The organism is Lentzea sp. NBC_00516 (assembly GCF_036346835.1).
Taxonomy (GTDB): Bacteria; Actinomycetota; Actinomycetes; order Mycobacteriales; family Pseudonocardiaceae; genus Lentzea; species Lentzea sokolovensis.
This window is the reverse complement of sequence record NZ_CP107840.1, coordinates 7,589,844-7,645,636: the sequence shown is the minus strand read 5'-3', so window position 1 is coordinate 7,645,636 and position 55,793 is coordinate 7,589,844. Positions and strand designations below refer to the sequence as shown.

Sequence of the window (55,793 nt, the reverse complement as noted above, 5' to 3'; positions counted from 1 at the left end):
CGCTCTACGGCATCAAGCGCACCACCGAAAGCGCGTCGCTGGGCCTGACCTTCGACGACGAGGACCGCGCCCTCAAGCACCTCGAGTTCGCCGCGTCCAGGGTCACCGAGATGGAGACCCTCGCCGACCGCTCCTCGGCCCCGGAAGCGCAGCTCACCGCGCTGTCCGACCTGGACGCCGACGCGGTCGAGGGCGCCCGCCAGCTCACCGTCTACGCGACCTCGTCCGACGAGACGGCCCTGCCCGCGCTCCGCGACTGGGCGCTCGCCCAGTACGTGAAGATCGGCACCCTGCGCCCCCGTCTGCCCGGCGACGCCGGCGCCCACGCCGACACCACGATGTGGCTGCTGGCGAGCATCGCCCAGCGAGCTCACGACCTGGCCGCACGCGCCGGGTGTGACGCCGTGGTCAGCGGTTCCTCCGACCCGCTCGGCCCACTGCCGGCCAAGGACGAGTGCGCCGCGGCGGTCACCGACCCGAACTCCTCGTCGGGCCGCAAGCCGTCCTCGGTCCAGCCGACCCCGTCCGGCCTGCCCACGCCCTCTGGCTCCGCGGTCCCGCCGGTCCAGCCCACCCAGTCGGTGGCGCCGGGCACGTCGAACCCGCAGACGTCCAAGCCGGGCTCCTCCCCCCAGCCCACGACCGGCAAGCCGGGAATCACGATTCCGCTGCCGCTCCCGCTGCCGAGCATCTCGCTTCCGCTGCTCCCCGGCATCAGCTTCGGCTGAGTCGGGCGGTTTCCGACGAACCTGATCGCTACGCTTGGGACATGGCAAGCAAGCGTGACGTGGAGAGCGACCGGCTGGCCGAACTAGCCGGCGAGGCATCGGCAGACGCGGCGATCAAGGCTGCCGCGATGGCGCCAGAGCTCGAAGCGTCGCTGACGGTCCCGCCGGACCTGACGGCCGCTGCCTTCTTCGACGTGGACAACACGATGATGATGGGCGCGTCGATCTTCCACTTCGCCCGTGGCCTGGCCGCGCGCAAGTACTTCTCGTCCTCGGACCTGGCCGGCTTCGTCTGGCAGCAGATGAAGTTCCGGGTCGGCGGCCGCGAGGACCCGGAGTCGGTGAAGGCCTCCCGCGAGCAGGCCCTCTCCTTCGTGGCGGGCCGCAGCGTCGCCGAACTGGTCTCGCTGGGCGAGGAGATCTACGACGAGCTGATGGCCGACCGCATCTGGAAGGGCACGCAGGCCCTCGCCCAGATGCACCTCGACGCGGGTCAGCGCGTCTGGCTCGTCACCGCCACGCCGGTGGAACTCGCCCAGATCATCGCGCGCCGCCTGGGCCTGACCGGTGCCCTGGGCACGGTCTCCGAGTCGACGAACGGCGTCTACACGGGCCGTCTGGTGGGCGACCTCCTGCACGGCAAGGCCAAGGCGCAGGCGGTCCGTTCGCTGGCCGCCAAGGAAGGCCTCGACCTGCGCCGCTGCACCGCCTACTCGGACTCGTCCAACGACGTCCCGATGCTGTCGGTCGTGGGCACCGCCGTGGCCGTGAACCCGGACTCGCAGCTGCGCGAGGTCTCCCGGCGCAAGGGCTGGGAGATCCGTGACTTCCGCACCGGCCGCAAGGCGGCGAAGATCGGCGTCCCGTCGGTGCTGGGCGTGGGCGCGCTGGCCGGAGCCGTGGCGGCGACGATGGCCTACCGCCGCCGGGTGAAGTAGCGGATCAGACGATCCCCAGTTCCCGCCACCCCTGCTCACCGGCGGGAGCGAGAACGACGGCACGCCCGGACCCGATCCGCCGCACCCAGCCGCGTTCGAGGAACACCCGGCACAGATGGGCTCCAGCCGCGCCGGCGAGGTGAGGCACGCGCTCGGTCCAGTCCAGGCACGCCCGGCTGACCTGACGCTGCGAGGGTTCGAACCCGAACTCCTTCAGCCACACCATCCCCGGTTCGGTGACGGCGAGCTCCGCCGTGACCACACCCAGCCCCACCAGCCCTGACCTCAACGCGATCCCGAGTTGCCCTGCCAGGTGGTCGTAGCAGGTCCGGCCACGCGCCATCGCCTCCGAGGCAGAGGCCGCCCGCAGCGAACGAGGTCGCGCGTCCGGCCCGGCGAACGCGGCCATGCTCTCCAGCAGCTCCGCGACGTGCGGCCCGGCCAGAGCCACGTACCGGTGCCGTCCCTGCCGGTGCTCGACCAGCAGCCCGCCCTCGATCAGCCGGGTCAGGTGCTCGCTGGCGGTGGAGGCGGCCACCCCGGCGTGAACGGCCAGCTCCCGGGCCGTCCAGGCCCGTCCGTCCAGCAAAGCCCCGCAGAACGCCGCCCGCGTCCGGTCCGCGAGCAACCCGGCAACCTGCGCAAGTCCCTCCATGAACCCCATTCTGCGACCGGAACACTTCGGCCCGCGCCGAACCGTCCCGGCTCTAGCGTCGACACCATGACCGAAGAGCTGCTGAGCCTCCCCGTGCCGAGCGTCCCCGGCGGCGAGCGGGGCGTGGCGTGGCTGCGCGCCACCGTCGTCCGTTTCAGCAACGGCCCGGACCACACCCGCAGGCGTGCGCTCACGACCAAGCTCCTCGACGACGTCACCGCGACCACGCTCGACGAGCTGGCCACCGCACTGGGCCTGCCCGGCTCGCTCGACGACATCGCCGGAATTGCTCCGAGCTACCAGCCGCACGAGCCGATCACCGCGGCAGCCGACGCGGCCGTGGAACGCCTGGCCGGCACCCACGACGAGGAGACGGCAGCGAGAATCGGCCTGCTCGTCCAGGCCTGGGCGGCCACGAACGCCCTGGCCGAGCACCTGCGCACCGGCAACCAGGCCCCGCCGGTCCCGATCACCCGCAGGGCCGCGGAGACCGGCACCGTCGAGGTGAGTCTCGACGGCCACCCGTTCGGCCACGGCCCGCACGCCTGCCCCGGCCGGCACCTGGCCACCCGGATCGCCAAGAACATGGCGTTCAGGGCCATGCACCACCAGGACGAGCCGCTGATCCTCCCCAACGCCTGGGACCACGCCTCGGCCGTGGCTCTGCACGCGGCGGGCTTCACGGCGATCGGCACGACGAGCCTCGGTGTCGCGGCAGCGCACGGCATCCCGGACGGCATGGGCCTGGCGGGCGACCAGGCGACGGCACTGGCGAGGCTGCTGGCCACGTTGCCCTGCCCGGTCACCGCGGACCTGGAGTCGGGCTTCGGCAGGACACCGGCGGAGGTGGCCGAACTCGTGGCGGACCTCGGCGTGGCCGGGGTCAACCTGGAGGACGGCCGCCCGCACGGCCTCGCCACCCCGCAGGAGCAGGCAGAGCTCATCGCGGCCGTGAAGGAACGCGCGCCGGGCGTCTTCCTCAACGCCCGCATCGACACCCACTGGCAGGGCGTGGCCCTGGAGGAGACCGAGGACCGGGCGCGCCGCTACGTCGACGCCGGCGCGGACGGGATCTTCGTGGCAGGCCTGACCGAGCCGAGGGACATCGAGACGCTGGCGGCACTCGCCCCGTTGAACGTGCTGGCCCAGCAACGCACGCCGAAGGAACTCGGAGACCTCGGCGTGAAGCGGATCAGCACGGGCTCGCTGCTGTTCAGGGCGGCCCTGCACCACACCGTCGCGACCGCCGAAGCAGTGCGCGACGGCAAGCCCGCCTCACGGTCGTTCAGCTACGACCAGGTCCAGGACCTGATCAGCCGAGGAACACGTTCCGCCGCTGGGTGAGCAGCCGGTAGAGCGTCTGCTGGATCGTCTCCCGCACCTGGTCGGTGAGGTTGAAGACGAGCATCGGGTCGTCGGACGCGTTCTCGCCGAACACGTCCGTCTGGATCGGCTCGCCGAACTCGATGTACCACTTCGAGGGCAACGGGATCGCCCCGAGCGGACCGAGCAGCGGGAAGAACGGCGTCACCGGGAAGTACGGGAAGCCGAACAGCCGCGCGAGAGCCTTGATGTCGCCGATCATCGGGTAGATCTCCTCGGCCCCGACGATCGAGCACGGGATGATCGGCACACCGGTCTTCAGCGCCGCCGACACGAAGCCGCCGCGGCCGAAGCGCTGCAGCTTGTAGCGGTCCTTGAACGGCTTGCCGACACCCTTGAAGCCCTCCGGCCACACGCCGACGAGCTCGCCGGAGGACAGCAGCCGTTCGGCGTCCGCGTTGCACGCGAGCGTCTGGCCGCCCTTGCGGGCGATCGCGCCGAGCAACGGCGTGCGGAACACCAGGTCGGCGCCGAGCCCGCGCAGGGACCGGTGCGCCGGGTGCTCGGACGCGATGCCGTACGACGTCATCAGAGCGTCCAGCGGCAACGTCCCGGAGTGGTTCGCGACGATCAGCGCGCCGCCGGCCAGCGGGATGTTGTTCATGCCGATGGTCTCGACGCGGAACCACTTCTCGTACAACGGCTTCAGCGGCGGCATCAGCACGTTCTCGGTGAGGTCGCGGTCGAACCCGAACTCGTCGATCTGGTAGTCGCCCGCGATCCGCCTGCGTGCGAACGACAGCAGGTCGGCCAGCCTGCGTTCCCAGTCCGATGTCTCGGACTGCTGCTGCTCGGGCTCGGGAACCACCTCGACGTGGCGCGCTCTGCGCGCGGCGTCGCGTTCCGGGTCGTGCAGCGGGATAACGCGTGCTCCTGCCACTGCGTTCATCTCCTCAAAGCAAAGATCAGCGGAATCTGGCGGCCGCGTCGAGGATTCCCCGCTCCGCGGCTTCGACCGTCTCCGGGTCGATGAGCGGCTTCAGACCTCGGCCGTTCACGTAGTCGTCGAACGCCTGCTGGGTGGTCCACCGCGGCGTGAACCCGAATTCCTTCTTCAGCAGGGTGGTGTCGACCACGCGCCCCCAGTTGAGGAACCTCATCTGGTCCGGCGAGAAGTCGACGAGCCGGGCGCTCCGGAAGAAGCCACCGACCGTGGGCACGGCCATGCTGGGCACCGGCAGGTTCAGCCTGCCCGCACGCCTGATCGCCTGCGACAGCAGCAGCACGCCGTCGCCGCCCACGTTGAACACACCGGGCAGGTCGTGCATCGTCGCGCGCTCCAGGACCGCCAGTGCGTCCTCGGAGTGCAACAGCTGCACGCGAGCGTCGTAGCCCAGAACGGTGGGCACGACCGGAAGAGCGAAGTAGCGCGTCAGCACCGTGTCGATGCGCGGGCCGATGAAGTTCGTGAAGCGCAGCGTGGTGACGTTCACATCCGGCCTGCGGCGGCCGAACCCGCGCACGTACCCCTCGACCTCGACCGCGTCCTTGGCGTAGCCGGACGACGGCAGGTCCTTGGGGCCCATGTCCTCGGTGAACACCGCCGGGTCGCGGCTGCTGGACCCGTAGACGGCGCTGGTGGACTTCACGACGAGCTTCTGCACCTTGGGCGACTTCTGGCACGCGGCCAGCAGCTGCATGGTGCCGATGACGTTCATCTCCTTCATCACCGTGCGGCCGGTGGGCCCGGCCGGGTTCGCGGTGACGGAGGCGTGCACGACCGTGTCCACGTTCGCGGTGGAGATGACCTTGCTGATCAGCGGGTTGCGGATGTCGGCCCGCACGAACTCGGCCCTGCCCATGCGGCGCAGCAGATCGCGCGGCGGCGGTTCGGTGTCCACACCGAGCACGCGCTCGATGTCCGGGTTCGCGGCGAAGCGCGCGGCGAGGTGGCCGCCGAGGAAGCGGCTGACTCCGGTGACGAGGACGACCTTGGGCGTCATGCGACTCCAAGCACGAAGGGTGGTGCGATTGGTCGATGCTACAGACCGAATAGAGAACCGCAGGGGGCCGGAACGCCGTCTTGACGCAGGTCACGCAGGCTTTACCGGCTAATCACCCGAACGGCGGCGACCGATCCCGTGTTTCCCGTGGTTCGTCTCACTGGGTGATATCCGTACCGGGGCAAGCACCCGAGCGAGTACCCCTGAGCCGCCCTTGGAAACGCAACCGCCGCCGACCTCCGTGAGGAGACCGGCGGCGGCAGAGCGCATGCGGGCTTACTTGCCGCGCTTCCTGCGCTGGACCCTGGTCTTGCGCAGCAGCTTGCGGTGCTTCTTCTTCGACATGCGCTTGCGGCGCTTCTTGATGACCGAGCCCATGCGGGTTCCTTAGCTCTAGACGTTGCTTTGACTGGCGCGCCCCAGCCTTGGCCGTGTCAAGCACGGCGCGCCGGTAAGCACGATCGGCCTACCAGTCTACCCGGCGGGATTCACCAGCTTTCAGCCAGCGTCGAAGTACGCGTTCTCCAGGTAGGCGTGGACCGCTTTTTCGGGCACCCGGAACGACTTCCCCACCCGCACCGCGGGCAGTTCACCGGAGTGCACCAGGCGGTACACGGTCATCTTGGAGACCCGCATCATCGAGGCCACCTCGGCCACGGTCAGGAACTGAACCTGAGCGAGACCTGTTCGTTCGTTCTCCTTCGCAGGCATACATCACCGCATCCTTCGACACGTGTCGTGCCGTCGGTCTTCCCCACCAACGGTTCGACACGCACGTGCTGCCTCTGAGAGTAGCGGGACTGGTGTGACTCCTGCGACGTCCAAAGTGGGGACGACCCCTCACTTGGCTCAGTCCTCGTGCTGACGACCCAGCTCGACCGAACGGTCACGAGCGCTCTCGATGGCCGCGAGCAGGGCCGCACGGACGCCGTGCTTCTCCAGCTCGCGGATGGCCATGATCGTCGTGCCCGCGGGCGACGTGACGGCCTCACGCAGGATCACGGGGTGCGAGGAGCCCTCGTTCAGCATGGTCGCGGCCCCCACGGCCGACTGGATGATCAGCGTCGAGGCCAGGTCGCGCGGGATGCCGAGCAGGATGCCCGCGTCGATCATCGCCTCGACCAGGAAGAAGAAGTACGCGGGCCCGGAGCCCGACAGCGCCGTCACCGCGTCCTGCTGCGACTCCGGCACGACCGCGACCTTGCCCACGGTCGACAGCATCTCCTCGACGACCTTGAGGTGCTCAGGCGTCGCGTTGGAACCGCCGGAAACGGCGCTCATGGCCTCACCGACGACCATCGGGGTGTTCGGCATGACCCGCACGACCGGCGTGCCCTCGGGCAGCCTGCGCTCGTACAGGGCCGTCGGCAGCCCCGCGCACAGCGAGACGATCAACGTACCGGGACGCAGCACCGGCCCGAGTTCCACCAGCAGCGGTTCGATGTCCTGCGGCTTGACCGCCACGATCAGCACGTCGGCCTGGGCCGCCGCGCCGGCGACCGTGACGGCCTCGAACCCGTACTGCTCGGTCAAAGCACGAGCCCGTGACTCGTGCTTCTCCGTGAACATCAGATCCGCGGCGGCGCGACCGCCCTGCAGGAGCCCGGACAGCAGCGCCTCACCGATCTTGCCCGCGCCGAGCACCGCGATCTTCGTCATCGGTCAAGTCTCACACAGCGGGCGTCAACGCAAGCTGCCGTGCCTGACACACCAACCGGCCGGCGGAATCGATCACCGTGGCGTCCTCGTCGAACCACTGGCCGTGCACCGCCTGGCAGGTGACGTGGATGCGCAGCCAGCCCGGCGCCGGCCGTGCCCGCAGCAGCGCCGTCAGTTGCACCGTCGGTGACCAGCCGAAACGACCGAGGTTGAACGTCACGGGCATCGACAGATCGCCCGCGAGCAACGCGAAGTACGGGTCGGGCTGCTCGTCGGTGGGCCGCGCCCACAGCTTCAGCGTGAGCGGTCCGTCCGTGCGCCGGTCGAGGAACGTCGCCGACTCGCGGTCCACCCGGAGGTCGCACAGCGCGCCCACCCGGTAGACCCCGCCGGTCGGGAACGTGGCCATCTCCACCGAACCGGGCGGTGGCGCCGCGGGCATGGTGGGCAGGTTCACGTAGTCGGCCCGGTGCTCGGGGATCCGCCCCGTGGTGACCGACGCCTCAACGCACACCTGACCGCGTTGCTCCAGCGTCACCGCGACGACCGTCGCCGTCCGCCCGGCCTTGCGCACGTCGGTGCGGACCAGCACGGGCCCGACCTCCGGCGCACGCAGGAACTGCGCGGACACCGCCAGCGGATCACCGTCGGCAATGTGAGCAGCAGCACGGGTCATCACCGCGAGAAGAAAACCGCCGTGGGGCTTCGGGCCCACGGTCCACTCGGCGGGCAGGGACGCGGTGAAGGTTCCGTCACCGAGCGACCGCACCGCACTGGACTTCGAGAAGGTCATGAGCGGCTGGCCAGCGACCGCAGGAAAAAGGTCACGTTGGCAGGCCGTTCCGCAAGTCGCCGCATGAGATATCCGTACCACTGCTCGCCGTAGGGAACATAAACACGAGTGCCGAGACGCTTCTGCTCCTCGGTCCGGATGCCGTAGAGCATCTGGTACTCGAAGTCAGTTTTGTCATACCAGCGCGCTCGTTCGCCAATGATCTCGATCAGGCGCGGGTCATGCGTCGCGAACATCGGATACCCCTCTCCGGCGAGGAGAACGTTCAGGCACCGCACGTAGTTCAGATCAACCTCGGATGGATCCTGAATCGCAACCTCGGGAGGCTCCGCGTAGGCCCCCTTGACCAGCCTGACCCTGCTCCCGGCCCCGGAGAGCGCCTTGCAGTCGTCCAACGTCCGATGCAGGTACGACTGCAACACCGCCCCGACCCAGGGCCAGGTGCGACGCAATTCACTCAGCACCCGCAACGTCGAGTCGGTGGTCGTGTGGTCTTCCATGTCGAGCGTGACGGTCGTCCCGCACTGCTCGGCGGCGGCACAGATCCGGGAGGCATTCGTCAGGGCGAGCGACTCGTCGAGCGTCTGCCCGACCGCGGTCAACTTGACGCTGACCTCGGCATTCACCGCCAGCCCCGCAGCGTGCAACGCGTCGAGCAACTCGAGGTACGCCTGCACGGTCCGCTCGGCCTGAGCCTCGTCCTTGGTGTCCTCACCGAGGTAGTCGAGCGTCACCGGCAGCCCCAGCCCCCGCACGACCTCGACAGCATCTCGGGTGGTCTCGCCGGCGACGAACCGCTTCACGACATCGCGGCTGATCGGCGCGTTGGCGACCAGATGACGGACCGCGTCGTTGCGAGACGCGGCCATGATCAACGCTCGCAGCGGGTTCACACCAGAAACCCTAACTCGCCACTCAACCAACAGCGCCGGGACTCGCCCCGCGCGGTGCCACCCGGAAGCCAGCAGCGCAAAGCAACCAGGTACGAGGCCTGGCGTGGCGATGCGAAGCGAGCCGTATGAACCTAGGGCGCCGGGTAAGCGGTGCACCCCGCTCACGGCGATTGGGGCTTGACCTTGAGGGGCTGGGTGCCACCCTGTCTGGGCTCGGCCGGGGGCGCTTTCACCCCGGTCTTTGAGGCCGACTACGCGCCCAGCTAGAGGCTCAAGGTCAAGCCCCAACCGCAACCCCGCACTTCGTCACGACCCACGCGCCCACCCTCGCAAGGCGACCACCCGCACGGAACGCGACCAACCCCGCTGGAACGCGACAAACCAACGCAAGCCGACCCGCACGGTCAGCCCTCAGCGAGAAACCCCAGGCCGAGCCTTCCCGGCCCCACCCTCAGCGGCCCAGTCCAAATGCAGCCGGGCGAACAACAACGCCTCAGCCAACATCTCCCGCCGCCCAGCAGGAGTCCCAGCCCGACGTGTGTTGACCTCCAGCACGACCTGCCCGTCGAACCCACCCCGAGCCAGCATCTCGCAAAGCTCCGCGCAGGGCTGAGTCCCGCGCCCAGGCACCATGTGCTCGTCCTTGGGAGCCCCGGACCCGTCAGCCAGGTGGATGTGCCGCAGCCCGTCCCCCATCCGCTTGGCCAACTCCAACGCATCCATGTGCGCGGCGGCCGAGTGCGACAGATCCAGGGTGTAGTTGGCGTGCCCGACATCGGTCGGGTCCACAGAAGGCTTGAACGCGTTCATCTCCACGGACCGCCCCCGCCCCAGGGGCCGCCGCACGGGAAACATGTTCTCGACCGCGATGGCGATCCCGCTCTCGTCCTCCAAAGACGAGACCAGCTCCGCGAACCCGTCCGCGTACTTGCGCTGCCACCGGAACGGCGGATGCAGCACGACGGTCGAAGCCCCGAGATCGGCAGCAGCCCGCACCGACCGCCGCAACCGCTCGGCCGGGTCCGGCGACCACACCCGCTGCGAGATCAGCAGGCAGGGCGCGTGCACGGCGAGGACCGGCATGCCCGTCCGGGACGACAGGCGGTCGACCGCGCGGATGTCCTGCGACACCGGGTCGGCCCACACCATCAGCTCGACGCCGTCGTAGCCCAGTTCGGACGCGATCTCGAACGCCGCTCCGGCGGGCTGCGGGTAGACCGACGCCGTGGAAAGCCCGACCGGGATGCGGGCGGTCAACTCTTCACCAGCAGCATCGCCGCTGGTGAGACGGTCACGATGAGGCCCACGAGCACGGCCAGGACGGTGGTCTGCAGATCGTCCGCTCTGCGGATCTTTCGAACCAGCAACACCAGACCCACGGTAACGGCAAGCGCCACCACGAGTGCGGCGGCCGGTACCGAGCGCCACAGGTAGTTGAACGCGAGCCACAGCGCGGCGCCGCCGAGCACGCCGACGGCGAGCTGGCCGATCATGATCAGCCATTCCTTGGCCGGCGAGCGCGGTTCGGTTTCCGGGTCCTCCTCGACGTCGGCCGCGTCGTCGAGGCCGGCGGGACCCTCGTCCTCGTCGTCCTCCTCGTCGGCGTCCGCGAGGTAGTCGTCCTCGGCGCGGTAGGCGGCGTACTCCTGCGAGTCGTCGTCCACGTACGGGGCGGGGTGCGCCGCGGTCGACTCCATCGGCGGCATGGACAGATCGGTCTTGGCCTGCGCGTCGTCGTCGCTGAACCAGGCGTCGGGCACGTTGCCCGGCAACGGCTCCGGCAGCTTCGGCGGGGCGGGCGGCACGATCAGCACGGACTCGGTCTCGAGTGCGGCGATCTTGTCCACCGGCGCCTTCGCCGGGATGCGCGGAAGCTGCTCGGTCATCGCCTCGCGCGGCGGGCCCGGTATCGGCAGCTGCACCGACGGCGGCACCGGCTTCGGCGGCCGGGCGATGTTCGTGCGCGACGGCGCGCCGGGCGACTGGTCGAGCCGTGCCTCCAGGCGGCCGGGCACCTCAGGGCGCGGCATGTCCGAACGGGACGTCTGGTCGCGGACCTGCGGCACCTGCCGGGTCTGCTCGGCGGCCGCGGGAGGCGGCGGCACCGGCGCGGCGGGCTTGGGAACGGGAGGCGCCGGCTTCGGCGGCTGCGGAACCGGTCTGCGGACCTGCGGCGGCTGGGCCTGCGGCAGCGGCATCTGCTGCGACTGCTGTGGCGGCTTCGGCGGCGCGACCTGCTGTTTCGGCTGGTACGCGGTGCGCTCGGCCGGCGGTTCGGGGGCGGCACGACGACCGGGCTGCGGTGCGGCGGTGTCGTCGCGAATCGCCATCAGGCGGCCGCTGTCGGACAGCACCCGCTCGATGATCGTCTGGGGCGCGGTCTCCGGCTGCTGGACGTCTTCCTCGTCGTCAGCGCGGCGGCGTCGCCGACGTGGCGCACTCTCTGCGCTGCCCCCGTACTGGGCGAGCAGCTCAGCGACTGTGCGCTGCGTCTGGTCCGATCCGCTCTCTCGACTCATCAACTCCACCGTGCCCCGGTCTGGCCAGTCCGTCCAGTATCGCTCTGGTCCGTCCCATCAGTGTGGTCCAGCCGCCGGAGGATGACACCCTCCCGGAGTGCCCAGGGGCAAATCTCCAGCTGCGTGAGTGACAGGGCTCGCATTGTTGCCTCCGCGACCAACGCTCCCGCGACGAGCTGGTGTGCGCGTGAAGTGCTCACGCCTTCCAGCTCCGCGAGGTCGTTGGCCGACATCCGGGAAATGAACGCGATCAGCTGCCGCAGGCCGGCGTCGGTGAGAACCCGACGCGCCCTGGGCCCGGCAGACGATGGCGCGGCCCCGGTGAGCCGCGCCAGCGTTCGGAAAGTTTTTGAGGTCGCAACCACTCGATCGGGTTCACCCGCGCGTTTCAGCTTCCGCGCCACGGGCGCGAGCTGCTCGGCGAGCCAGTCGGTGGTCTCGCGGACCTCCGAACGCCGGGGCGGATCCTTCTTGAACCGGGTCCTGGTGAGCCTTCCCGCGCCGAGCGGCACGGAGAAGGCCAGGTCCGGGTTCTCGTCACGGCCGATGGCGAGCTCGAGCGAGCCGCCGCCGATGTCGAGACTGAGCAACCTGCCCGCGGACCAGCCGTACCAGCGGCGGACCGCGAGGAAGGTGTAGCGGGCCTCGTCCTCACCGGACAGGACCTTGAGCTCGACCCCGGTCTCGGTGCGCACCCGGTCGAGCACCTCGGCCGAGTTGCCCGCCTCGCGCACCGCCGAGGTCGCGAACGCCATCATGTCGTCGCAGCCGGACTTCTTGGCCGACGCCTTGGCGGCGGCCACGGCACGAACGAGCTGGTCAGCGCCCGTTTTGGAGAGCTGACCCTGGTCGTCGAGCTGCTCGGCGAGACGAAGGATCGTCTTCTCGGACGTCATCGGGATTGGGTGGGCACCACGATGCGCGTCCACCACCAGTAGGTGGACGGTGTTGGACCCCACGTCGAGAACGCCCAGGCGCACGCCGGAAACGGTACCTGGTCGTGTCCGTCAGGACTCGAACTTGTAACCCAGACCCCTGACCGTAACGAGATGCCGCGGTGCCGAGGGGTCCGGTTCGATCTTCGAACGGAGCCGCTTGACGTGCACGTCCAGCGTCTTCGTGTCGCCCACGTAGTCCGCTCCCCACACGCGGTCGATCAGCTGGCCCCTGGTCAGGACGCGGCCGACGTTGCGCAGCAGGTACTCGAGGAGGTCGAACTCCTTGAGCGGCAGGCTGATGTCCTGACCCGCGACGGTGACGACGTGGCGTTCCACGTCCATCCGCACCGGGCCCGCCTCCAGGATCTGCGGCAGCAGGTCCTCGGACTCGCCGCCGCGGCGCAGCACCGCGCGGATGCGGGCGATGAGCTCCCGCGCCGAGTACGGCTTGGTGACGTAGTCGTCAGCGCCGAGCTCGAGGCCGACGACCTTGTCGATCTCGCTGTCGCGGGCCGTCACCATGATCACGGGGACGGCGGAGCGCTGACGGAGCTGCTTGCACACGTCCGTGCCGCTCATGCCGGGCAGCATCAGGTCGAGCAGCACGATGTCGGCGCCGTTGCGGTCGAACTCCTCGAGCGCCTCCTGGCCGGTGGCCGCGAGCGCCGCGGTGAACCCTTCCTTGCGCAGCAGGAAGGCGAGCGGATCGGCGAAGGACTCCTCGTCCTCCACGATGAGCACTCTGGTCACAGCTCTCCTCCTGGATCACCCGCGCCCGAAGGCACGAGAGTCGGATTCGGTTCGGTCGCCGCGGCGGGAATCCGCAGCGTGAAGGTGGACCCCGTTCCTGGCAGGCTCCACAGCTTCACCTCACCGCCGTGGTTGGCGGCGACGTGCTTGACGATCGCGAGCCCGAGCCCGGTGCCCCCGGTCGCGCGCGATCTGGCCTTGTCGACGCGGTAGAACCGCTCGAAGACGCGGATCTGCTGGTCCTCGGCGATGCCGATGCCGCGGTCGGTCACCGCGATCTCGACGTGCCCGTCCACCAGCCGCCGGCTCACGCTCACCGGACTGCCGGGCGGCGAGTACGCGACGGCGTTGTCCAGCAGGTTCGTCAGCGCCGTGACCAGCAACGACCGATCGCCCGGCACGACGAACCCGCTCGGTTCGTCGACGTTGATCGAGATGTTGACGGACTCGGCGGCGAGCTTGGACCGCGACAGCGCCTCGTTGATCACGACGTCGATCTCGGTGTCGGACAGCTCTGGCAGCTTCTCCGCGCCCTGCAACCGGGACAGCGCGATCAGCTCGGTGACGAGCATGCCGAGGCGCGTGGCCTCCTGCATGATCTTCGCGCTGAACCGGCGGACCTCGTCCTGGTCGTCGCTCGCGTCCAGCACGGCCTCCGCCAGCAGCGCGAGGGCGCCGACCGGCGTCTTGAGCTCGTGGCTGACGTTCGCCACGAAGTCGCGCCGGGTCTTCTCCAGCCGCACCGACTCCGACTCGTCCGTGGCGTCCACGACCGTGAAGTCCTCGATGAGCAGGCGGACCTCGGCGTGCACGGCCTCCGGCTGACGCCCGGTCCGATAGCCCTCCAGCGGCGAGAGATCGACGTACACGACCTCGTTGCTGCCCCGGACGCCCTCGGCGGCCTTGCGGGCCCGGTCGTCGACGCGGTTGTTGCGGACGATCCCGAGCTCTTCGGCACGGGGGTTGTGCAGCACCACGTCACCGAAGTGGTTCAGCACCACGATGCCGTCGTGCGAGTCGTGCACGATCTGCTGGATCAGGTCGGCGACCGTGAGGCCTTCCGGCTTCCGCGGGTGCCGTGGGGCGGTGGACCGGCCGATGAAGAAAGCGGCGATCGCGCCGATGAGCGCGAGGCCGATCGACACAGCGAGGTAACCCGTTGTGGTCACGAGGCGAATGGTAAGCAGCTCAGAGGTGTCTTGGCCTAGTGCGGAAGCGTGAACCGTGACGCCCGCGACACCTCAATGGACGGTTGTTCCGCACCTGGTCAGCCTGTGTTCACCCAACCGTGATGAAGGGGGGTGAAATGTGCCAGGCGGGGGGACCGCGAGTTCGCGTCGGTCATCCGGTCACCCGCTCACGTCGAAATTCGGCGAAGCCCAATTTCGGCGTGAGCGAGTCGGCCGGATGACCGACTTCAAGGCGAACTCGCCGCCGCGCCGGAGGCGCGGCAGAAAATCACCGCCCCTGGTTCGCCACCGCCGCGATGGCGTCCTTGGCGGCGTCGGGGTCGAGGTACTCGCCGCCCGGCTTGATCGGCTTCAGGTCCTCGTCGAGGTCGTAGCGCAGCGGGATGCCGGTCGGGATGTTCAAGCCCGCGATGGCCTCGTCCGAGATGCCGTCGAGGTGCTTCACGAGGGCGCGCAGCGAGTTGCCGTGCGCGGCCACGAGGACAGTCTTGCCGGTGCGCAGGTCCGGCACGATCGCCTCGTCCCAGTACGGGAGCATGCGCTTCACGACGTCGAGCAGGCACTCGGTCAGCGGCAGGTCCGGGCCGAGGCCCGCGTAGCGCGGGTCGGTGTCCTGGCTGTACTCGCTGCCGGGCTCGATGGGCGGCGGCGGGGTGTCGTAGGAGCGGCGCCAGAGCATGAACTGCTCCTCGCCGAACTCCTCGAGCGTCTGCTTCTTGTTCTTGCCCTGCAACGCGCCGTAGTGGCGTTCGTTGAGACGCCAGTCTCGCTTGACCGGGATCCAGTGCCGGTCGGCGGCGTCGAGGGCCAGGTTCGCGGTCATGATCGCCCGGCGCATCAGCGACGTGTGCAGGATCTCCGGCAGGACGCCCGCGTCGCGCAGCAGCTGGCCGCCTCGACGGGCCTCCTTCTCGCCCTTCTCCGACAGGGGAACGTCCACCCAGCCGGTGAAGAGGTTCTCCGCGTTCCACGTGCTCTCGCCGTGGCGGAGCAGGATCAAAGTTCCGACAGACATGGCGGCTAGCCTGCCATGCCGACCCTCCCGCCGTACCCCGGCAGGGCACCGTGATCCACGCCATGAGATCCGCCGGCACCGATGAGTTCGCGGCCCGCGCCGGGTCTGCACCGGCATGAGTGATTCGGATGCCGATCCCGGCAAGGTCGTGGTCAACAGGGCGATGTCCCTGGACGGCTTCATCGCAGGTCCCGGCCACGCGATGGACTGGGTCTTCGAGCACTTCAAGGACAACCCGTTCCCCGAGGTCGAGCAGGCCACCGGCGCCATGCTCGTCGGCAGGGGCACCCACGAGGTCGCCAAGAAGATGCGCCACGAGGACACCACCTACGACGGCGGACCGCAGTTCGTCCTGACGCACCGGCCGCCGGACGAGCCGGAGCAGGGCGTCACGTTCCTCACGTGCGACCTCGCGGAGGCCGTCGCCACGGCGCGCGCGGCGGCGGGCGGGAAGGACCTGGAGATCCTCGGTGCCGACCTGGCCAGTCAGTGCCTGAGGGAAGGGCTCGTCGACGAGGTCCTGGTGTACGTCCTGCCGGTGCTGCTCGGCGACGGCGTGCGGTTCTCGACCTCGGATCTCGGGCGGATCGACCTGGAACCGTTCGCCAGCACGCAGTCGGGTTCGGTGACGATGCTCCGCTTCCGCGTGCGGAAGCCGGCGGCGGGGCACTGACGGCGAACGCCCTGGCAACGATCGTTGCCAGGGCGTTCGAGTTCCGCAGGTTCCAGATCAGGCCTGTTCGCGGGCCCTGAGGTCCTTCCGGAGGATCTTGCCGGCGGCCGACTTCGGGATCGCCTCGATGAACTCGACCACGCGCACCTTCTTGTGCGGCGCGACGTGCGCGGCCACGAACGCCATCACGGCGTCGCCCTCGATCGACGATCCGGCCTGACGCACCACGAACGCCTTCGGGATCTCCTCGCCGTCCGCGTCACGCACGCCGATGACCGCCGCGTCGGCGATCTCCTCGTGGGTGAGCAGCACGGCCTCGAGCTCGGCCGGCGGGACCTGGTAGCCCTTGTACTTGATCAGTTCCTTGACGCGGTCGACGATCGAGACGATGCCGTCGGCGTCGATCACGGCCACGTCGCCGGTGTGCAGCCAGCCGTCGTCGTCGATGGTGGCGGCGGTGGCCTCGGCGTTGTTCAGGTAGCCCTTCATGATGTTCGGGCCCTTGCACCACAGCTCACCGCGTTCGCCGGCACCCACGTCCTCGCCGGTGGCCGGGTCGACCAGGCGGCACTCGAGGTTCGGGATGATCACGCCGACGGTGCCGACCGAGATGTCGTCGCGGCCGTCCGGGATGGCATGGCTGACCGGCGACATCTCCGTCATGCCGTAGCCCTGCACGACGCGGCAGCCGATGCGCTTGCGCACCGCGGCGGCGAGGTCCTCGTCCAGCGGGGCCGCGCCGGAGAACAGCGTGTGCAGCGGTGACAGGTCGTAGTTGTCGACGATCGGGTGCTTCGCCAGGGCCACGGCGACCGGCGGGGCGATGTAGACGCGGTCGGTCTTGTGCTCGGCGATGACGCGCAGGAACTCCGGCAGCTCGAACTTCGGCAGCGTCACGACGACACCGCCGATGTACAGGCCGTTGTTCATCAGGACCTGCATGCCGTAGATGTGGAAGAACGGCAGCACGGCGAGGATCCGGGTGTGCGCGCCGACGTCCGACAGGATCGGGCCGCACTGCACGAGGTTCGCGACGAGGTTGCGGTGCGTGAGCATCACGCCCTTGGGCAGCGCGGTCGTGCCGGACGAGTACGGCAGCACCGCGAGGTCCTCGGACGGGTTGATCTCCACCTCGGGCACCGGGTGGTCGTTCGCGAGCAGCTCCGGCAACGACGGGTAGCCCTCGGCGCCGTCGAGCACGACCACGTCGGTCACGCCGGCCTTCGCGGCGCCGGGGGCGGCGTTGGGCAGCAGCACCGAGACGGTGAACAGCATCTTCGCGCCCGCGTCGTGCAACTGGTGCGCGACCTCGTCGGGCGTGTAGAGCGCGTTGATCGTGGTGGCCGTGGCGCCCGCACGCAGGATGCCGTGGAACACGACGGCGTAGTAGGGCGTGTTCGGGCTGAGGATGCCGACGACATCACCCTTCCCAATACCTCGCGCGGCCAGTGCGGCGGCCATGCGGTCGATCGCCCCGGCGAGCTGGCCGTAGGTCATGGACGCGCCGGACATGCCGTCGATCAGCGCAACCCGGTCCGCCCGGTCGGCGATGTCGCCGAACAACAGCTGGTGCAGCGACACATCAGGGATCTCGACATCGGGGTACGGACTGCGAAAGACCATGCGGCGACCTCATTCATTCGCTGTACAGCGCTGTACACCCAGCCTGTGGGGTCATCGTGATCCAGGCCACTGAGCAGGTCAAGGACTGCTCGATCGCTACAGATGCGTTACTTAGCACGTCTAAATACACTCGAATGGAGTAATACAAGCACTTGTGATCGCAAGGATGTATCTGAGAAGTTGATACCGCCTCCGCGAGTCGGCTCCCACGCTTACTCGACGAGCGCGAGGCACCGAGCGCGATTCGTCATCCCCCGTCGAATCGCGTGGCCCGCTTGGGATCCGCAGGCTCCCCCCGTCCACGGATCCACAGCAGCGGGGACCTTTGACGCGGGACGGCTCGAAGCGACTCCCCCTCTCTCCCGAGCCGTTCCGCGCATCATCAAAGGCACACTCTCAGTAGAACTCGATCACCCTGCTTCGTTCATTCGGGTGACACGCCTGCGCTTGCGCAGCAGATAGACCACCAGCGCGGCGGGCACGCCCAGCGCCACCAGGAACGGCAGCATCGCGCCGACGCCGATCAGGATCACGCCCACCACCGCGACCAGCGCGTCCCAGCCACCCGCCAGAGCGCCGAGGAACCCGACCTTCTCGGGCTCGGGCGCCGCGATCGGGACCGTCGCAACCCGGACGGTCAGCGTCGCCATGGAGACCTGGCCCTTCAACGACGCGCTGCGCCGCTGCATCGACTCCAGGTCGGCCTGCCGCTTGGTCAGTTCCTGCTCGACCTGCGCGACCTCGGAGGTCGACCCGGCCCGCTCGAACAGCACGCGCAGCCGCTCGACGCTGGCCTTCTGCGTCGCGATCCGCGCCTCGACGTCCACCAGCTGATCGGTGACGTCCTCGCTGCGCACCTCGCTGCGAGTGACCTCGCCCACGCTCGTGAGGTCCCGGACGACCTTGTCCAGTTCGGCCGACGGCACCCGCACGGTCACGGACCCGGAGCTCTTGGTCGAGTTCTCCTCGCCCGCGAACCCGCCGACGGCCGCCGCCCGGTCCTTGATCTGGCCGATCGCCTTCAGCACGTCGTCGCTGCGCAGGTCGACGTTCGCCGTGCGCACCAGCTGACGTTCCTGCTGCTGCACCGGCTGCACGCCCTGCGCGGCGTTGTTCTCCTGCTGCGGCGCCTTGTTCTGCGCCGCCTGCGGTGGCGCGGCGTCCTTCGCCGCCGTCCCACCACCACTCATGCTGCTACCGCACCCCGTCGTGACAAGGGCCAGCAACGCGACTCCCACCCACACCCCTGGTCTGCGCATGCTCATCGGACGGCGCGGCGGGGACCGATGGTTGCCGGGGAAGCCGAAACGAGTTGCCCGCTAGTCCGAAACGAGATGTTGGAAGGCCTGCAGGTTCGCCAGCGACTCGCCGCGCGACACCCGCCACGCCCACTCCCGCCGGATCGCGTCGGCGAACCCGATCTCCAGCAACGGGTTGAAGTCGCCGTCCGCCGCCTCCAGCACCTGCCCGAGCACGCGGTCCAGCTCGTCGGGCGTCACGGCGTGCTTGCCGACCCGTCCGACCAGGTAGATGTCACCCTCGGCGTCGATCGTGTAGTGCACGCCGTACAGCCGTGCGTTGCGACGCAGCAGGAACCGGTACACGTCCTCGAACGACTGGTCCGGCCGCCGGCACACGAAAGCCTCGACCACCAGCGCGTGCTTCGTCTCGACCAGCCACAGGTTGGTCTGGAGCTTCTTCGTGCCCGGCAGCGTCACGAAGAACTTGCCGGGCTCGCTCCGGTCGTACTTCAGCTCCCGCTCGTCCAGAAAAGCCTTGATGACACCGTCGATGCTCAAGCGAAAACCTCCCGGCGGAACACTTCTCCCGCCTCTTGATACCCCGCCAGCAGGGCGTCAGTCGTGCGGTCCCACGAGAAGCGTCGCGCATGCCCGACGGCGTTGCTCGCCAGGTGCTCCCGCTGCGGCAACGCGATCGAGCCGATCGCCCTGGCCCACTCCTCCGGCTCGTGCCCGTGCACGAGCACCCCGGACACGCCGTCGTTGACCGCCACCGGCAGCCCGCCGACGGCCGCCGCGACCACCGGCGTCCCGCAGGCCTGGGCCTCCAGCGCCACCAGCCCGAACGACTCGTTGTAGCTCGGCACCGCGACCAGGTCGGCTGCCCGGTAGACCTCGGCCAGCGTCGGCCCCGGCTGCGGCGGCAGGAACCGCACGACGTCCGTGATCTGCAGCTGCGCGGCCAGCTCCTCCAGCGCCTTCGGGCGTTCGGTGCCGCTGCCGGACGGCCCGCCGACGATCAGCACCACCAGCCGGGACCGCAGCCCGGGATCACGCACTAGCATCTCCGCGGCGGCCCGCAGCAGCACGTCAGGAGCCTTCAGCGGCTGGATCCTGCCGACGAACGCCAGCACGATCGCGTCCTGAGGGATGCCGAAGCACTTGCGGGCCCGCGCCTGGTCACCGGGCGTGAAGCGGTCGAGGTCCACGCCGGGCGGCACGACGGCCACCTTGGACGGCTCCGCGTCGTAGAGCTTGATCAGTTCGCTGGCCTCGATGTCGGTGTTCGCGACGAGCCGGTCCGACTCGCCCACGACCTGCTCCTCGCCGATCACCCGCATCCGGGGCTCCGGCGCGTCCCCCTCGGCCAGCGCCAGGTTCTTCACCTTGGCCAGCGTGTGCGCCGTGTGCACCAACGGCACTCCCCAGCGTTCCCGCGCCAGCCAGCCGACCTGCCCGGACAGCCAGTAGTGCGAGTGGATCGCGTCGTAGTAGCCCGGCTCGTGGCGCGCCTCGGCTCGTAAAACACCCGCCGTGAACGCGCAGAGCTGGCCAGGCAGTTCTTCCTTGCCCAGGCCCTCGAACGGACCGGCGGCGACGTGCCGCACGCGCACACCGGGCGCCAGTTCGGCGACGGGCGGCAGTTCCGACGACGTGGCGCGCGTGAAGATCTCCACCTCGACACCGCGCTGGGCCATCCGTGTGGCCGTCTGCACGATGTAGACGTTCATCCCGCCCGCATCACCCGTCCCCGGCTGTTCGAGCGGCGAGGTGTGCACTGAGAGCACCGCTACGCGCTTCATCGGGCGACTCGCAGGAGATCGGCGGTGAACCGCGCGGGCCGCTCCAGGAAGGGCGCGTGCGCGGTGTCGGGGTACAGGCTCAACTCGGCTCCGGGGATCAGGGCGGCGGAGTACTCGGCGGCGGCAGGGGCGACCACCTCGTCTTGAGTTCCGTGCACGACCAGGGTCGGCACGTCTACGGCCTTCAGCACGTCAGCGCTGCCCACGTCCCTGCGGAACAGCTCACCTCGCACTTTATGGCTCACGGAGGTCGCCGAGGCAGTGAGCTTGGCGACGGTCCCAGCAGGCAGGAAAGGCGCCATGGCCTCGCAGAACTTCGCCATCACGGCGTCGTCGGTGATCGCGCCGGGCAGCGCGTCCCGCATCACCGGCCCGGTCTCGCCTCCAGGGCGACCGCGGCCGATCTCGGTGATCGCACTCACGAACACCAGCGCGTTGATGCCCGCGGTGCCGTGGAAGCGGAGGTAGTCGGCGATGACGAGCCCGCCGTAGGACCATCCGACGACGGTCGCGGGCCCGGTGTGGTCGAGCACGGCCTTCAGGTCGGCGGCCCACTGAGCGGAGTCGCGGTAGTCGCCGAAGTCGTCTGATTCGCCGTGTCCTCGCAGGTCGACGGCGTAGGTGTGAAAGTCGGGCAGATCCCAGACGGCACCCGTCTGCGCCCAGCCGTGGATCAGCACCACGGGTGGCGCTCCCGGCCGGCCTGCCTCACGTACGGCCAGTCGTCCCCCGCCGGCCGCCGTCACGTGTTTGACGTGCTCCCCGGCCCGAGGGCCAGGGATTCCCATGCGGCCATGCCGCGTCTGGGGTGCTTCCTGCTTCGTCACCGACTGCCTCCACTGGTGGAGGACTGACACCGGCTCCACAGGCGTTTTTCCTCTCCGCACGCCCTGCGGCGAGGATGTTGATCGCGGCGTTGTGATCCCGATCGTGCGCAACGCCGCAGAGCGGACACATCCAGTTGCGGATCGCCAGCGGCATGGCATCCATAACGTGCCCACACGTCGAGCAGGTCTTCGAACTGGGCAGCCAGCGGGACACTCGGTGCAGGATGCGGCCGCATCGTTCGGCTTTCTCCTCGATCAGTCGCACGAACTGGCCCCAACCAGCATCGTGGATCGACCGCGCCAACCACCGGTTGCCGACCATCCCCGCAATGTTCAAGTCCTCTACGTAGACCGCTTGGTTCTCGCGGACCAGGACGAGAGCTTCCTTGTGGTGATGGTCCCGCCGCGCGCGAGACACCTTGCTGTGCAGTATTGCGACCTTGCGACGCGACTTGGCCCGATTCGCACTTCCCTTGATGCGACGGGCCTTCTCCCGTTCCAGACGGGCCAGCTTGCGCTGTTTCCGAGCAAGACTCTTCGGGTTCGCCACCTGCCTGTGCCGACCAGTCGTATCGGCCACGGTCGCTAGACGGGCAAGCCCGAGATCCACCCCGGCTTCCTGTTCCAGCACGGCCAACGGCGCCGGCGCGATGTCGACCACGAAGCTGGCGTAATAGTGGCCGTCCGGCTCCTGGATGACCGTGACCGACGACGGCTCCGACGGCAGTTCCCGCGACCAGCGGATTTTCACATCGCCGATCTTCGCCAGATACAGCCGTCCGTTCGGCCGAATGGTGAATCCGTTGCGGGTGAATCGAACAGACTGCCGGTTGTCCTTGCGGGACTTGAACCGGGGACGGCCGACTTTGCGGCCACGGCGACGTCCTGTCACCGAGTCGAGGAAGTTCGAGAACGCACGGTGCGCGTCGCGGACGGACTGCACCAACGCCACACTGGCAACCTCGGCCAGCCAAGCCCGGTCCTCGCGGGTCTTCGCCTCGGTGATCACGCGCCGCTGCACCTCGGTCGGCGAGATCTTCTCCGCTGCGCGGTACGCATCGTCCCGACAGCGGATCGCGTCGTTGAACACCACCCTGGCGCAGCCGAACGTCCGCGCAAGCAACCGCTGCTGAACCAGGTTCGGTTCTACGCGGTAGCGATAGCGGGCCTGCACTGCCCCAGTCTATCGAACACTCATTCGACTCATGCTCTGAGGTTTCTGAATAGCTGCAGGCCACAGAGCTGCTGAGAGGTGCTGTCCCAGCCCAATAGGACGGGGACAGCACCGACGATCGCTCGGTCAGCTGCACACAGAGACAAACGACCAGGTAGAGGCACGCATTCCCGCCGGTCCTACTTGATGGCGGACTTGCCCTTCCACTGGTCCCACGAGAGCTGCCAGTCGTACCAGTCGAACTGGGCCGGCAGCGTCGTGATCGAGCCGGTCACCTCGACCGGGTCACCGACCAGCGCCGAGTCGTAGTACGCCTTCGCGTCGGCTTCCAGCAGGTTCGCGCAGCCGTGCGAGGTGTTGTTGCTGCCGATGTTGCCCGCGTTGTCGTTGTTCTCGTGGATGAACTCGCCGTGGTTGGAGAACCGGACGGCCCACTTCTTCACGACGTTGGTGTAGCCGTAGCGCGGGTTGTCGAACGAGAACGTGTCGTTCTTCGACATGACGACGAACGTGCCGTTCGGCGTCGTGAGCTCGGGGTCGGCGTCCTTGCCGAACGACGCCGGGTAGTCCGCGGTCTGCTGGCCGTCCCGGAACACCTTGAGCCGGTGCGTCGGGTTGTCGATCTTCACGACCTGGTTGCGGCCGACGGTGAAGTCGCTGGTCACGTCGGCCTTGCCGAACGCGCCGCCACCGTAGTTGACGCCGTAGAGCTTCGCCTCGACCTTGACCGTCGTGTTGGCGGGCCAGTACTTCTCCGGCCGGTAGTGCACTTCCTGGGCGCTGAGCCAGGCCCACGAGCCCTGGACGTTCGCCGAGCTGGTGACCTTGAGGGCCTTCTCGACGGTGGCCTTGTCCTCGACCGGCGCCTCGAACTTGACCATGATCGGCGCCGCGACGCCGACGGTCTGGTTGTCGGAGGGCCAGAGCGTCGCGCGGGTCTGCGAACCGGGCGCGACGGTGGTGAACGAGCCCTTGAGCTCGACCGGCTTGCCGTCGGAGCCGACGGCCTTGCCGTTGTAGCTGTACGTCTTGCCGTAGCCCAGGGGCTCGGCCGTCGTCCAGCCTGACTTGTCCTCGGTGAGGGTGCCCTTGACGTCGGCGCCCTCGGGTGACTTCAGTGCGACGGACTCGATCTTGCCGTCCACCACGGTGACCTGGACCGGGGTCGTGACCTGCACGTCCTTGGTTCCGTCGACCGGGGACAGGGTCACCTTCGCGGACGGCAACGAGCTGTCCGCCTTCGGCGATCCTGCCTCGACACTCGAGCAGCCGGTCAGCAGCGTCAGTCCGGCGACCAGCGCGACAAGTGTTCTCTTCACGGTTTCGACCTCCCACCATGGTGGACGTCCAGAACCCCATCGGGGTGTGAGTGATGTCAGTCACACCCTGTTCGGCACCTACGATCGAAGTCGTGAATCGACCTGTCGCAGTTGTGACCGGAGCTAGCGCGGGCATCGGTGAGGCCACCGCGCGCCGGTTGGCCGCCGAGGGCTTCCACGTCGTGCTCGGCGCACGTCGTCTGGACCTTCTCCACGTTATCGCGAAGGAGATCGACGGGACGGCCATCGAGCTGGACGTCACCGACGAGACCTCCGTCGCCGCCTTCGCGGACCGGGTACCCGAAGCAAACGTCCTCGTGAACAACGCGGGCGGCGCTCGCGGGCTCTCGACCGTCGCCGAGGGCGTCGCGGACGAGTGGCGCTGGATGTGGGAGGCGAACGTCCTGGGCACCCTGCTGGTGACCAAGGCGTTCATCCCGAAGCTGATCGCGTCCGGGGACGGGCACATCGTGTCCGTGACGTCCATCGCCGCGTACGAGGCCTATGACAACGGCTCCGGGTACACGAGCGCCAAGCACGCCCAGTCGGCGTTGCACCGCACGTTGCGCGGCGAGCTGCTCGGTCAGCCGGTGCGGATCACCGAGATCCAGCCGGGCATGGTCGAGACGGACTTCTCGGCGAATCGGTTCGACGGCGACACCGAGCGCGCGGCCAAGGTCTACCAGGGCATCACGCCGCTGGTCGCGGACGACGTGGCGGACGTGATCGCGTTCGCCGTCACCCGGCCGTCGCACGTGAACCTGGACACCATCGTGCTCAAGCCGCGGGCCCAGGCCTCCGCGACTCGGGCACACCGGGAGTGAGCAACTCCACGTCCAGCTGACGTAGGACGGGCTCGATGGGGTTGGCAAATCCCGTCGAGCCCGATCCGGCGACGTACAGGCCCACGACGTAGTTGTCGGCGTCGACCAGCACGGCGCCGCTGTCCCCGTGGTCGCCGAAGCGTTCGGACGAGTGGACGCGGATCTGGTCGCGCAACGTCCGGACGCCGATCCCGTCGCCGAAGTCGAGCCGCAGCGTCGAGTCCGTCGACTCGATCACGCCGTACGTGAGTTCGGTGGTGCGGCCGCGTTTGCGCACGGTCGAGCCGATCTTCGCCCTGGCGCCGCCCATGATCGCGCCGACGTCGATCACCTCCGCGCGGAACGGCCTGGCGCCCATCCGCAGCCCCGCCGCGGACACGGCCCCGGCGAGCGCCGCCCGGTCCAGCACGGCGATCTCGTCGGCACCGGGAACCCCACCGTCCACTCGGGACGGATGCACGAACTCGTCGCCCACCGACCACGAGTCGTCGACACACCCGACGTGGAAAGTGGTGAGCCCCAACACCTTGCGCGGCTCGTCACGGGTGAGGACGAACGCGCCGAGCGTGCCCGCGATCACGTACTCGCCGGCACGCTCGACCTCGGGCGGCACGACCCTGAACGACCTGGCCGGGCCGATGCCGATGCCCCCGCGCAGCACCGGATGCCGTTCCGCCGCAACGGGTTGCTCGTCTGCGGTGCGGCTGATCCTGGCCCGGTGCAGCACGATCGACTCGGCGACCACGTCGGTCGGCACACCGCCGACCTCCACCGGGATCTGCTGCGGATGGTCAGGTCCCTTGGCGCACACGTAGACCACGATCGCGGCCTTGCCCGTCGGACGGCCGCGGGTGACCTTCTCGCCGATGTCGACGCCGATCACTCCGGGCCGGGACAGGAACTCGTCTTCGACCATGCGCTTGACCGGCCTGATGACCTCTCGCGCGTTCTCGTCGAGGTAGCTCATGGCAACCCCCGTTCAACAACCCCTACCTCAATGAAACACGCCAGGTAGCGGTTCGTCACACGGAGTCACCCGGACGGACTTACAGCTGAACGCCTACGAAGACCGGTTCGGGGTGCAGTTCCACGCCGAAAGCGGTCCGAACACCGTCGCGCACCTCGCGTGCCAGGTCGAGCAGGTCCTCGGTCGAGGCGCCGCCGCGGTTGGTCAGGGCCAGCGTGTGCTTGCCGGACAACGACACCCTGCCGCCGGGGCCCTGGTGACCCTTGCGGAACCCCGCCCGTTCGATCAGCCACGCGGCGGAGAGCTTCTTCTGGCCGTGGCCCGCCGGATAGCTCGGCACGTCGACGTCGGCGCCGAGGCGTTCGGCGATGCGGATCAGCACGCCGTTGAACGTCGAGTCGTCGATGATCGGGTTGGTGAAGAACGAGCCGGCGCTCCACGTGTCGTGGTCGGTGGCGTCGAGCACCATGCCCTTGCCGCGCCGCAGTTCCAGCACGGCCTTGCGGGCAGCGTCCGCCGGAACGCGATCACCTTGTGCCACGCCGAGAACGCGCGCCAGCTCGCCGTAGCGGATCGGCGCGGACATGCCCCCGGAGGTCAGCGAGAACCTGGTGCGCAGCACGACCGCGTTGTCCGTGCCCTTGAGCGTGCTGGTGCGGTAGTCGAGGCCCAGCTTGGCGGCGGGCACCTGGTGCACCTTGCCGCTGCGGCGGTCCAGCAGGTCCACCGACTGCAGCACCTGGGAGATCTCGACGCCGTACGCGCCGACGTTCTGCACGGGCGTGGCGCCGTTGAGGCCGGGGATGCCCGACAGGCACTCGAGGCCGCCGAGGCCCTGCGCGACCGCCTCGGCGACGACCGCGTCCCACTCCTCGCCCGCCTCGACGGTGAACTGGACGATGCCGCCGCCCAGCGGGTCGAGGCGGAAACCCTTGGTGGCGACGTGCACGACCGTGCCGTCGAAGCCGCCGTCGGAGATCACGAGGTTGGAGCCGCCACCGAGCACGAGGACCTTCTCGTCGGCGGCCGCGTCGGCTGTTCGCACGGCTTCGACCAGCTCAGCGGCGGTCGTGGCGTGGACGAACCGCGCGGCCGGGCCACCGAGTCGGAGCGTGGTGCGCTCGGCCAGAGGTACGGACTGCGTGGTGGTCACAGACGTCAACGGTAGCCTCCGCGACATGGCACGCCGCATCGAGCACCACACCACGTCACCCCATTCGGCGGAGAAGGTCTACGGCGCGATGGTCGACGAGACCTATCTGCGCGACCGGCTGGCGTCGATCGGTGGCTCCGGCGCCGCGCTCGTGACGTTCTCCAGCACCGACGAGCAGACGTCGTACCAGCTCAAGCAGGGTGTGCCCGCGGAGCACGTGCCGTCGGCGGTCAAGGCGGTGCTCGGTGGCGACCTGGTGATCCAGCGCACGGAGACCTGGGCGGCCGGTGCCGGCACGGTCGAGGTGGCGGTCGGCGGCGTGCCCGGCAAGCTCGACGGCTCGTTCACCGTCCTGGACAACGGATCCGGCTCGAAGCTCACCCTCACGGGGGAGGTCAAGGTCAGCATCCCGTTCGTCGGCGGCAAGATCGAGAAGCTGATCGCGGAGCAGGTCGCCGTGCTGCTCGACAAGGAGAGCGAGTTCACCTCTCAATGGCTCGCAAACCGCGGCTAGCCGCCGGCCGGGCCCGCGCGCTCGGCGTTCCGACCCGCGGCACGACCAACCCGAACCGCCTGCGCAGGGTCGACCGGTGGATGACCGGCACGCTCGGTGGCTTCCTGGCCGACGCGGCCGATCCGCTCGTGGTCGACCTCGGGTACGGCGCGACGCCGATCACCACCGTCGAGATGGCCTCCCGGCTGCGGGTCGTGCGGCCGGACGTGCGCGTGCTCGGGCTGGAGATCGACACCGACCGGGTCGAGGCGGGCAAGGCCGTCGCTTCACCGCCCTTCCTGGACTTCCGGCGCGGCGGCTTCGAGCTGGCCGGTGCGCGGCCGGTGTTGTTGCGCGCCTTCAACGTGCTGCGCCAGTACACCGAGGAGCAGGCGTTCGAGGCGTGGGACACGATGCTCGGCCGCATGGCTCCCGGCGGGTTGATCATCGAGGGCACGTGCGACGAGATCGGGCGCCGGTGCACGTGGGTGACGCTGTCCGCGGACGGGCCGTTGCGGTTCACGCTGGCGTGCAAGCCGTCCGGCATCGACGTGCCGTCCGACCTGGCCGAACGGCTGCCCAAGGCGTTGATCCACAAGAACGTGCCGGGCGAGCGCGTGCACGCGTTGCTGGCCGAACTGGACGCCTGCTGGGCCACCGCGGCGCCGTTCGCGCCGTTCGGGCCTCGGGCGCGGTGGGTGGAGTCGGCGCGGCTGCTGGCCGAGCGGGGCTGGCCGGTGCTGGACGACCGGCGGCGGTGGCGGCTCGGCGAAATCACGCTCGAATGGGCGGCCGTCGCGCCCTAGGGTGGGTTTGTGGACTTCGTCGCGCAGATCGAGACCCAGGCTTCGTTGATGCGTTCGGCCGCCGTGAAGGCGGGCCCGGACGCCCCCGTTCCCACATGTCCTGAGTGGACGGTGCGGAAACTGGTGCGGCACATGGCCGAGGTCCACGCGTGGGCGGCCCAGGCCGTCGTCACCGAGCCCGCGGCGGGCCGGCCGGAGTGGCCCAAGGCCCCGCAGGACTGGGACGAGGCGCTTGCCTGGTGGGACAACGGAACCTCCCTGCTCCTCGAACGGTTGCGCTCCACGCCGCCGAACAGTCCGGCATGGACCTTCCAGGGCCCCTCGCAAGCGGGATTCTGGGCACGCAGGCAGGCGCACGAGACGTCGATCCACCGTCTGGACGCGGAGCTCGCGACCGGTCACGAGCTGCCGTCGCTGGTCTTCGACCCGGAGTTCGCCGCGGACGGCATCGACGAGATGCTCACGATCATGATGCCCCGCCAGCTGGTGCTGGGCAGGGTGATCGAGGTGACCGGCCGGGTCCTCGTGCACGCCGCCGACGCGGGCCGCACGTGGGAGGCCTGGCTCGCGCCCGGTGAGCCGCTGGTCGTGACCGGGGTGCTGGACTCGGCCGTCGACGCCGACGTCACCCTCGCGGGCACCGCCGACGCCGTCTACCGGGCGTTGTGGGGCCGTCCGAGCCACGCGATCGTGACCGGAGACGAGTCGCTGTTGGCGGGGCTGCCCAGGCCGTGAATACTTCTGCGGCGTGTCATCGCCTGAGCGTCGCTATGTGATCACCTTCGGCTGTCCGGACCGCACCGGCATCATCGCGAGGATCTCGTCGTTCCTCGCGGACAACGGCGGCTGGATCGTCGAGGCCGCGTACCACACCGACCCGGACACGGGCTGGTTCTTCACGCGCCAGGAGGTCCGTGCGGACTCCCTGCCGTTCGGCGTGGACGAGCTGCGCTCCCGGTTCGCGGAGGTGGCCGCGGCGCTGGGCGCGCAGTCGACGTGGACGGTGACCGACACGGGTTCCCGCAAGCGTGTGGTCATCCTGGTGTCGAAGGAGGGCCACTGCCTGTACGACCTGCTGGCCAGGGTCGCGACCGGCGAACTCGACATCGAGGTGTCCGCCGTCATCGGCAACCACCCGGAGCTCGGCGACATCACGCGCGCGCACGGCATCCCGTTCCACCACGTGCCGTTTCCCTCGAACGACCCCATGGGCAAGCAGGCGGCGTTCTCCCAGCTGCGTGAACTGGTGGAGAAGCACGACCCGCACGCCGTGGTGCTGGCCCGCTTCATGCAGATCCTGCCGCCGGAGATCTGCGCCGCCTGGACCGGCCGCACGATCAACATCCACCACAGCTTCCTGCCGTCGTTCATCGGCGCGCGCCCGTACCACCAGGCCCACCGCCGCGGCGTGAAACTGGTCGGCGCGACGTGCCACTACGTCACGGCAGATCTGGACGCCGGGCCGATCATCGAGCAGGACGTGATGCGCGTGCACCACGGCGACTCGGTGGCGGACATGGTCCGCAAGGGGCGCGACATCGAGAAGGTGGTGCTGGCGCGCGGGTTGCGGTGGCACCTGGAGGACCGCGTCCTGGTGCACGGCAACCAAACGGTGATCTTCTGAGTGATGGGGTTCCCTGGCAGGGAACCCCATCAAGTGCGTTTCAGATCTTGTTGGCCGCCTTGCCCACCGCCTCGACCAGCCAGCCCGCGTCCTCCGCCGACATGACGGCGGGCGGGGTGAAGCAGACCGTCCGGCCGCGGAAGTCCGCGAGCACGCGCGACCTCAGCAACTCACCGGTGAACACGTCGGCGGCGTGCTTGTCCGGCAACTCCACGCCGAGCAGCAGCCCTGTGCCGGTCGCGTGGGCCTTGCCGGCGACCACGGCCCGCAACCCGTACAGCAGCTCGTCGCCCAGCAGCTTGGCCCGCTCCACCAGCCCCTCGGCGGCCGTGACGCGCAGGCAGGCGTTCACGGCGGCGGAGGCCAGCGGTGACACGGCTTCCGAGCCGCGCAGCAGTGGCACCTCGACCTCGGCCGTGGCGACCACGGCGGCGATCGGGAGCACGCCGCCGGACAGGCCCTCGCCGACCAGCATGATGTCCGGCGTCACGCCGTCGAGGTCGACGCCCCACCACACGCCGAGGCGGCCGAGGCCGGAGCGCGTCTCGTCCACGACCAGCAGGGCGCCGGACTCGCGGCACACCTCGGCCACGGCGCTCAGGTAGCCGGTCGGCGGGAGTGAGGCGCCGCGGACCGGTTCCACGAGCACGCACGCCGGTGGTCCGGAAGCCAGGGTGGCGCGCAACGAGTCGATGCCGCCGTACGGGACGTCACCGGTGGTCAACACACGTGGGCGGCCGTTCGCCTGTGCGAGGGCAACGGCGAACTGGGCGGCCTCGGAGGCCGAGGTGAAGGTGTGGATGTGGTCGAGCCCGTTGGGGGTGACCAGGTCGAGCATCAGGCGGTCCAGCAGGGACGGCCGGCGCACCTGGCCGACCACGGCCTGCACCACGGCCGGGTGGGCGTGGCCGAGAAGAGGGACTCCGTACCCGCCGCAGTCGAGGTACTCGACGCGGTGGGGATCTACCACTCGTGCGCCTCGGGCGGCGCATCCTGTCATCAGTTCGGTGGCCATTGCGGGGAACCTTTCCTGGGCAGCGCGGCCCGTGGCCGCTCGTCTTGCATGGCGAGCGGACCTCAGTTCCCACCAACTCATTCGGATTCCAGGCCACGTTGGTTCGCCCTGGGCATAGGCTTTTTCCCGTGCGGACCGAAATCACCGACCTCGACCAGCTGCGGGCATCCTCTGACCTGCGCAAAGCCGTCATCATCGGGCTTGACCTCACTCGCGAGGACGTGCGGGTGCCGTTCGACGGGGCACTGCTGCTCGGCTGCACCCTCAGCGAGACCATGCAGCGCCGGGCGGAGGCCGCGGGAGCGTTGGTCTTCCCGGTGATCCCCGACCTGCCGTACGACGTCTACCGGTCGTCGCTGTACACGCCGAAGGAGCTGTTCGCCGGCTTCGACCCGGCGAACCCCAAGTCGTACGCCGACACCCCGGACGCCGAGATCTACCGGCACAGCAAGCAGCAGGGCCACCACCCCGACCCGCTGCACGCGCTGGCCGAACGCCTGCACGACCACTCGATCACCGAGGCCCTCGACGAGACGCTGACGGGCTCGCCGGTCGCGGTCATGGGCGGCCACGCGCTCGCCCGCGGCTCCGACGGCTACTGCAACGCCGTAGCGCTGGGCGCCTCGCTGGGCAACGCGGGCTTCACCGTGCTGACCGGCGGCGGACCGGGCGCGATGGAGGCGGTGCCGCTGGGCGTGCGGCTCGGCGAGGTCGACCGGGACGTTCTCGACGCCATCGCGCAGGCCCCGACGTTCGGCCACGACGACGAGTCGATCGGCCGGTGGCTCGCGGCGTTCCCCGAGGTCCGCAGCTTCGACACCCCGCGCACGATCGGCATCCCGACCTGGTTCTACGGCCACGAGCCGCCCAACCCTGCCTGCGAGCTGCACGCGAAGTACTTCGCGAACTCGGTGCGCGAGGAGGGCCTGCTGACCGTCGCGACCGGCGGCATCGTCTACACGCCGGGCAAGGCGGGCACGGTCCAGGAGGTCTTCCAGGACTTCACGCAGAACTACTACGGCAGCGTCGGCCCGGCCGCGCCCATGATCTTCCTGGGCAAGGCCTTCTGGACCGACGAGATCCCGGCCGCGCCGCTGGTGATGAAACTCGCGGCGGGCCGGGAGGCCGAGCAGTGGATCCTCGTCACGGACGACGTGGACGAGGCGATCGAGCTGCTGCAGAAGTACCAGTCCTAGCTTCTGCCAGTCGGGTGCGGCCGTGGCCACACCCGACTGGGAGAACGCTCATGACGAAGGCGAGGGCCGTTTCCTACGCGAGTGCGAACCCCCGCAGGTACTTCACCTTCGTCATCCTTGGAACCGCCAGTCCTGCAGGTAGATCGTCCAGCTGTCCTCCTTGTTGCGGTCCCAGTACGCCTGGTGCCCCTTCAACTCGCTGTCCTCGTAGTAGTTCTTGTTGCACGACGCCCAGGTGCCCGCACCGTGCGTGTTGATGCACACACCGACGCGGTAGAGCCTGTCGTCGCGGTAGTTCCTCCAGTCGATCAGCGCCGACGCGCTGTCGGCGTCCCGGTCGAGCACCCACCAGACGTCGCCGCCGCGCTCGAAGCAGACCTGGACCTTGTGCTCGGGCTCGGCACAGTGCGCGCTTGCCGGCGGCGAACCGCCCAGCTTCGCGTAGTCGGTCTCGAGGTCGAGGGCGAGCGCGGTGCCGGGCACCACGACACCGATCGTGGCCGCGACGGCCATCGTCAGAGCAAGCACGAGCCTGCGCATGGATCTCCTCCAGTTTTCGGACGTTCCGCCTCGAAGCAGGCGGAGGTGAGTGGGCTCAGCCGATCTCGCTGAGCGGAACGGCGAAGATCGCTCGCCGGTCGATGAACGTGCTGCGGTCCTCGGTCCAGGCGTGCTCGGAGACCGTCCAGAGCTTTCCGGCGGTGATTCCCGGGCCGTGCTCGTGGTAGAGGTCCTCGCCGCCGATGGCCCAGCTGTTGGTGCTCGTGGCTCCGCCGAGGGAACCGAAGTGCATCCAGCTGTGGTTGCGGTTCGAGCTGCGGCCGAGGTAGTAGGTGTCCTTCCAGGTCTGGACGCCCTGGAGGTTGCTGCGCGGCACGGTCACCACGTCCTGCGGCACGGCCTTGCCGCTGGTCAGCGTGAGCTGCCGGGACGAGGCGTCGACGCGGTAGCGGACCACCCGGCCACCGTCGACAGCGGCGTCGGTGCTGCGTTCGTCGCGGTACTCGCCGACGACGAGCGTGTCCGGCGTGGAACTGCGGTCCAGCGACAACGACGAGAAGCACAGCTGGGTGGCGCTGGGCTTCTTGCACTCCGTCTGCACCTGCTGCCGGTACCAGCCGACCTGCGGCAGCACGTACTTGTAGTTGTAGGCGTAGTAGTTGCTGCCGCTCTTGCCGATGCTGTCCTGCGCGTCGGACACCTCGAGGAGGCGTTCGACGTCGAACACGCGCAGGCCGCCGGAGGTGTCGGCCACGTAGAGGTAGTGGCCGAGCCACGCTAGGCCACCGGCGTGGATCGGCACCGCCTTGTAGTCGGCGTTCGCGGTCGGCTCGACCAGCAGCACGTGCCGGTACTTGCGGTTCTTCATGTCGACGAACGAGATGCGCACGCCCTTGTCCGGCCCTGAGTCGCGGTAGTGCCAACTCACGAGCAGGATGCGGTTCTCGCCCCACAGGCCGTCGTCGTCGGCGTCCGCCGAACCGGTGACGCCCTGGGGGATCCAGTAGGCGACCTTGCTGTCACCGGGGTCCCAGCAGAACTTCTCGCTGCTGCGCAGGATCTGCCCGGACGTCAGCGGGTAGTCCGTTCGGTCGTAGTTCTCCGGAAGCGCCTGCTGCTGCGCGCTGTTGCAGGAGGCGATGTCCCGGTTCGCGTCACGCAGCAGTGCGGCGACCGACGTCGTGGTGCCGACCGCGGTCTGCAGCTGCGCCGCGGAGGACTCCAGACTCCAATCGGCCGTCAATGCGAACGCACCCGTTGGGCGGCTGTGGATTAGTTCGTCTGCCGCCTCTTGTGCCTGCACGGGCAACGCCGCACTCAGCGCACCCGTCAACGCCACTAGAAGTGCTGTGCGCCAGCGTCTGGTCATCATCACTCCTGCTCAGCCTGAAGTCGTTGCGGCTTCAGGTTTAGAGCGGGCCGAGTTGACCAGGCAGTGACGCGGGCGCTTTTCAATCAACTCAGATCAACTGGAGTCCGCGTGGGTAGACGAGAGCGGCCGATCGATCCCGAGGAAGGCCCGGTCCAGCGGTTCGCCTGGGAGCTGCGGCAACTGAGAGAGAAGGCAGGCTCGCCGAACTACCGGACACTCGCCCTGCGCGCTCATTACTCCGCCACGGCGCTGTCGCAGGCCGCCGCGGGAGAACAGCTGCCGTCGCTCGCGGTGGCGCTCGCGTACGTCCAGGCCTGCGAAGGCGATGCGACCCTGTGGGAGCAGCGCTGGCGCCAAGCCGCCACTGGCGAGAACGACGCGACGCCGTACCTCGGGCTCACCGCGTTCGGGATCGAGGACGCGGACCGGTTCTTCGGACGGGACGACCTCGCCGCGGACATCGCCGGCCGCATCCGGAGACAGCGCGTCGTCGGCGTGTTCGGGCCGTCCGGTTCGGGCAAGTCCTCGTTGATCCACGCAGGGGTGCTGCCGGCGCTGACCGACTGGACGGTCCTCACCGCGACACCGACGACCTGGCGCGGCGGCCAGGCCGATCTCGTGGTGGTCGACCAGTTCGAGGAGTTGTTCACCCACTTCGACAGCGCGGTCGACCGGGAGGCGTTCGTCGAGTCGCTTCTCGACGGCGGCAATCGGGTGCTGCTCGCCGTGCGGGCCGACTTCCTCGGTCACTGCGCCACGGTGCCCGCCCTGGTGGACGCGTTGCGCAACGCCCAGGTGCTGGTCGGGCCGATGACCGACGACGAACTGCGGGCCGCCGTCGAACTACCGGCCGTGCGCGCCGGGCTGAAGGTGCAGCCGGACGTGCTCGCGGCCGTGATGGCCGACGTGCGCGGGCAGTCGGGCGCGCTGCCGTTGCTGTCGCACGCGCTGCTGGAGACGTGGCGAAGACGCGAACGCGGCCGGCTGACCCTCGACGGTTATCGGGCGAGTGGCGGGGTCACCGGTGCCGTCGCCACCACGGCCGAGAGCACCTACGCCGAGCTGTCCCTGCGCGGGCAGGCCGTCGCACGCGCGGTGCTGCTCAGGCTCGTGCAGACCCACGACGACGTGAACGATCTGCGCCGCCGGGCCCCGCTCGACGAGGTGATGGCCGCGGGCCGGCCGACCGACACCGCGCACGTCGTGAACGTCCTCGCGAACGCACGGCTGATCGTCGTCGCGGACGGCGTTGCAGAGCTCGCGCACGAAGCACTCGTACGGGCGTGGCCCCGATTACGGCAGTGGATCGACGACGACCGGGAGGCGTTGCGGCTGCACCGCGACTTCACCACCGCCGCCGCGGCGTGGCAGTCGGCAGGGCGCGATCCCGGGGAGCTCTACCGGGGCGCGCGGCTCGCCGCGATGCGCGAGCTGGCAGGCCGGATCGAGTGGCCGATGTCGTCCAACGACCTGGAACGCGAGTTCCTGCAGGCGGCGGTGGACGAGGAGAGTGCCTCCAGGCAGGCGGCGGACCGGCAGTCCCGCCGGTTGCGCACGCTGGTGAAGTCACTGGCCGTGCTGACGGTGGCGTGCCTGGTGGTGACGTTCGTGGCCGTCGTGCAGGGCAACGCCGCGCTGAGAGAACAGCAGGTCGCCGAGTCACGTCAGATCGCGGTGCAGGCACAGGACCTCAGCGCGTCATGGCCGGACGCGGCCGGGCGACTCGCCGTGGACGCCTACCGCACGTCGGCGACCGCGGAAGCGCGCGGGGCGTTGCTCAGCACCGCGGCCTACAAGCCCGCACGGACGGTGTTGAAGGATCATCGCGGGCCGGTTCGCGCGGTCGCGTTCAGCGCGGACAGCTCGTTGTTCGCCACTGCGGGCGATGACCACTCGGTGCTGCTGCGGTCGCCCTCTTCCGCTGCCGCGCCGACGATTTTGACGCAGCACAACGGTGCCGTGCGTGCTCTCGCGTTCATGCCGGGCGGCACGACCCTGGTGTCCGCGGGTGACGACCGGCGAATCATCTTGTGGGACACCAGAACACACCTGCCGTTGCGGACCATCTCCCTCGACGCCGGGATACGAGCCCTTGTGCTCTCGGCGGACGGAACGACCGCCGCAGTCGCGACAGCCGACGGCCTGATCTCCTTGTGGCGCACGGATGACTGGACGCGGACGGGCGTGGTCCTGCACGAACTGGGCGAGGTCCACGCGTTGGCGCTGAACGGATCCGTGCTCGCCGCAGGTGGTGAGAAGGGCACGTTGGTGGTGGAGAACGGCGTCGCGCGCACGTTCACCGATCACGTCGCAGCCGTCCGCACCGTGGCGTTGAGTCCCGACGGCCATGTGCTCGCGTCCGGCGGAGACGACTACCAGGTGGTGCTGCGGGTGCTGGCGACCGGCAAGACGTCCGGGCTGCGCAGGCACGTCGGCGGCGTGCACTCGGTGCAGTTCGACGCGACCGGCACCAAGCTGGTGTCGACCAGCGACGACGGCAGCATCCGCTGGTGGACGGTGCCCGACGGCGGGTGGCTGACCGGGTTGATCACCCGCACGCATCCGTTCTACGTGGCGGCGCTCAGCCCGGACGGCAACTGGTTCGCGGCGGGCGGCGACGAGAGCGTGAGCCTCTGGAGCCTGCCGCTGCCCCCTCTGACCGGTCACACGAGTCCGCCGGACGGCATCGCCCTCTCCCCGGACGGTGCGGTGCTGGCCACCGGCGGGCGCGACCGGATGGTCCTGCTGTGGAACCGCGAGGGCAGGCAGATCGGACGCATCGACGTCCCCGCGCACGTGACGGCGCTGGCGTTCCGGACCGCGACCGAGATCGTGGTCGCCGACGTGCGCGGAGTGTTGTCGTCGTGGCGGACCGACGGCAGCGTCCTGCGCACCTGGCAGGGCCGTCGTGGCGCGATCAAGAGCCTTGTCGTGTCGGGCGATCGGGCGGTGACCAGCGGTGCCGACGCCGCGGTCGTCGTGCAGGACCTGAACTCCGCCGAACCAGGCCGCGCGCTGCCCACCGGTCACTCGGGGCCGGTCAACACCGTGGCGTTGCTCGGCGACCTCGTGGTCTCGGGCGGAGCCGACGGCCGGGTGCTGCGGTGGTCCGGCGACCAGGTCGAGGTCGTCCGGGAGACCGGCCCCGCGGTGAAGTCGATCGCCGCCGTACCGGGTTCGGGCCTGCTGGTGGTGGGCGACGCGGGCGGAGAGGTCGCCCTGTGGGATCGCGACGGCAAGTCGCGCACCCTCGTCACCGGCCGGGGTGCCATCGGAGCGGTCACCGCCAGCCTGGACGGCACGACCGTGGCGGCGGCCGCGAACGACAGCCTGATCACGTTGTGGCAGGTCGCCGACGGCGCACAGGTCGCAACGCTGACCGGGCACACCGGCCCCGTCAACGCCGTGCTGTTCGACTCCGACGGCGACCTCACGTCGTCCGGCCCGGACCCGCGGGTGATCAGGTGGAACCTCGACCCGGACCAGGTGATCACCCGGCTGTGCGCCCCTGGTTGCTAACGGGCCAGGTCAGGAAGCACCTCGGCCCCGGTGAGCTTCATCAGCACGTCACCGGGGATGAGGATCTTGCTGCCCCGGATGCCGCTGCCCACGATCAGTTCGGGGGCGGCGGCGACCTCGGGCGACACGAGGATCGGCCAGTCCGCGGGCACGCCGACGGGCGTGATGCCGCCGTACTCCATGCCGGTCAACGCCACGGCCTCGTCCATCGGCGCGAACGACGCCTTGCGCGCGTCGAGCCGCTTGCGGATGACGCCGTTCACGTCCGCACGCATGGTCGCGAGCACCATGCAGGCCGCATAACGGACGACGTCGCCGCGCTTGCCCGCGACGACCACGCAGTTCGCCGACGCTTCCAGCGGCGAGCCGTAGTGCGCGCAGAACTCGGCGGTGTCGGCGAGGGTCGGGTCGATCTCGGCCACGGCGACACGGTCAGCGCCGTCCAACGTCTTCAACGCGGCTGCGACCGGCGCGGGCACCAGGTCGAGGCGAGACAGCACGGGGACGGGTTCCAACGATCCAGCGATGGTCCACACAGAATCCATTGTCGCTGCTCCGCAGACTCCGGCGAATTCGCCTGGCAGCTGGTCGCACCATCCTGCCAAATTCCCCTTTGACCTTTACGTTGCGTCAACCCCTACCTTCATCTTCAGAGCGCGAAGGAGGAACCGAAATGGCCTGGTCGATCGCCCAGGTGGCCCGGATGTCGAAGGTGACGTCCAGGACGCTGCGGCACTACGACTCGATCGGGCTGCTGCCGCCGGCCTGGATCGGCGACAACGGTTACCGCTACTACGAGAAGGAACAGGTGCACCGCCTGCAGCAGATCCTGCTGCTGCGCGACCTGGGACTGGGCCTCGACGTGGTGGCGAAGGTGCTGGACGGCACGGACCAGCTGACGGTCCTGCGCAACCACCACCGGTGGCTGCGGGACGAACGGCAACGGCTGGACCGGCTCGCCCACACCGTCGCGCGCACGATCGAAGAACTGGAAGGAGGGGACGAAGTGAAGATGGAAGAGCTGTTCGAGGGCTTCGACGCGAAGAAGCAGGAACGGCACGAGGCCGAGCTCGTCGAACGCTACGGCGAAGGTGCCCGTGAGCACATCGCCGAGAGCCGTAAGAAGATGCAGGGCTGGAAGCGTGCCGACGCGGACCAGTTCATGGCCGACTGGCGGGACATCGCGCAGAAGCTCGGTGCCCTGTACACGGCGGGCACGGCGATCGACGCTCTGGAGACGCAGGAGCAGATCGACCGCCACTACCGCTGGATCTGCCTGAGCTGGACGCCCAACCGGGAGTCCTACCGGGGTCTCGGCGACCTCTACGTCGACTCGGACGAGTTCCGGGTCAACTTCGAGGTCGACGGCGGCGGCAACATGGCCGAGTGGACTCGTGACGCCATGGCGCACTACGCCGAGACGCGCCTCTAGAAACGATGCGGGAGCTGCAGATCCCGCATCACAGACCGAATGCCTTCAAAGCCTTTCGGTTGAACGCCGGCAGGTCGTCGGGATTGCGGGACGTCACGAGCGTCCACCCGTTCATGTCGCACACCCGGACCTCTTCGTCGGCCCAGTCGCCGCCCGCGTTGCGGATGTCGGTCTGCAGGCTCGGGAACGAGGTCAGCATCTTGCCGCGCACCACGTTCGCCTCGACCAGCAGCCACGGCCCGTGGCAGATCGCCGCGATCGGCTTGCCGGCGGCGACCAGCGCGTAGATCAGCTCGACGGCGTCGTCGTCCATGCGCAGGAAGTCGCTGTTGGCCACCCCGCCAGGGATCACCGCGCCGTCGTAGTCGTCCGCGGACGCGTCGGCGAAGGTCGTGTCGACGGGGAACGAGTCGGCGGGCGTGAGGTGGTTGAACCCCCGGACTTCACCGAGCTTCGGCGCGATCAGGCGCGGCACCCCGCCGGCCTTCTCGACGTGCGCCCACGGATCGGTGAGCTCGATCTGCTCGATGCCCTCTTCTGCCACCAGGAACGCGATCTTCTTCTGTTCAGCCATGCACTTCGGCTACCCGGCGAAGAAGGAGACCAATCGGTGCCGGATCTCGGCGCGGTGGGTGACCATCGGTGAGGGCGAGTCGATCAGCCACAACTCACCGTCGGGGAACGCGGCCGCCGTCGCCTTGGCCACGTCTTCGGGATGCAAAGGATCGCCCACAGCGCCGATGACCAGCACCGGAGTGGACACGGCCGCCAAAGCGGAAGCATCGGGAACAGCCACCTGCCCCGGCAACTGCTCGGCGGCGGCCTCCAGGCGCTTCAGGGCGGCCCGCCGCTCGGCGACGTAGATGGGCGGCCCGGTCGTCAGGTCCGACAGCTGCTGCAACGTGATGGGCTGCCGAGGCTGGTCGAGCACCGCGGGCAGCAGCAGAGCCACCCGCTGAAAACGATCAGGTTCGAGGGACATCAGCCGCACCAGCGCACCGGCGCCCAGCGAGACACCGACGGCGTGGTCGGCGGGAACGGTGCCCAGATCGGCCGCGATCCGGCCGTAGTCCCAGTACCCAGGAGGGGCGTCCGGGGCGTCGCCGTGGGACGGCAGCGTCACCACGACACGGGTGCCGGGCAGCCCGGAGGCGGGGATGCGCGCCTCTCCGGGCGTGGCGCCGAGCCCGTGGGCGACCAGCGTCACCGCTGAACCGGAGCCGTACGAGTGGGTGATCACCAACGAGGGCCGCGCTGGACCTCGATCAGCTTCGGGCGCACGTCCACCATGTACACGAGCACCGCGATGAGCCCGGCCAGCCAGAAGATCGACCCGACGCCACCGGGCCCGAACAGCAGCAACGCCGCCGTTCCACCGCCGGTGATACCCATCCAGGCGGGCTTGGTCATGCGCTCGATCGCGGTGTACGCGTCGGGGCGCTGACTCAGTGCGTGGAAGAACGCGAACAGGCCGAAGATGCTGAACCCCAGGTCGGCGAAGAAGTACACGATGCCGTCGAGGTTCCAGATGCTGAAGATCGGCACGTAGAACACGCACCCAGCCTACGTGGACGTACGACGGGAGGGGAGCAGCCCTGTCGGACTGCTCCCCTCCCGGAGAAATTCACAGACTCACTTGGCGGTGTTCGGCGTGGTCTTCTTCGCTGCGGCCGTCGTGGTGGTCGTGCGGGTCGTCGTCGCCGGCTTGCGCGGCGCCGTGCGGTTCGCGGTCTTGCGGGCGGTGCTGCGCACCTCGTGCGCGGCCTCGCCACCGGCCTCGACGATCTCCTCGGCCAGCTTCTCGGCGCTGTCCTCGACCTGGAGGGCGACCTTCTCGCCGACCGAGCGGGTGCGGCGGGTCACCTTGCCGAGGACGTCGTCCGCGATGACGCGGGCGTCGGCGGCAGCGGACTCGGCGCGCTTCTGCGCGGCCTCGACGGCCTGCTCGACCTGCTCCACGGCCTGCTTGACCTGCGGCTGGGCCTTGATCTGCTCCAGCGTCTGCTCGCCCTGGTCCGCGAGGTAGGTGTACAGGTTCACCGCGGAGGCGGTGTAGGCGTCGACCAGCTTCTTGAGCTCGGCCGGCTGCAGCTTGTCGCGCAGGTCGTTCAGCTCGGTCGGGAGGTCCTTGGCCTGGGTGCGGGCCTCTTCGGCACGCTCCTTGGCCTTGGTCAGGGCCTCGACGACGGCCTTGGCGGCGAGGTCACCGGCGCCGAGAGCGGCGAGCAGTGCCTGGCGGGCGGCGTGGGCGCCCTGCTCGGCGGCCTTGCGAACGTCGTCCTGGGTGAAGTTCGGCATGGAGATCAGTCCTCCTCGTTGGTGGCGGTGTTCTCCCGCCGGAAAGATTCGTAAACGTCGAGCAGCACCTGCTTCTGCCGCTCGGTCAGATCGGTCGCGGCGACGATGGCGTCCGCCAACGCACCGCCTTCGCGCTGCTGGAGGATCCCGGCCTCGACGTAGAGCACTTCGGCCGAGATGCGCAGCCCCTTGGCGATCTGCTGAAGGATCTCCGCGCTGGGCTTGCGCAGTCCTCGCTCGATCTGGCTGAGGTATGGGTTGGAGACACCTGCTTGCTTCGCCAGCTCCCGCAAGGAGATCTTGGCGGTGTTGCGTTGCTCGCGGATGTACTCACCGATGTTGCGGCCGAGGTCCGCGACTGCTTTGTCGATGGACTTGTCCACTGTTCCCGCTCCCGTTCCTCGTGCCATCAACCACGTTAGCGACGAGTGCTAGCTATTGCAAGCACCCTGCTAGCAATCGCTGCGTGGTCTCCGCCACAGGGATACCGTGGGAGGCGACATGGACGACGCCGGGGCGTTACGAGCCGAGCTGACGGATCACCTGCTCGGTGACGGTGTGCTGCACGATCCCAAGTGGCTCAACGCTTTCCGCGTCGTTCCACGACACGAGTTCCTGCCGCGCTTCTACCGCCAGCTGCACACCGGCGACTGGGAACGGGTCACCGCGCGGCACCCGCACTGGCTCGAACTGGTCTACGCCGACCGGGTGTGGGTTACCCAGTTCGACGGCGACGACACCGTGAGCGGCGGCACACCGACCTGCTCGTCGAGCATGCCCACGATCATGGCGATCATGCTGGAGGCCCTGGACGTCCACAACGGACAGTCGGTGCTCGAGGTCGGGACGGGCACGGGGTACAACGCGGCTCTTCTTTGCCACGCCGTGGGTTCCGGCAGCGTGACCACGATCGACGTCGACCCGCACATCTCGCGCCGCGCACGCAAACGACTGCACCGCAACGGTTTCTTCCCCACCTGCGTGACGGGTGACGGCGCGCTGGGCCACCCCGCCCGCGCACCGTACGACCGCTTGCTGGCCACCTGCTCCGTCTCGACCATCCCGCCCGCCTGGCTGGAGCAGACGCGGCGGGGCGGCCTGGTGGTGACGACGTTGCACCGCCCCATCGGCGCCGGGCTGGTGCTGATCGCGTCCAACGGCGACGGCACCGGCGAAGGACGCGTGCTCAGCGAGGACGGGCGCTTCATGCCGTTGCGCGCGCACGCCCGGCCACCGGCGCCGGCAGGCGAAGGCACGTTCGACCGCCGCACCACCTCGTTGCGGCTCAACTCGGTCATCGACCCGGCCAGCCCGTTCGAGTTCTTCGCGGGCATCACGTTGCCGGAGGTGGCAGCCGGCCGTGACTGGTTGGCCCATTCGGACGGATCCTGGGTGCACCACCACGGTTCGCACGTCGACCAGGGCGGCCCGCGCCGGCTGTGGGACATCGCGGAGCAGGCCCTCACCGACTGGAACGACCTGGGCAAACCGCGCCGGAGCCAGTTCGGGATCACGATCGGCGACGACGGCCAGCACCTGACGCTGGGCGATCTCCGCTGGCATCTGTGATCAACAACTGAACGTCACGACACGGGTCACTGAATCGACCCCGAGCGGATGCGGTGCGTCATGATGCCTCGCATGTCCAGATTCCGTCAGCAGGCATTGCTGGCCGGGTGCGTGCTCACCGCGTTGCTCACCGCGGCCGGGTTGTTCGTCACCGACCACGGCATCCACCCGCACCTGTGGCTGATCGTGCTCGCGCTGGCGTTCCTGGGCTTTCTGGCTTTGCTCGACCCGTGGGTCCGGCGCAGGCACAACGCCGCGCTCAGCACCGACGAGCACCTCGACGCGGCGTGCCGGGCGCTCGCCATCGGCCTGCAGTCGCAGTGGAACGAGGAGGTCCGCTCCCGCGGCCTCACCGACCCGGACGTCCTCGACCTGCACTGGATCGCCCCCGAACTGGACGTGAGCGACGAGCCGGACGCGCCGCCGGGACGCAGCGACGCCGTGGTGGGCGCGTTCGAACGGCAGATCAACCGCCGGCTGGTGATCATCGGCGAGGCCGGCACCGGCAAGTCGACGGTCGCGATGCTGCTGACGTGCGGTCTGCTGGACCGCTACGACGGCGGCATGGTGCCGGTGCTGCTGCCGTTGTCGACGTGGAACCCGGCGGTCGAGGACGTCCGCACGTGGCTCACGCGCAGGCTGTACGAGGACCATCCGGCGTTGCGCAACACCGAGTTGTACGGCAGCTACGCCGGTGACCTGCTGGTCGAGCAGCACCTGGTCCTGCCCGTGCTCGACGGCCTCGACGACATCCCCGCCCACCAGCGCGCGGACGCCCTCGCGCGGATCTCGAAGGCGTTCGGTGCGAACCGGCCGCTGGTGCTGACCTGCCGCACGGCGGAGTTCGCGCAGGCAGTGCACCTCGCCGGTCCGCTGCCCGGCGCCGACGTCGTCGAACTGGCCCCGCTCGACCTGGACGAGGTCGCCGCCTACCTGCGGGCGAGCACCGACAGCTGGGGCGCGGCGCGCTGGGAGCCGGTGTTCATCCAGCTGCGCGAGGAACCGGACGGCAGGCTCGCGGACGCGTTGTCCACGCCGCTGACGATGTGGCTGGCCAGCATCGTCTACTCCGACAGCGAGGCCGAGCCGACCGAACTGCTCGACCGCGGCCGTTTCCCGGACGCGCGGGCGATCTCCGACCACCTCTGCGACGAACTGGTGTCGCGCGCGTTCGGCAACAGGGCGTTCGCGCACCACGCCAAGGCCACGCAGGTCTGGCCACGGGACAGGGCCCGCAAGTGGCTCGAGTTCCTGGCGCACGAGATGCGTGACCGCGGCATCCGCGAACTGGCCTGGTGGGAGCTGCGCCGTTCGGTCGGCAACACGTGGCTCGCCGTGCTCGGCGCGCTGGTGCTGGGCGCGATCGGCGGGTTCGGCGTCGGCTGGCTGATGGCCTACTCGATCACGCCGTCGCTCGCCCCGATCACCGGTCTCGTCGCGGGCATCGGTGTCGGCGCGGCGGCCCTGACCGCGTCACACGAGCGCAAAGCCAAGCCGCGCCTGGGAATCTGGCGCAGTCTGCTGCTCGTGCCCGGCGTGCTCGGACTCGCCGCCGGACTCGTGTTCGGTGCGCTGTACGGACTTTCCGCCGGACTCGTCGTCGGCCTCGGGCTCGCCGTGGCGATCGCGCTGCGGTTCGCGTTGACGAGCGCGGCCGAGCTCTCGCAGGCTTCCAGTCCTCAATGGACCATGTCCCGCGACCGGATCGCGGTGTGGACCGGATCTCTCGTGCTGGCCGTGGTGTTCGGTTCGGCGGCGGCACTGGTGTTCGGCCCCGCCCAGACCGGCATGGTCGGGCTGGGGCTCGCGTCCGGACTGATGCTCGGCTTCGCGCTGGCCGTGCTGCACCTGCGCTGGTGGTGGTTCACCGTCGCGCGGATCTGGTTGGCACTGCGCGGAAAGCTGCCCTGGGAGCTGATGGTGTTCCTGGAGGACTCGCGCAAGCTCGGCGTGCTCTGCCGGGCGGGAGCCTGCTACCAGTTCCGGCACGGACTGGTGCAGGACCGCCTGGCAGAGCACGAGGCGACTACTCGCTCTGCAACCCCAGTGCTCCGGTCGCCTTTCTCAGCGAAGGCAACGTCAGAGCAGTGACCGCGAGGACCAGCAGCATCGACGCACCGGTGAGCGCGGCGATGCCGGTCCAGTCGTAGACGACCTCGGCGTTGAACACCCGTGTGACCATCACGCCCAGTCCGATGCCGGTGCCGACCGCGATGACCGTGGACAGCACCAGCGGCACGCCGTTCTGCCACAGCAGCGACCTGGCGAGCGTGCCGCGCGGTACCCCGGTCGCCGCCAGCACGGCGAGCGGGCGGCGCCGTTCCCGAACCTGCTCCAGCGCCATGACCAGCAGCGACGCCCCGGCCAGCAGCAACGTCAGCACCGCGCCCGCGAGCAACGCCCTGCGGATCGAGGCGAAGATCAACTCGACCTCGGCTGTGTCGTCCTGGCCGATGAAGTACGCGTGGACCCGCCAGCCGTACCCGGCGATGGAGTTGCGCATGTGCTCGGCGGCGTCCGGAACCGCGAGGTCGAGCTCGGCCTGCAACTGGGGCCGGCTGCCAGTGAGATCGAGGCCCTTCGCCGCGGCGGGAGTGAGGTAGATGCCGGGCATGGTGCCGGGTACCTCCTGCATCGCGGGCAGGGTCCAGGCGATCTTGTCCATGGTCATCACCACGTCGCCGGACGTGGCCTCTGCGATGTCCCGGGCGAACCGCACCTGGTAGGCCTTGCCGTCGACGCAGTCCTTGGCGTCCGCCTGTGCTTTCAGCGCCGCACAGGTGCCGATGGAGACCATCGTGTTGCGGCTGCCCGACTGGGTCACGAAGGTGCGGTCGAGCACGTGCACGGCCCGCACGCCCTTGCTGGCCGCCACCGCCTTGTGCAGGTCGGCGGTGTCGATGTCGTCCTTGGGCGTGAGAGAGACGAAGTTGTGGGTCGCGTCCCGCTTCTCCTCGGAGACGACGTCCTTCTCCACGCTCGCGAGGATGACCTGCAGCGTCACCGTGCCGGCGAGCACCACGGCCACACCACCGACGACCCGCGCCGCCGTACCCGCGTCGAGCTGCAACCGGCGCACCGCCAACTGCAGCGCCGGGGTCGCACCGCGCATCCAGTTCACGACCCGCTCCACCAGCCACGGCAGCAGCACCGGGATGCCCAGCATCAGCAGCACCACGCCGGAGATGACGGCCACCTCGAACGACGAGCCCTTTTCGCCGCTGTAGCGGAACTGGCTGGCCAGCAGGGCGATTCCGCCGCCCGCGGGCACCAGGCGCCACCACAGCCTGCGCCGGACCGGCTTCTGGTGCCGGACCACGCCGAGCGGTTCGATGATCGTGCGCCGCATCGCGAACAACGACGTGAGGACCGCGAGCACCGGCACGGCCACGAGAACCACCGCCGTGAGCGACGGGGTGGGCAGCAGGTCAGCGGGGTAGAGCGCCAACTCGGGAACGGGAACGTCGTCGGCCAGCGGTCGCACCGCGAAGAAGAACCCGATGCCGAACACGAGCCCGGTCAGCGCGCCGACCAGCGTCTCGCCGGACGCGATCAGCCGCACCCGGCCCGCCGCCGCACCGACCAGCCGCAACGCCGCGAGCCTGCGGTCGCGCTGGGCCGCGGCGAGCCTGGTGGCGACGCTGACGAACACCAGCACGGGGAACAGCAGCACGACGATGCCGACGAGGCTGAGCATCCACAGCACCGGGTCCATCCCCATGCGCTCGTACGCCTTCCCGTAGGCGTACACGGCGATGCCGGAATCGTCCGGGATCTTGCTGTCGCCAGCGTAGAACTTCAGGTCTTGCGGCCCGATCAGGCCGGCCGCGCCGATCGTGCCGATCACCTTCTGCGGGAACCGGGGGCGCAGCAGTTCGCCCTCCGGCGATGCGAGCAACTCCGCGAGTGCGGGCGACACGACGATCTCGCCGTCCCGCGGCAACCGTTCGACGCCCGGTGGCACGGGGGCGTCCGGCGTGCGCACCTTGAGGTACGTGCCGGGAATGTCCCGCGAGCGGAAGTGGACGTACATCTCCTCCGCCTGGATCGGCGCCGGTCCCTCGCGGTCGGTCATCATGCTGCGCGCGTCACCGCGGTCGTCCCGCGCGTCCAGCGCGTTCGGCACCGCGGCGGCGAGCAACAGCATCGCCACGCACAGACCGATGCCGACGCCCTGCAGCAGGAGCCTGCCCCACGACTTCCGGCTGCCCCCGACAGCCAGCCGGACGCCGAGAGCGAGGTCGCTGATCACCTGCTTCATCGGGCGAACTCCACGTCCCTGGCCTTGCCGTCGCGCACCACGACCTCGCGGTCGGAGTAGGCGGCGACGCGGGCCTCGTGCGTCACGAGCACGACCGCGGCGCCGGTCTCCCGCGCGGCCGTCGTGAGCAGGTGCATGACCCGTTCACCGTTGAGCGAGTCGAGCGCGCCGGTCGGTTCGTCGGCGAAGATCACCTTCGGTCCGGTGACCAGCGCACGGGCGATCGCGACGCGCTGGCCCTGACCGCCGGACGTCTCACCGGGTCGCTGGTCGGCGACGCCGTCGACCTCCAGCTTGGCCATCCACTCCTTCGCGGCCTTCTCGGCGTCCTTGCGCTTCACGCCGCTGAGCCTCATCGGCAGCGCGACGTTCTCCAGACAGGTCAGCTCCGGCACGAGCTGGCCGAACTGGAAGACGAACCCGAAGTCCGTGCGCCGCAACTCGCTGCGTTCCCGGTCGGACATCGAGGTGAGCTCGCGGTCGCCGTAGCTGACGACACCGGAGTCCGGCGGCAGGATGCCCGCGACGCAGTGCAGCAGGGTGGACTTGCCGGAGCCCGAAGGCCCCATCACCGCGACGATCTCGCCCGCGCGGACGGTGAGGCCCGCACCTTCGAGCGCGTGCGTCCTGCCGAACGACTTGTGCAGGTCCTCTGCCCTCAAGAGGCTCATTTCCTGACCTCCTGGGCCAGCTTGTCGAGGCGCGCCGCGGTCAGTTCGAGCCAGCGCAGGTCCGCTTCGAGGTGGAACAGGGCGAAGTCGCAGATGAGCTGGTCGGCGAGGTCGCCGTCCACCTTGCGCTTGGTCAGGTCGCGCATCGTGGTGAGGTGCGCGGAACGCTGGGTGTCGAGCACCTCGGTCGCGCTGCGGCCGGACAGCAGGGCCAGCACGACCTTCGCGTAAAGGGTGTTCTGCAGGTACGGCTCCGGCTTCTCCGGAGTGCCGAGCCAGCGTTCGACATCGGTGACCCCGGCGTCCGTGATCGCGTACCGCTTGCGCTCCGGGCCGTCGCCCGCCTCCACGCCCGCCTCGCTCACGAGGCCGTTCTTCAGCAGCCTCGACAGGGTCGAGTACACCTGTCCGTAGTGCAGCGGCCGGTCGTGCCCGAAGCGCTCGTCGTAGGCGCGCTTGAGGTCGTAGCCATGCCTTGGACCGCCTTCTAGCAGCCCCAACAGTGCGTGTCCGATCGACATGAGCAGCACTATACACACGATGTATACACCCGGTGTATTCATCAGATGCCCTGACGGGCCGCCGCCGTGACGCCTACAGTGGTGGGGTGACTGGTCTGACTGTCGGCTGGGATCACGACGTCGAGCTGCTGCTCGACTTCCTGAACACTCGACACGTACTGGACAGTGAAGCCTCCTGGCGCGCATGGGTGACCGAGCGCGGCCTCGGGCGGAGCAGTGAAATCGCGCAGGCGCGCGCCGCTCGTGCGGCGCTGCGGTCGTCGATCGAGGGCTCGTCAGGGCCTCAGACGGCAGCGGGCGTCGTCCACATCGAGCTCACCGACGGCGTTCCGGTGCTGTCGAGCTCGGACGCGCTCGGCGCGGTGCTCGCCGCGTCCGCCCGCCTCGCCGTGCTGGGCTCCTGGGAACGCTTCAAGATCTGTCCCGCCGACGACTGCCTGCGTGCGTTCTTCGACCGCTCCCGCAACCGCTCGCGCACCTGGTGCTCGATGCAGGTCTGCGGGAACAGGGAGAAGGCCCGCACGTTCCGAAAACGAACCCGAGCCCAGAACCCGCCTCAGAACAGCAAACTGGCCGCGGTGTAGATCACCAGGCCGGCGAGCGCACCGACCACGGTGCCGTTGATCCGGATGAACTGCAGGTCCCTGCCGACCTGCAGTTCGATCTTGCGCGAGGTCTCCTCCGCGTCCCAGCGCTCGACCGTGTCCGTGATCAGCGTGGTGATCTCCGCGCGGTAGTTGCCGACGACGTACCCGGCGGCCTGCTCCAGCCAGCCGTCGACCTTGGCGCGCAGTTCTTCGTCATCGGTGAGATTGGTGCCGAGCGTGATCAGGCCCTGCGTGACGCGCTTGCGGAGCTCGCTGGACGGGTCCTCGGCGGCGTCGATGAGCATCTTCTTGGCAGTACCCCAAGCGGAGCTGATCAGCTTCTGGACGTCGGGGTGGGTGATGACCTGCTGCTTGACCTGCTCGGCGCGTTGCATGGTGGCCGGGTCGGTCTGCATGTCGGTGGCGAACTCGATCAGGAACTGGTCGACGGCGAGCCGCATCGGGTGGTTGACGTCGGTCTTGACCGCCCAGGCGAAGTTGACCAGCTCCGTGTAGACCTTGTCGCCGAGCAGCGCGTCGACGAACTTGGGCGACCACGTCGGCGCGCGGTCCGTGACGATGAGGCTGACCTTGTCGGAGTTGTCACGCACCCACTCGTAGGCGCGGTCGCACATGAGGTCGACGAGCTTGTGGTGCGCGCCGTCCGTCAGGACCTGGCCGAGCAGCTTGCCCAGCGGCGGACCCCACGGCTTCTCCGTCACCCGCTTGACGATCGCCTGCTCGAGGACGGCCTGGACCTCTTCGTCCTTGAGGACAGTGATCGCACCCTTGATGACGTTCGCGAGCTCGTTGGTGATCCGTTCGGCGTTCTCCGGCTGCTTGATCCAGGCGCCGGCGCGTTCCGCGATGCCCGCCCGGCGGAGCTTGTCCTGCACGACCGCGGGGCTCAGGAAGTTGACGCCCACGAAGTCGCCGAGCGTCTGCCCGAACATGTTCTTGCGTTCGGGGATGATCGCGGTGTGCGGGATCGGCAACCCCAGTGGCCTGCGGAAAAGGGCGGTGACGGCGAACCAGTCGGCGAGCGCGCCGACCATGCCGGCCTCGGCGGCGGCCCGCACGTACCCGACCCAGGCGCCCTCGAAGGCGTGCGTGCCGAAGAAGATGATCGTCGCGCCGACGAGAAAGCTCGTCGCGACTACCTTCATCTTGCGCAGGTCGGTGCGCTTCTGCTGGTCAGCGGCGGTCAGTTGCTCCACAACCACATTGTCCGTGAAGATCCTGCGTTGTGCGGGTACCAGCGCTAGTTCCTCGTTTGCAGCCGTTCACGTCGACCATCTTCGCGGAGATGACGGCGCTGGCCGTGCAGCACGACGCCGTCAACCTCGGTCAGGGCTTCCCCGACACCGATGGCCCGGCGTCGATGCTTCAGGCCGCCCAGTCGGCGATCGCGTCGGGCGTGAACCAGTACCCGCCCGGCCCTGGCATGCCGGTGTTGCGCCGCGCCATCGCCGCCCACCGCGCGCGGTACGGGCTCTCGTACGACCCTGATTCGGAAGTCCTGGTGACCGTCGGCGCCACCGAGGCGATCGCCGCTTCGCTGCTGGCGCTGGTCGAGGCCGGCGACGAAGTGATCCTGATCGAGCCGTACTACGACTCGTACGCCGCCTCCGTGGCCATGGCCGGCGCGACGCGGGTGACCGTGGGCCTGCGCGAGGACGAGTCGGGCCGCCTGGCGTTGGACGTGGACGCTCTGCGCGCCGCCGTGACGCCTCGGACGCGGGCCATCCTGGTCAACTCGCCGCACAACCCGACCGGGACCGTGTTCCGTTTGGAGGAGCTCCAAGCAATCGCCTCTTTGTGCGTCGAGCACGACCTGCTGGCGATCACCGACGAGGTCTACGAGCACCTGGTGTTCGACGGACTTGTCCACATCCCGCTGGCCTCGCTGCCGGGGATGGCGCCACGCACGTTGTCGATCTCCGGCGCCGGCAAGACGTTCAACTGCACCGGCTGGAAGATCGGCTGGGTGTGCGGCCCCGCTGAGCTGGTTGCCGCGGTCCGCGCGGCCAAGCAGTTCATGACCTTCGTGGGCGGCGCACCGTTCCAGCCCGCCGTCGCGCACGCACTGACCGCCGAACTGGACTGGGTCACGGGGTTGCGCGACTCCCTCGCCTCGAAGCGCGCGCGTCTGGCCGAGGGCCTGCGTGCAGCAGGTTTCGAGGTGCGTTCGTCCGAGGGCACGTACTTCATCTGCGCCGACGTACGCCCTCTGGGCCACACGGACGGCCTGGCCCTGTGCCGCGAACTGCCGGCCCGAATCGGCGTCGCCGCAGTCCCCGTCCAGGTGTTCACCGACCGCCCGGCGGATTGGCAGCACCTGATCCGTTTCGCGTTCTGCAAGCAGGACGCCGTGATCGACGAAGCCGTGGAGCGCCTCCACAAACTGTAGTTGTCCACAGCTGTGTACAAGTTTCTCCACAACTGTGGACAACCCACTTTCGGGTGAGCCCGGGAGCCACGGCGCCGGAGTTCGACTCCAAATGGCATGGACTCGAACACTGAGGTTCTCGTGGCTTGGCGTTCCGGCCTGTCCGGCTGGGACGCCCTGGTCGACCGCTACTCCCGCCTGGTCTGGTCGGTGCCCAGATCGTTCCGCCTGAGCCACGCCGACGCCGCCGACGTCTACCAGTGCACCTGGCTCTGCCTGGCAGAACACCTGACCCGCCTCCGAGAACCGGAACGCCTCGGCACCTGGCTGGTCCGTACCGCCACCCGCCAGTCGCTCACCGTCCTGCGCACACGTGGCCGCGAGGTCTCCTACGACCTGTGGGAGCCGACGTCGGTCCTCCCCACGCCCGACGAGGTCGCGATCACGACCGATCGGCAGCGCCGGCTCTGGTCCGCGCTGACGACCTTGAACGAACGGTGCCAGCGCCTCCTGCGCATCGCTGCCCACAGCCCCGAACTGAGTTATGCACAGGTTGCCGACGCCCTGGGGATGAAGGTGGGGAGCGTTGGCTCCACGCGCAGCCGCTGCCTCGCTGAGCTGCGGCGGAAGCTGGAGGACCTGCGATGAGGGCCTCGGTGCTCGCCCGGCTCGCCGACCTCCTCGGCCGCATCGACGCCCCAGCCCAGCTCGACATCCACAGCCTGCTGGCCTGCACCGCCGATTCGACGCGGCCCGGCATCCACAACCCATCCGCTGACCCGAAGGTCCACGCCGTCATCCCATCGACGGCAACCGCCCGCGACCTGCCCACCGGCCTCCCGCCCACGCCCGTTGTCCACAGCCCGCTGACCTCTGGAGGTTCGCGATGAGGGACTCGCTGCTCGACGAGATCGCCGGCCTGTTCCACTCGGACGCCCCGCCGTCCGCCCTCACCCCGCACCCGACCGGCCTCGAACCCATGCACCCGGTCGAGGAACCCGTCCGCGGCCCGTCGCACCTGCTGGTGTTCCAGGTCGGCTCCGGCCGCCTGCACCTCCAACTCGACTCCGACCCGGCAGGCCTGCACCTGACCGGCGTCCTAGACCACGAGGACGTCGCCGTCGAGATCCGCTCACCGCACTCCGTCCAAGCCCTCCGCCCCGACCCCGAAGGCTGGTTCCGCGCCGACGTCACCCCCGGACCGCTGTGCGTCACGGTGCCCGAACTGGGTCTCACGACGGGCTGGTTCGTGGCGTGAGCGCCAGCGCCGACCCGCAGGCCACCATCGCGTCGACCGAGGTCCGCGGCACGAAGGCAGAGCGCGCCGACGCTCTGCACGACCTGAGCGTCGCCCACGTCGAACTCGGGCACCTCGACGTCGCCGCGCGGTTCGCCCGGCGCGGACTGAGGCTGACGAGCGAGGCGCGGTTCCACCTCACGCTCGCGTGGATCGACCTGGATCGGGGGCGGCGCAAGCAGAGCCTTCAGCACCTCGACCTGGCGACGCCCCACCTGCGCGGCGGCGAGTTGGCGAGGGCGAGGTGCTTGCGCGGGCTGCACCTCTGTCAGTCGGCTGAGCCTCGGCTGGCGATCGCCGAGCTCACCGCGGTCATCAGGGAGTTGCGCAGGTACGGGGACGAGCGGTGGCTGGCCAACGCGCTGATCGGGCGTGGGATCGCTCGGTGCAACGCGACCAAATTGGTGTCGGCCGAGGCGGATTTCAGTGCCGCGCAGACGGTGTTGCTGGCGATGGGCGAGCCAGGAAGAGCGGCGATGTGTTTGCACAACAGAGGGTTCGTGGCGATGCTCGCCGGAGATCTGCCGCTCGCGCTCCGCAGGTACGAGGAGGCGGCGAAGGCAGGTCTCGACTCGGCCAGCCGGCCCGAGGCGCTCGTGGACAGGGCCGAGGCGTTGCTGGCTGCTGGGCTCACCACAGAGGCGCGGCGGGTGCTGGCGCCTGCGATGGAACTGTTGCGGCGGTGCAACCGGCACGTTCCCGAGTTGGCGATGTTGAGCGCGCGGTGTGCGTTGCGTGACGGAGATCCGGGTCCCGCGCTTCGCCTTGGCGGCGTGGACGTCGAGTTCATGTTGGCGGCGGGGAAGCTTGATGCCGTTGCGGCGCATCGGTTTCGCGGGCCCGTGCAGACGCGGGCGCTCGGGTGGCTCGCGCAGGCACGACGCTCGAACAGACGAGGTGCGCTGGCTGCGTGCCGTGCCGGGCTCAAGCTGCTCGACGAGCATCACGGCGACTGGCCCCGCCGCGAACTGACCGGGCACGCGCTCGACCTCGCCCGAACCGCTCGCGAGGTGCTGCGCTGGTCGGAGCAGCACCGTGCTTCGGTTCCGTTGCCTCCCAATGAGCCTGAACTCGCGCAGGCACTCACGAACCTGCGAAGGGCGAGGGCGTTCGGGCTGCCGTTGGAGGCGATGGAGCGGGACGTCCGGAGGCTGACCCTGGCCTCCGCAGCTCGCACCAAACCACGCGCGACAACCCCGGCGGGTCTGCCGCTGGTCAGCTTCATCGTCCACGAAGGACAGACAAGAGCGGTCACGCTGATCAACGGACGTGCCCGAATGCGAGTGATTCCCGAGCCCGCCGAACTCGTTCGCACCGCCAAGCTCGCGCTGCAAGCCGGGCGCGCCATCACCACAGACCTCCTGCCGGACGAGAAGGAGGTCATCGTGATCCCGGACGGCGTGCTGCACGAGATGCCGTGGGCAGCACTCGGCCGCCGAGTGCACGTGATCCCGTCGCTGCGGCACTGGCGGCCGTCCAGCCGCGGCGGACACCGAACGTGGATCACCGGCCCCCACCTCCAGAACGATGAGGTACCCGCACTCCAGCAACAACACGGCGGAACGATCGCGAAGTCCACTGTGGAATCAACGATCAACGCACTGGAAGGCGCCGGGATCGCGCACATCGCGGCGCACGGGCACGTCAACCCGGACAACCCGCTGTTCTCCTACCTCGAACTCGAGGACGGCCCGCTCTACGGCTACGACATCGCGAGGATCGAGAACCCGCCCGAGATCGTCGTCCTGTCCGCCTGCGAGTCCGGCCTCGCCCGCGCGTTCCTCGACGCCGGCACCAGAGCGGTCATCGCGACCACCCTCCCCGTGCCGGACGCGCAGGTCAGCGAGGCCATGGCCGAGGTTCACCGCCGGATCGGCCATCCCGCCGAAGCAGCGCGAGCCGTCGCACACCTCGGGTTCAGCTGTTACGGCACAGGAACCAGGGTCGCGGCGTGAAGAGCGGCCGCGAACGAGGTGCCGGTGCACAGCAGTTGCGAGGAACCGACCGTGGCGGGCACGTCGACGCCGGACACCACCACGTCCACCCACGGCCCGTGCCCCGAGAAGGTCTCGGAAGCACCTACCGCCGTGACGTCAGGCAAGGCGGCGGGCCACCAAGGGCGCGCGGAACCGCCGTTGCCCGCCGCGGCCACGACGTTGCGGCCGCAGCCCGACAGCACTGGCGGGCACTCGTCGTCGAACGTGTAGGTGCCGGACGCGACCAGCACCACCGGCAGGTCGCGAGTGGCCTTCAACGCAGCGGCCAGGGTCAGGTCGTCGCCGAAGCCCGAATCGCCCAGAACGGGGAACGGGCGCACCGAAGCACCGTGATGGCGGAGGACACCGGCGACCAACGCTCCGTGCGGCGCGTCGAGAGGGGTGTCGAGCAACGCGACCGTGCCCTCGCCCAGTAGGTCCGGCAGACGCTCGCCCACCACCGGGCGGGAGGTGCCGATCATGATTGGGCAGGCGAGGTGGACGTGGTTCGGCGTTGCCCCCACTTCAAGGGCGATGGCGACGACGCGCTCTCGTTCGGACGCTTTCAGGTGCATGCGGATGACGCCCGAAGCGATCTCCTCGTGGGAGTAGACGCCTCGCAAACGCTTGCGCACAGTGGGTGCGTCCACTGGCAGGACGATCAGTTCCCCCGAACGGACCAAACACTCGTTTGGACCCGCTGGATCGTGCGCGATCACAGGGCCGAGCGCACGGGAGGCGTGATCGACCAGCTCAGAGAGGCTGCTGACCTGCTTTGGCACGTCCACATCGGACACCATCCCCCGCCGCGACACGGTCCACAGGGGACTGAGGCGCAAAGTCACTCGATCCGATGACGACACTGACGGTGTTCATGCCTGATCAGAGCGACACGGACAGCCGCACGAGACCGCCCTTCCGGGTGTTTCGCGCCGAGTTGGTTCGCAAAGTCACTCACCGGTGCTAGACATAGCTCTACGTCGACCTCCGACGGCGCGCTGTGCGTTGAGGGTGACCTGAAATGGTGGACGGGTGGTGATCCTGTGGCGGGTGGTGGAGTTGGTGCACTGCTGCTGCGGACCGCTGCGCTCGGCGGGCTGACCGCCGCCGCCTGGTTGCTGAGCGGGACGTCCGCGTCCGCCAGTCCCGAGGAACCCCCGGCCGTCGAGATCACCACCGAGACCGCCGTCGAGGCCCCGAAACTGCTCGAGGATCCCGCCGGGTGGGCCGAGGCCTTCACCGCGTCGGTGATCGAGAAG

58 protein-coding genes (2 of these 58 cut by a window edge) are annotated in these 55,793 nt (G+C 69.3%); 21 read left to right on the top strand and 37 right to left on the bottom strand.

The genetic code is table 11. The features are described 5' to 3' along the window. Together OG205_RS35125 and OG205_RS35120 are read left to right on the top strand one after the other, a co-directional pair. Positions 1-728: the 3' portion of a DUF5667 domain-containing protein gene (locus OG205_RS35125; RefSeq protein ID WP_330272200.1), read on the top strand. Its footprint begins 349 nt before the window's first position; 728 of the gene's 1,077 nt are visible here — the last part of the coding sequence; the start codon falls outside the window, past its left edge; the stop codon is at positions 726-728. Between the two features lie 41 nt (positions 729-769). Continuing rightward, positions 770-1,666 carry an HAD family hydrolase gene (locus OG205_RS35120; RefSeq protein ID WP_330272199.1) on the top strand — a complete coding sequence of 299 codons (897 nt, stop codon included), beginning with the start codon at positions 770-772 and terminating at the stop codon, positions 1,664-1,666. A gap of 4 nt (positions 1,667-1,670) precedes the next feature. On the opposite strand, the gene OG205_RS35115 is transcribed toward OG205_RS35120, so the two are convergent. Further along, the gene (locus OG205_RS35115) at positions 1,671-2,330 is read right to left on the bottom strand and encodes an ArsR/SmtB family transcription factor (RefSeq protein ID WP_330272198.1); all 660 of its coding nucleotides are present in this window, start codon (positions 2,328-2,330) and stop codon (positions 1,671-1,673) included. A 57-nt stretch (positions 2,331-2,387) separates the two neighbouring features. Here OG205_RS35115 and OG205_RS35110 point away from each other — a divergent pair, with 57 nt between their 5' ends. Then, positions 2,388-3,665: an isocitrate lyase/PEP mutase family protein gene (locus OG205_RS35110; RefSeq protein WP_330272197.1), complete on the top strand. Its 1,278-nt coding sequence runs from the start codon at positions 2,388-2,390 to the stop codon at positions 3,663-3,665. Here the strand turns inward: OG205_RS35110 and OG205_RS35105 are convergent. The 13 genes from OG205_RS35105 to OG205_RS35045 form a co-directional block, all read right to left on the bottom strand. After that, the gene (locus OG205_RS35105) at positions 3,634-4,593 is read right to left on the bottom strand and encodes a lysophospholipid acyltransferase family protein (RefSeq protein ID WP_319976775.1); all 960 of its coding nucleotides are present in this window, start codon (positions 4,591-4,593) and stop codon (positions 3,634-3,636) included. The two genes, OG205_RS35110 and OG205_RS35105, sit on opposite strands and share 32 nt — an antisense overlap. Before the next feature lie 16 nt (positions 4,594-4,609). Next, the gene (locus OG205_RS35100) at positions 4,610-5,647 is read right to left on the bottom strand and encodes an NAD-dependent epimerase/dehydratase family protein (RefSeq protein ID WP_093605844.1); all 1,038 of its coding nucleotides are present in this window, start codon (positions 5,645-5,647) and stop codon (positions 4,610-4,612) included. 276 nt (positions 5,648-5,923) lie between these two features. Then, positions 5,924-6,025, bottom strand: coding sequence for a 30S ribosomal protein bS22 (locus OG205_RS35095; protein ID WP_015105422.1), 102 nt, complete (start codon positions 6,023-6,025; stop codon positions 5,924-5,926). Between the two features lie 120 nt (positions 6,026-6,145). After that, positions 6,146-6,358 (bottom strand): helix-turn-helix domain-containing protein, encoded by a 213-nt coding sequence (locus OG205_RS35090; protein ID WP_030477960.1) that lies wholly within the window; start codon positions 6,356-6,358, stop codon positions 6,146-6,148. A 138-nt stretch (positions 6,359-6,496) separates the two neighbouring features. Beyond that, complete coding sequence (proC, locus tag OG205_RS35085) at positions 6,497-7,306, bottom strand: pyrroline-5-carboxylate reductase (protein WP_330272196.1); 810 nt, start codon at positions 7,304-7,306, stop codon at positions 6,497-6,499. 10 nt (positions 7,307-7,316) lie between these two features. Further along, positions 7,317-8,099, bottom strand: coding sequence for a thioesterase family protein (locus tag OG205_RS35080; RefSeq protein WP_330272195.1), 783 nt, complete (start codon positions 8,097-8,099; stop codon positions 7,317-7,319). Beyond that, positions 8,096-8,992: a proline dehydrogenase family protein gene (locus tag OG205_RS35075; RefSeq protein WP_330272194.1), complete on the bottom strand. Its 897-nt coding sequence runs from the start codon at positions 8,990-8,992 to the stop codon at positions 8,096-8,098. The genes OG205_RS35080 and OG205_RS35075 overlap by 4 nt, the downstream gene beginning before the upstream one ends. Before the next feature lie 411 nt (positions 8,993-9,403). Continuing rightward, positions 9,404-10,249 (bottom strand): sugar phosphate isomerase/epimerase family protein, encoded by an 846-nt coding sequence (locus OG205_RS35070; RefSeq protein ID WP_330272193.1) that lies wholly within the window; start codon positions 10,247-10,249, stop codon positions 9,404-9,406. Then, a complete protein-coding gene (locus OG205_RS35065) occupies positions 10,246-11,511 on the bottom strand; it encodes a hypothetical protein (protein WP_330272192.1) in 1,266 nt (421 codons plus the stop codon). Before OG205_RS35065 ends, OG205_RS35070 begins: the two co-directional genes overlap by 4 nt. After that, positions 11,511-12,491: a Ppx/GppA phosphatase family protein gene (locus OG205_RS35060; RefSeq protein WP_330272191.1), complete on the bottom strand. Its 981-nt coding sequence runs from the start codon at positions 12,489-12,491 to the stop codon at positions 11,511-11,513. The genes OG205_RS35065 and OG205_RS35060 overlap by 1 nt, the downstream gene beginning before the upstream one ends. A gap of 27 nt (positions 12,492-12,518) precedes the next feature. Further along, positions 12,519-13,199: a response regulator transcription factor gene (locus OG205_RS35055; RefSeq protein ID WP_030477953.1), complete on the bottom strand. Its 681-nt coding sequence runs from the start codon at positions 13,197-13,199 to the stop codon at positions 12,519-12,521. Then, the gene (locus OG205_RS35050; protein WP_330272190.1) at positions 13,196-14,368 is read right to left on the bottom strand and encodes a sensor histidine kinase; all 1,173 of its coding nucleotides are present in this window, start codon (positions 14,366-14,368) and stop codon (positions 13,196-13,198) included. Before OG205_RS35050 ends, OG205_RS35055 begins: the two co-directional genes overlap by 4 nt. A gap of 289 nt (positions 14,369-14,657) precedes the next feature. After that, positions 14,658-15,404 (bottom strand): phosphoglyceromutase, encoded by a 747-nt coding sequence (locus OG205_RS35045; RefSeq protein WP_330272189.1) that lies wholly within the window; start codon positions 15,402-15,404, stop codon positions 14,658-14,660. Between the two features lie 115 nt (positions 15,405-15,519). Between OG205_RS35045 and OG205_RS35040 the strand changes: the two genes are divergently transcribed. Further along, the gene (locus OG205_RS35040; protein ID WP_330272188.1) at positions 15,520-16,077 is read left to right on the top strand and encodes a dihydrofolate reductase family protein; all 558 of its coding nucleotides are present in this window, start codon (positions 15,520-15,522) and stop codon (positions 16,075-16,077) included. Between the two features lie 57 nt (positions 16,078-16,134). Here OG205_RS35040 and OG205_RS35035 read toward each other — a convergent pair whose 3' ends face one another. The 7 genes from OG205_RS35035 to OG205_RS35005 all read right to left on the bottom strand — a co-directional run bounded on the left by OG205_RS35035 (position 16,135) and on the right by OG205_RS35005 (position 24,063). After that, positions 16,135-17,700 (bottom strand): 4-coumarate--CoA ligase family protein, encoded by a 1,566-nt coding sequence (locus tag OG205_RS35035; RefSeq protein ID WP_330272187.1) that lies wholly within the window; start codon positions 17,698-17,700, stop codon positions 16,135-16,137. Positions 17,701-18,110: 410 nt separating this feature from the next. Beyond that, positions 18,111-18,890 carry a DUF4349 domain-containing protein gene (locus tag OG205_RS35030; protein ID WP_330272186.1) on the bottom strand — a complete coding sequence of 260 codons (780 nt, stop codon included), beginning with the start codon at positions 18,888-18,890 and terminating at the stop codon, positions 18,111-18,113. Between the two features lie 129 nt (positions 18,891-19,019). Beyond that, entirely contained in the window at positions 19,020-19,499 is a 480-nt protein-coding gene (locus OG205_RS35025) for a YbjN domain-containing protein (RefSeq protein WP_319976764.1), read from the bottom strand. Further along, positions 19,496-20,743, bottom strand: a complete 1,248-nt coding sequence (gene mshA, locus OG205_RS35020; protein WP_330272185.1) for a D-inositol-3-phosphate glycosyltransferase — start codon at positions 20,741-20,743, stop codon at positions 19,496-19,498. Before mshA ends, OG205_RS35025 begins: the two co-directional genes overlap by 4 nt. Then, positions 20,740-21,426 carry an alpha/beta fold hydrolase gene (locus tag OG205_RS35015; protein WP_330272184.1) on the bottom strand — a complete coding sequence of 229 codons (687 nt, stop codon included), beginning with the start codon at positions 21,424-21,426 and terminating at the stop codon, positions 20,740-20,742. Before OG205_RS35015 ends, mshA begins: the two co-directional genes overlap by 4 nt. Before the next feature lie 25 nt (positions 21,427-21,451). Next, the gene (locus OG205_RS35010; protein WP_330272183.1) at positions 21,452-22,744 is read right to left on the bottom strand and encodes an RNA-guided endonuclease InsQ/TnpB family protein; all 1,293 of its coding nucleotides are present in this window, start codon (positions 22,742-22,744) and stop codon (positions 21,452-21,454) included. A 179-nt stretch (positions 22,745-22,923) separates the two neighbouring features. After that, the gene (locus tag OG205_RS35005; RefSeq protein ID WP_330272182.1) at positions 22,924-24,063 is read right to left on the bottom strand and encodes a L,D-transpeptidase; all 1,140 of its coding nucleotides are present in this window, start codon (positions 24,061-24,063) and stop codon (positions 22,924-22,926) included. Positions 24,064-24,155: 92 nt separating this feature from the next. On the opposite strand from OG205_RS35005, the gene OG205_RS35000 reads away from it, so the two are divergent. After that, the gene (locus OG205_RS35000; RefSeq protein WP_330272181.1) at positions 24,156-24,887 is read left to right on the top strand and encodes an SDR family oxidoreductase; all 732 of its coding nucleotides are present in this window, start codon (positions 24,156-24,158) and stop codon (positions 24,885-24,887) included. Here OG205_RS35000 and OG205_RS34995 read toward each other — a convergent pair. Continuing rightward, positions 24,841-25,854 (bottom strand): hypothetical protein, encoded by a 1,014-nt coding sequence (locus tag OG205_RS34995; protein WP_330272180.1) that lies wholly within the window; start codon positions 25,852-25,854, stop codon positions 24,841-24,843. The genes OG205_RS35000 and OG205_RS34995 overlap by 47 nt on opposite strands. Before the next feature lie 79 nt (positions 25,855-25,933). After that, entirely contained in the window at positions 25,934-27,034 is a 1,101-nt protein-coding gene (locus OG205_RS34990; RefSeq protein WP_330272179.1) for a UDP-N-acetylmuramate dehydrogenase, read from the bottom strand. Here OG205_RS34990 and OG205_RS34985 point away from each other — a divergent pair. From OG205_RS34985 to purU, 4 genes are read left to right on the top strand one after another with little or no spacing between them, the layout of a single operon-like run. After that, positions 27,033-27,521, top strand: a complete 489-nt coding sequence (locus OG205_RS34985) for a DUF2505 domain-containing protein (protein ID WP_330272178.1) — start codon at positions 27,033-27,035, stop codon at positions 27,519-27,521. The two genes, OG205_RS34990 and OG205_RS34985, sit on opposite strands and share 2 nt — an antisense overlap. Continuing rightward, positions 27,500-28,306 carry a class I SAM-dependent methyltransferase gene (locus OG205_RS34980; RefSeq protein ID WP_330272177.1) on the top strand — a complete coding sequence of 269 codons (807 nt, stop codon included), beginning with the start codon at positions 27,500-27,502 and terminating at the stop codon, positions 28,304-28,306. Before OG205_RS34985 ends, OG205_RS34980 begins: the two co-directional genes overlap by 22 nt. A gap of 9 nt (positions 28,307-28,315) precedes the next feature. Continuing rightward, positions 28,316-29,041, top strand: a complete 726-nt coding sequence (locus OG205_RS34975; RefSeq protein WP_330272176.1) for a maleylpyruvate isomerase family mycothiol-dependent enzyme — start codon at positions 28,316-28,318, stop codon at positions 29,039-29,041. Positions 29,042-29,078: 37 nt separating this feature from the next. Further along, entirely contained in the window at positions 29,079-29,930 is an 852-nt protein-coding gene (purU, locus tag OG205_RS34970; protein WP_330272175.1) for a formyltetrahydrofolate deformylase, read from the top strand. 40 nt (positions 29,931-29,970) lie between these two features. On the opposite strand, the gene OG205_RS34965 is transcribed toward purU, so the two are convergent. Then, positions 29,971-30,945, bottom strand: coding sequence for an aminotransferase class III-fold pyridoxal phosphate-dependent enzyme (locus OG205_RS34965; protein WP_330272174.1), 975 nt, complete (start codon positions 30,943-30,945; stop codon positions 29,971-29,973). 128 nt (positions 30,946-31,073) lie between these two features. On the opposite strand from OG205_RS34965, the gene OG205_RS34960 reads away from it, so the two are divergent. Next, positions 31,074-32,141 carry an LOG family protein gene (locus OG205_RS34960; protein WP_330272173.1) on the top strand — a complete coding sequence of 356 codons (1,068 nt, stop codon included), beginning with the start codon at positions 31,074-31,076 and terminating at the stop codon, positions 32,139-32,141. 111 nt (positions 32,142-32,252) lie between these two features. Here OG205_RS34960 and OG205_RS34955 read toward each other — a convergent pair whose 3' ends face one another. Together OG205_RS34955 and OG205_RS34950 are read right to left on the bottom strand one after the other, a co-directional pair. Next, positions 32,253-32,681: a hypothetical protein gene (locus OG205_RS34955; protein WP_330272172.1), complete on the bottom strand. Its 429-nt coding sequence runs from the start codon at positions 32,679-32,681 to the stop codon at positions 32,253-32,255. Positions 32,682-32,736: 55 nt separating this feature from the next. Then, positions 32,737-34,011 carry a hypothetical protein gene (locus tag OG205_RS34950; RefSeq protein ID WP_330272171.1) on the bottom strand — a complete coding sequence of 425 codons (1,275 nt, stop codon included), beginning with the start codon at positions 34,009-34,011 and terminating at the stop codon, positions 32,737-32,739. Between the two features lie 111 nt (positions 34,012-34,122). Between OG205_RS34950 and OG205_RS34945 the strand changes: the two genes are divergently transcribed. Next, positions 34,123-37,533, top strand: a complete 3,411-nt coding sequence (locus OG205_RS34945; RefSeq protein WP_330272170.1) for an nSTAND1 domain-containing NTPase — start codon at positions 34,123-34,125, stop codon at positions 37,531-37,533. On the opposite strand, the gene OG205_RS34940 is transcribed toward OG205_RS34945, so the two are convergent. Then, positions 37,530-38,078, bottom strand: coding sequence for a YbaK/EbsC family protein (locus OG205_RS34940; RefSeq protein ID WP_330272169.1), 549 nt, complete (start codon positions 38,076-38,078; stop codon positions 37,530-37,532). The two genes, OG205_RS34945 and OG205_RS34940, sit on opposite strands and share 4 nt — an antisense overlap. A gap of 128 nt (positions 38,079-38,206) precedes the next feature. Here OG205_RS34940 and OG205_RS34935 point away from each other — a divergent pair, with 128 nt between their 5' ends. After that, a complete protein-coding gene (locus OG205_RS34935; protein WP_330272168.1) occupies positions 38,207-38,965 on the top strand; it encodes a MerR family transcriptional regulator in 759 nt (252 codons plus the stop codon). A 28-nt stretch (positions 38,966-38,993) separates the two neighbouring features. Here OG205_RS34935 and OG205_RS34930 read toward each other — a convergent pair whose 3' ends face one another. The 5 genes from OG205_RS34930 to OG205_RS34910 all read right to left on the bottom strand — a co-directional run bounded on the left by OG205_RS34930 (position 38,994) and on the right by OG205_RS34910 (position 41,673). Then, positions 38,994-39,539: a type 1 glutamine amidotransferase domain-containing protein gene (locus OG205_RS34930; RefSeq protein ID WP_330272167.1), complete on the bottom strand. Its 546-nt coding sequence runs from the start codon at positions 39,537-39,539 to the stop codon at positions 38,994-38,996. Positions 39,540-39,548: 9 nt separating this feature from the next. Next, positions 39,549-40,172 carry an alpha/beta fold hydrolase gene (locus OG205_RS34925; RefSeq protein ID WP_330272166.1) on the bottom strand — a complete coding sequence of 208 codons (624 nt, stop codon included), beginning with the start codon at positions 40,170-40,172 and terminating at the stop codon, positions 39,549-39,551. A 29-nt stretch (positions 40,173-40,201) separates the two neighbouring features. After that, a complete protein-coding gene (locus OG205_RS34920; RefSeq protein ID WP_093605924.1) occupies positions 40,202-40,495 on the bottom strand; it encodes a DUF2516 family protein in 294 nt (97 codons plus the stop codon). A gap of 102 nt (positions 40,496-40,597) precedes the next feature. Then, positions 40,598-41,263, bottom strand: a complete 666-nt coding sequence (locus tag OG205_RS34915; RefSeq protein ID WP_330272165.1) for a hypothetical protein — start codon at positions 41,261-41,263, stop codon at positions 40,598-40,600. Between the two features lie 5 nt (positions 41,264-41,268). Then, positions 41,269-41,673, bottom strand: a complete 405-nt coding sequence (locus tag OG205_RS34910) for a helix-turn-helix domain-containing protein (protein ID WP_442916623.1) — start codon at positions 41,671-41,673, stop codon at positions 41,269-41,271. Between the two features lie 91 nt (positions 41,674-41,764). Between OG205_RS34910 and OG205_RS34905 the strand changes: the two genes are divergently transcribed. Next, positions 41,765-42,832 carry a methyltransferase domain-containing protein gene (locus OG205_RS34905; protein WP_330272164.1) on the top strand — a complete coding sequence of 356 codons (1,068 nt, stop codon included), beginning with the start codon at positions 41,765-41,767 and terminating at the stop codon, positions 42,830-42,832. A gap of 72 nt (positions 42,833-42,904) precedes the next feature. Continuing rightward, complete coding sequence (locus tag OG205_RS34900) at positions 42,905-44,923, top strand: NACHT domain-containing protein (RefSeq protein WP_330272163.1); 2,019 nt, start codon at positions 42,905-42,907, stop codon at positions 44,921-44,923. Here the strand turns inward: OG205_RS34900 and OG205_RS34895 are convergent. The 3 genes from OG205_RS34895 to OG205_RS34885 are packed head-to-tail and all read right to left on the bottom strand — an operon-like array spanning position 44,859 to position 48,285. After that, positions 44,859-47,093: an ABC transporter permease gene (locus OG205_RS34895; protein ID WP_330272162.1), complete on the bottom strand. Its 2,235-nt coding sequence runs from the start codon at positions 47,091-47,093 to the stop codon at positions 44,859-44,861. The genes OG205_RS34900 and OG205_RS34895 overlap by 65 nt on opposite strands. Continuing rightward, complete coding sequence (locus tag OG205_RS34890) at positions 47,090-47,764, bottom strand: ABC transporter ATP-binding protein (RefSeq protein WP_330272161.1); 675 nt, start codon at positions 47,762-47,764, stop codon at positions 47,090-47,092. Before OG205_RS34890 ends, OG205_RS34895 begins: the two co-directional genes overlap by 4 nt. Next, positions 47,761-48,285, bottom strand: a complete 525-nt coding sequence (locus OG205_RS34885; RefSeq protein WP_319976738.1) for a PadR family transcriptional regulator — start codon at positions 48,283-48,285, stop codon at positions 47,761-47,763. Before OG205_RS34885 ends, OG205_RS34890 begins: the two co-directional genes overlap by 4 nt. Before the next feature lie 86 nt (positions 48,286-48,371). Between OG205_RS34885 and OG205_RS34880 the strand changes: the two genes are divergently transcribed. After that, positions 48,372-48,869, top strand: coding sequence for a CGNR zinc finger domain-containing protein (locus tag OG205_RS34880; RefSeq protein ID WP_319976737.1), 498 nt, complete (start codon positions 48,372-48,374; stop codon positions 48,867-48,869). Here the strand turns inward: OG205_RS34880 and OG205_RS34875 are convergent. Next, positions 48,842-50,089 (bottom strand): DUF445 domain-containing protein, encoded by a 1,248-nt coding sequence (locus tag OG205_RS34875; protein WP_442916622.1) that lies wholly within the window; start codon positions 50,087-50,089, stop codon positions 48,842-48,844. The genes OG205_RS34880 and OG205_RS34875 overlap by 28 nt on opposite strands. 29 nt (positions 50,090-50,118) lie before the next feature. Here OG205_RS34875 and OG205_RS34870 point away from each other — a divergent pair, with 29 nt between their 5' ends. The 5 genes from OG205_RS34870 (at position 50,119) to OG205_RS34850 (ending at position 54,513) form a co-directional block, all read left to right on the top strand. After that, positions 50,119-51,282, top strand: a complete 1,164-nt coding sequence (locus OG205_RS34870) for a pyridoxal phosphate-dependent aminotransferase (protein ID WP_330272160.1) — start codon at positions 50,119-50,121, stop codon at positions 51,280-51,282. A 96-nt stretch (positions 51,283-51,378) separates the two neighbouring features. Beyond that, positions 51,379-51,909 (top strand): RNA polymerase sigma factor, encoded by a 531-nt coding sequence (locus tag OG205_RS34865; protein WP_330272159.1) that lies wholly within the window; start codon positions 51,379-51,381, stop codon positions 51,907-51,909. Beyond that, positions 51,906-52,151 carry a hypothetical protein gene (locus tag OG205_RS34860; RefSeq protein WP_330272158.1) on the top strand — a complete coding sequence of 82 codons (246 nt, stop codon included), beginning with the start codon at positions 51,906-51,908 and terminating at the stop codon, positions 52,149-52,151. Before OG205_RS34865 ends, OG205_RS34860 begins: the two co-directional genes overlap by 4 nt. After that, positions 52,148-52,519, top strand: coding sequence for a hypothetical protein (locus OG205_RS34855; RefSeq protein WP_330272157.1), 372 nt, complete (start codon positions 52,148-52,150; stop codon positions 52,517-52,519). The genes OG205_RS34860 and OG205_RS34855 overlap by 4 nt, the downstream gene beginning before the upstream one ends. Further along, positions 52,516-54,513, top strand: coding sequence for a CHAT domain-containing protein (locus tag OG205_RS34850; RefSeq protein ID WP_330272156.1), 1,998 nt, complete (start codon positions 52,516-52,518; stop codon positions 54,511-54,513). Before OG205_RS34855 ends, OG205_RS34850 begins: the two co-directional genes overlap by 4 nt. Here the strand turns inward: OG205_RS34850 and OG205_RS34845 are convergent. Then, the gene (locus OG205_RS34845) at positions 54,483-55,184 is read right to left on the bottom strand and encodes a S8/S53 family peptidase (RefSeq protein ID WP_330272155.1); all 702 of its coding nucleotides are present in this window, start codon (positions 55,182-55,184) and stop codon (positions 54,483-54,485) included. The genes OG205_RS34850 and OG205_RS34845 overlap by 31 nt on opposite strands. Positions 55,185-55,577: 393 nt before the next feature. On the opposite strand from OG205_RS34845, the gene OG205_RS34840 reads away from it, so the two are divergent. After that, on the top strand, positions 55,578-55,793 hold the beginning of the coding sequence (locus tag OG205_RS34840) for a hypothetical protein (RefSeq protein WP_330272154.1). 576 nt of this gene lie beyond the right edge of the window; 216 of the gene's 792 nt are visible here — the first part of the coding sequence; it begins with the start codon at positions 55,578-55,580; its stop codon lies beyond the right edge, outside the window.

What these genes read in the sequence shown, in the direction of transcription:
- OG205_RS34910 (WP_442916623.1), bottom strand. Translation starts at nt 41,673, where the DNA reads ATGGCACGAGGAACGGGAGCGGGAACAGTGGACAAGTCCATCGACAAA.
- OG205_RS34915 (WP_330272165.1), bottom strand. Translation starts at nt 41,263, where the DNA reads ATGCCGAACTTCACCCAGGACGACGTTCGCAAGGCCGCCGAGCAGGGC.
- OG205_RS35120 (WP_330272199.1), top strand. Translation starts at nt 770, where the DNA reads ATGGCAAGCAAGCGTGACGTGGAGAGCGACCGGCTGGCCGAACTAGCC.
- OG205_RS34930 (WP_330272167.1), bottom strand. Translation starts at nt 39,539, where the DNA reads ATGGCTGAACAGAAGAAGATCGCGTTCCTGGTGGCAGAAGAGGGCATC.
- OG205_RS35040 (WP_330272188.1), top strand. Translation starts at nt 15,520, where the DNA reads ATGAGTGATTCGGATGCCGATCCCGGCAAGGTCGTGGTCAACAGGGCG.
- OG205_RS34985 (WP_330272178.1), top strand. Translation starts at nt 27,033, where the DNA reads ATGGCACGCCGCATCGAGCACCACACCACGTCACCCCATTCGGCGGAG.
- OG205_RS34935 (WP_330272168.1), top strand. Translation starts at nt 38,207, where the DNA reads ATGGCCTGGTCGATCGCCCAGGTGGCCCGGATGTCGAAGGTGACGTCC.
- OG205_RS35035 (WP_330272187.1), bottom strand. Translation starts at nt 17,700, where the DNA reads ATGGTCTTTCGCAGTCCGTACCCCGATGTCGAGATCCCTGATGTGTCG.
- proC (WP_330272196.1), bottom strand. Translation starts at nt 7,306, where the DNA reads ATGACGAAGATCGCGGTGCTCGGCGCGGGCAAGATCGGTGAGGCGCTG.
- OG205_RS34895 (WP_330272162.1), bottom strand. Translation starts at nt 47,093, where the DNA reads ATGAAGCAGGTGATCAGCGACCTCGCTCTCGGCGTCCGGCTGGCTGTC.
- OG205_RS34940 (WP_330272169.1), bottom strand. Translation starts at nt 38,078, where the DNA reads ATGGATTCTGTGTGGACCATCGCTGGATCGTTGGAACCCGTCCCCGTG.
- OG205_RS35090 (WP_030477960.1), bottom strand. Translation starts at nt 6,358, where the DNA reads ATGCCTGCGAAGGAGAACGAACGAACAGGTCTCGCTCAGGTTCAGTTC.
- OG205_RS35100 (WP_093605844.1), bottom strand. Translation starts at nt 5,647, where the DNA reads ATGACGCCCAAGGTCGTCCTCGTCACCGGAGTCAGCCGCTTCCTCGGC.
- OG205_RS34995 (WP_330272180.1), bottom strand. Translation starts at nt 25,854, where the DNA reads ATGAGCTACCTCGACGAGAACGCGCGAGAGGTCATCAGGCCGGTCAAG.
- OG205_RS34950 (WP_330272171.1), bottom strand. Translation starts at nt 34,011, where the DNA reads ATGACCAGACGCTGGCGCACAGCACTTCTAGTGGCGTTGACGGGTGCG.
- OG205_RS34955 (WP_330272172.1), bottom strand. Translation starts at nt 32,681, where the DNA reads ATGCGCAGGCTCGTGCTTGCTCTGACGATGGCCGTCGCGGCCACGATC.
- OG205_RS34865 (WP_330272159.1), top strand. Translation starts at nt 51,379, where the DNA reads ATGGACTCGAACACTGAGGTTCTCGTGGCTTGGCGTTCCGGCCTGTCC.
- OG205_RS35030 (WP_330272186.1), bottom strand. Translation starts at nt 18,890, where the DNA reads ATGAGTGGTGGTGGGACGGCGGCGAAGGACGCCGCGCCACCGCAGGCG.
- OG205_RS34900 (WP_330272163.1), top strand. Translation starts at nt 42,905, where the DNA reads ATGTCCAGATTCCGTCAGCAGGCATTGCTGGCCGGGTGCGTGCTCACC.
- OG205_RS34890 (WP_330272161.1), bottom strand. Translation starts at nt 47,764, where the DNA reads ATGAGCCTCTTGAGGGCAGAGGACCTGCACAAGTCGTTCGGCAGGACG.
- OG205_RS35110 (WP_330272197.1), top strand. Translation starts at nt 2,388, where the DNA reads ATGACCGAAGAGCTGCTGAGCCTCCCCGTGCCGAGCGTCCCCGGCGGC.
- mshA (WP_330272185.1), bottom strand. Translation starts at nt 20,743, where the DNA reads ATGAAGCGCGTAGCGGTGCTCTCAGTGCACACCTCGCCGCTCGAACAG.
- OG205_RS35080 (WP_330272195.1), bottom strand. Translation starts at nt 8,099, where the DNA reads ATGACCTTCTCGAAGTCCAGTGCGGTGCGGTCGCTCGGTGACGGAACC.
- OG205_RS35045 (WP_330272189.1), bottom strand. Translation starts at nt 15,404, where the DNA reads ATGTCTGTCGGAACTTTGATCCTGCTCCGCCACGGCGAGAGCACGTGG.
- OG205_RS34990 (WP_330272179.1), bottom strand. Translation starts at nt 27,034, where the DNA reads ATGTCGCGGAGGCTACCGTTGACGTCTGTGACCACCACGCAGTCCGTA.
- OG205_RS34905 (WP_330272164.1), top strand. Translation starts at nt 41,765, where the DNA reads ATGGACGACGCCGGGGCGTTACGAGCCGAGCTGACGGATCACCTGCTC.
- OG205_RS35115 (WP_330272198.1), bottom strand. Translation starts at nt 2,330, where the DNA reads ATGGGGTTCATGGAGGGACTTGCGCAGGTTGCCGGGTTGCTCGCGGAC.
- OG205_RS34980 (WP_330272177.1), top strand. Translation starts at nt 27,500, where the DNA reads ATGGCTCGCAAACCGCGGCTAGCCGCCGGCCGGGCCCGCGCGCTCGGC.
- OG205_RS35105 (WP_319976775.1), bottom strand. Translation starts at nt 4,593, where the DNA reads ATGAACGCAGTGGCAGGAGCACGCGTTATCCCGCTGCACGACCCGGAA.
- OG205_RS34965 (WP_330272174.1), bottom strand. Translation starts at nt 30,945, where the DNA reads ATGGCCACCGAACTGATGACAGGATGCGCCGCCCGAGGCGCACGAGTG.
- OG205_RS34885 (WP_319976738.1), bottom strand. Translation starts at nt 48,285, where the DNA reads ATGTCGATCGGACACGCACTGTTGGGGCTGCTAGAAGGCGGTCCAAGG.
- OG205_RS34860 (WP_330272158.1), top strand. Translation starts at nt 51,906, where the DNA reads ATGAGGGCCTCGGTGCTCGCCCGGCTCGCCGACCTCCTCGGCCGCATC.
- OG205_RS35095 (WP_015105422.1), bottom strand. Translation starts at nt 6,025, where the DNA reads ATGGGCTCGGTCATCAAGAAGCGCCGCAAGCGCATGTCGAAGAAGAAG.
- OG205_RS34855 (WP_330272157.1), top strand. Translation starts at nt 52,148, where the DNA reads ATGAGGGACTCGCTGCTCGACGAGATCGCCGGCCTGTTCCACTCGGAC.
- OG205_RS35065 (WP_330272192.1), bottom strand. Translation starts at nt 11,511, where the DNA reads ATGAGTCGAGAGAGCGGATCGGACCAGACGCAGCGCACAGTCGCTGAG.